Source organism: Vibrio sp. SS-MA-C1-2, from assembly GCF_021513135.1.
Classification (GTDB): Bacteria; Pseudomonadota; Gammaproteobacteria; order Enterobacterales; family Vibrionaceae.
Genome location: NZ_CP090981.1, coordinates 461,374 through 519,044, shown reverse-complemented (window position 1 = coordinate 519,044; position 57,671 = coordinate 461,374). Strand labels below are relative to the sequence as shown.

Genomic DNA, 57,671 nt, shown 5'->3' with positions numbered 1-57,671 from the left:
GAGGTGTTGATGAAGTTGCTCAATAAGATCATCTTTGTCAGAAAAATAACGATAGATAGTGCCAATCGCAACATCTGCTTTTTTTGCTACCATTTGCATTGATAGACCATGAAAACCATGTTCTGCCAGTAGCGCTTCTGTTGCGGTTAGAATCCTTTGGCGTTTGTCGCTCATTAGTTCCGTCCATGAATGAATGTTCATTCATTATGGTATCAACAAAATCTATAACTACAACCCTAAAGGTCTTAATATTTGTAAATAAGATTGCATATTTGTGTGGTTATTTTGGTGTCGTTTAACATCGAGTTAATTTTATCTTATTGATATAATTAACTTATAGTCAGTATTGGTATTTAAGTGTTAATAATAAAAATAAATGATGTCATTAACGAATAGACAGCCAATAAGATCTGTTTACAATAGTTAATCGTAAGTAGCGCCAGATTAAATAATAAGTAGGATCGTTATGAGACTTAACCCTCGACAAAATGAAGCTGTGAACTATATTTCAGGACCTTGTTTAGTTCTGGCTGGAGCGGGTTCAGGTAAAACACGTGTTATCACCAATAAAATTGCTTACTTAGTTCAGCAATGTGGTTATAAACCTCGTCAAATTGCAGCGGTCACGTTTACTAATAAAGCCGCAAGAGAGATGAAAGAGCGTGTGGGGCAAACCTTAGGAAAAAAAGAGTCTCGTGGCTTGATTGTCTCGACTTTTCATACCTTAGGTTTAGAGATTATTAAACGAGAACATAAGGCGCTGGCTTTAAAAGCTAATTTTTCTCTTTTTGACGATCAAGATCAGTTGGCATTATTAAAAGAATTGACCGAAGAGCAGCTAGATAACGATAAAGATCTTCTTAGGCAATTAATGACGACGATCTCTAATTGGAAAAATAACTTATTTAACCCAGATCAAGCAAAAGCAACCGCAAGTTCAGAGCAAGAACATACGTTTGCAGCTTGTTATGCGGCATACCATAAACAGATGCGTGCTTATAATGCATTAGACTTTGATGATCTTATTACGCTGCCAGTCTTGCTTTTAAAACAGAACCAGACAGTCAGAGAACGCTGGCAAAAGCGCATTCAATATTTACTCGTCGATGAGTATCAAGATACCAACACCAGTCAATATGAGTTGGTTAAGTTGATAGCGGGAGCCCGTGAACGTTTTACGGTAGTGGGGGATGATGATCAGTCTATTTATTCATGGCGTGGTGCTCGTCCGCAAAACTTAATGTTATTACAACAGGATTATCCTAGTTTACGGGTGATCAAGCTAGAGCAAAATTATCGCTCGACTAGTCGTATTCTGCGTTCTGCTAATATTTTAATTGCTAATAACCCCCACCTTTTTGAGAAGACGCTCTTTTCTGAAATTCCTGATGGCAGTGAACTAAAAGTGCTGGTGGCAAAAGATGAAGAGCATGAAGCAGAAAGAGTGATTGGGGAGCTGATTGCTCATCACTTTGTGGGACGAACTCAATATAAAGATTACGCGATCCTCTATCGTGGCAACCATCAATCTCGCCTGTTTGAAAAAGCATTAATGCAAAATCGCATCCCTTATAAAATTTCTGGCGGTACCTCTTTTTTCTCTCGAGTCGAGATTAAAGACATGATGGCTTATTTGAAAGTATTGACTAACCCTGATGATGATAACGCTTTTTTAAGAATCGTGAATACGCCTCGACGCGAAATAGGGCCTGTGACCTTAGAGAAGCTCGGCAGTTATGCCAATATGCGTGGTAAAAGTTTATTTGAAGCGAGCTTTGAAATTGGTTTAGAACAACATCTGTCAGGTCGAGGTTTAGAATCTCTTCGTCGTTTTACTCGTTGGATTGTTGAATTAGCCGACAATGCAGAGCGCGGTGATACGGTAGATGCGGTGCGCTCATTAGTCCGTGATATTAATTATGAAGATTGGCTTTATGAAACCTCAACCAGTCCTAAAGCGGCTGAGATGCGGATGAAAAATGTGTCTGATCTCTATGGTTGGATTGTGGCTGATCTAGAGGGTGATAATTATGACCAAGAGGTTAAAACCTTAAAAGAGGTGGTTCAACGGCTTACTTTGCGAGATATGATGGAACGAGGTGAAGATGATGAAGAGAGTGATCAAGTACAGCTAATGACTTTACACGCTTCAAAAGGATTAGAGTTTCCTTATGTCTATCTGATCGGAATGGAGGAGGGAATATTACCTCACCAGACCAGCATTGATGAAGAGAATGTTGAAGAGGAGCGTCGTCTCGCTTATGTCGGTATTACTCGTGCTCAAAAAGAGTTAGTGTTTACTCTCTGCCGTGAGCGTCGTCAGTTCGGTGAATTAATTAAACCTGAGCCAAGCCGATTTTTAGAAGAACTGCCACAAGATGATCTTAATTGGGAACGTCAAAAGCCAAAACAGACAGCAGAGCAGCGAATGGAGAGCGGAAAAAGCCACATTGCTAACTTAAGAGCGGCGATGTTTAAGAAATAATGTTTAAAAAATAATGCGTCTTTATGCTAAGTTTATGATTTAAAAGCTTATTGATGGTAAGTGATTACTAACATCAATAGGCTTTTTTTATGATTTAATGGCTAACAGTCTATAGGCTGGCCCTTGTCCTGTTTATAGCTAATTATAAATTGTGAAAAATAATCCATTAACTGCTCAGCAGCTTTAGGTTGTTGGGTTATTTTTAGTAATTCTACTGCCACTTCGCACGTACAAAGATTGCCGTCCTGTTGATTTCTTCTTAATGAGTATATTGATTTGATCGATGGCTCAATCGTTATTTTTGTTACATGAGAAAGCCATTGACTCTTTCTGACCATTTTTCTCGCCTCTTGCCATGTACCATCTAAAATAATGAATAATGGTTTTTTGTTCTGATCGAGAGTGGCTTCTGTCGAGGTTAGTGAAAGTGTCGATGCTGATAATAACTTGGCATCAGGATCGGGAAAGAGCAAAAAAGGCTGATAGTTTGGATTATTTATCAACGCTAATAGTTGTGGAGCTGGTGTTTTTCTTTGCCAGATAAAGGTGTGAGATTCTGAAATTGTACGTTGAATTAAACGCCCAGTATTGGTGAGTTTTTTCGGTTCACGCTCATGGGTAAGTAGAGCAAAAGTGATATTACTGGATATTTGTGGTTCAACATCGCAGATACAGTATTCGGTTAAACCACAACGGAGACAAGACATAGAGAGTTCGCTAACTTTTTAATTTTTCTTCTCTCCAGTGTGGCATATTTTTAAGGTGATTTTAAGTTGATTTTTAAGGTGCTTTATTCCGGCGCAACCAATTGCAATCCACCATTGGCTATAGGGTATTGTTTGCCATTGATAGTTTCATGCAGCGTTGAAAGTGTTTTACCATTGATAGTAAATAAGCGTTCACTAACAAAATCTATATTACGGTAGCTAGTTGTTAGTAAAGAAATTTTATTGGTAGTTAACTGTTGCCAAACACCATGTTCAACCACTGATTGACTATTATCAGCATAGTTATAAGTGGTAACGGCAGTATGATCCGCTTTCAACTCTAGTGTGGTAAATACATTCTCTTTTTGCTGTGGATTTTGTTGTTGAAAATATTTACCTACCCATTTTTGGCTAAAATCTTGGTTACTTGGCATCGCACAACCAGCAAAGCGTTTATCATCGACGGTTACCACAGTTTGCCAGCGGTATTGATCGCCACTCATGGGATCAAAACAGGCTTTTGCATCTAGCTGAACGGTAAGATCATCTGCTTTGATTGTGATAGGCGTTAATGGCTCAACCCTGTTTAAATCTAATTTTTCTGATAATTCAAATGGTTGACTTTTTTCCCCTAATAATTTGAGGGAAAGCGTTTGTTGATTATCATTCACTAATGACCAAAACGGTTCATTACCAAAGGCTTTAAAGTTATGTAATGGACGCTGACAGCCACGATTCTCGCGGTTAGATAACCAGTTAAAGTGTTTAACGTTGATGGCAGCGACATAATGGTTATTTTTACTCGGTGTAAAGTCGCCAATGAGTTCGGTGTATATTTCTGGAGCTGAGCCCATTGTAGTATTGATTCGTTGGCGTAAGTGTTCTTGTTGAGCCTCTGTTAATTGCAAACCATAATGAGTGTCGCTATCACAAGGTTGAAAATAGGCCTGTAAGCTATCGATATGGATATGACCGCTTAATGTCAGGGGTATTGCTTGGTTAGATATGTGATTAGCTTGAGTTTGTTGCTGTTGATTTGAAGACGATGAACACCCCGCCAAGAGAAGAATAATCATCCCTAAGCTAACAGTCTGTGAAGTTGAAGCCACGTTTTTTCTCCTAAGTTAGGGATGGTTTAGTTCTGATTTATTACTTTTTTATCTTGGGGTTAGGCAAGGTTTTGAGTGATTAGTTCGATCTGTTTTTTTGTAATGGGATAAGCAGATTATCATTAAGATAGTGAGCGACCGCTTCTTCATTATTGGAACCGATCACTTCATGGTTTGGTAGCGTAGCTTTAACGCGATCTGAGGCTGTTCCCATAATCAACCCTTTACCAACTTCCTCCAACATCTCAATATCATTCATACCATCACCAAAAGCAATTATATCCTCGAGTGAAAGTTGTTCTAATTCACAAATACGTTGTAATGCAGCGCCTTTTGAAACACCCTCAGCCATAATTTCTAAGCATGATGGCATTGAGAATGTCAGTTGAATTCGTTGACCAAATAACTGTTCAATTTTCTCTTCCCATGGGATTAGATATTGGTCATCGAGATTCTCTTCAATCAGGAATACTTTTGCAATATTCTCGACGGGTGGATTGTTGATATCAAAAACTTCAGGGTTAAACCCAGAGGTATTATGGAAGTCTTCAAACTTATCAATCGTTCTGTTTATGTACCAGTGATGGCTTGAGTAGAGATGAATGGTGATATTTGGATCCGAACTGACAAGGTTAATCAGTTTTATAATAATCTCTGGATCAAGGTTTTTAGCATAGATCTCTTGGCCTTGTGGATCATGTATTCTTGCGCCATTAGAGGTCACCATGTAATTTGGAATTGCAATCTGCTGTTGATAACAGAGAACGTCAATATGGTGACGACCTGTCGCAAAGATAAAATCAATCTCTTGCTGATGGAGTTGTTGTAAAACCGATTGACTAAAAGGCGCAATTTTATGTTCTGACGTGAGTAATGTTCCGTCCATATCTGAAGCGACAACTTTGTACATATTAATTTTCATCCTTTGATTAATATTAAATATTCTTAAAGTGGCTAGATTTATAGTCGTAATGGTTGAATCTATTTTAACTACTAGCCACTCCAATTATTTTAGGAATCTTGATTATGGCGTTATTTTTTGTTGTTCTAAAAACGTTAAGATAGCCTCTACTGCAGGAATTCGGTACTTATCTGCTTCTATTAAAAGTTCATGTTTGGCTTCTGGAATAACCTTAAGCTCACATTGACCTTGAGCGGCATTGATATTTTTTTGGAATTGCTTTTGAGCTAAATTATCAACAATTTGATCACCGCCAGCTTGTAGTAGTAATAGAGGGGTTTTTATCTGCTTTGCTGAGTTCAGGCAACTTTTTCCTGCTTCTATTCCTTGCCATATCCATCGGAAACTTGGTCCACCTAAGCGTGTGTTAGGGTATTGATCATAGAGGTCTAACATCCACTGATAACGAGTTTGGCTATGAGTTAGCTGGTTTTCTGAAAATGGTTTCTTGTGGTAACCCTGCTGACCAAAGGCGTACGTTGGTTGGATATAGTTAGCGAGTGTTTTGCTTAATAGCTCAACCCCTAGAGAAGTAAAAGGAGGTAATTTTATGCCATGCATCGGAGAACAAAGAGCTGCAGCATCAATTAATGTTGGGTATTTTGCCATTAATAGAGAAGAGACAGCGCCACCCATTGAGTGTGCAATAATAAAATGTTGCTGATATTTTTTGGGTAAGATAATCTCGTCAAAAAATTTTCTTAGATCTTCAACATAATTATCAAATTGTTCGACATGCCCTAATTCACTATTCTGATCTAAACGCTCAGAGAGACCTTGTCCACGATGATCTAAGCTGAAAACATCATAACCTGCACTCGTTAACTCATAGGCTAACTCTTGATATTTTTCCGTTGTTTCCACTCTACCATTAACGATAATAACCGCTTGTTGGTTATTAAAACCGGTTAAGCTCATCCAAGATATTTTTTTACTTTCAATACCGTGAAATATTCCGGTTTGGCGTTGGTTCCAGCAGGTTGCAATGGTGGTGTTTATCGTTTGCTGAAAGCTCTCTTCTTTAGATAGTTGGGTCATAATATCACTTCATCGTTTTTTGTTGAGCAGAGCGTGGCTCTAAACATGATTATATCTACCGTATATACCTTTCATACTTGAAGCTGCTAGGTTGTTGGCTACGCTTTTCACCTCAATCATATCGTGCATCTATACTCATGATCTTTGACTAACTTGCCACCTACTAGCAATTCCAATTACTTTAGGTATATACAGGATATCATGAGATAAAAACGATACTTAAGTTAAAAAAAGAATATTTTCATTTTTCTTTTTTGAGACAGCAAGAAGAGTAACAAAAATAAATATGCTCTACTCTGTTTAAAAGTGCGATAAATAACGTTATTTTTAATAAGTTATATCAAACAACACTGAAGGAGATTGGATGGCTGAAATAGAGATGGTTGTGACGAAAACGCGTCATTTAGAATTTTTATTGAAAGAGCATTACCATGCAAAAGGAAAAGGGTTACATCAGTTAATTAACAGTTGTGAAAAAAGGTTACCCCATGATGTTATTGGTAAATTACGCTTTATTGCGAGTGTCAGAAATAAAGTTGTTCACCAAGATGGCTATCAATTAGACAATAGAAAGCAATTTATAGCAGCTTGTGATTATTGTGAAAATATTTTAACACCAAGAGCTGAACGATTAATCTGGCGAGTGGTGTTTTGGTTAGTTGTTAGCCTCTCTTTGGTTGGACTTTGGTTCTATATTCAGCATTGGCACTTGATTAGTTTTAGTTAGCGATAAACTTATATTTTCCTTCAGAAACAAAAAAAGACGCTGAAATAGCGTCTTTTTTTGTATTTATTGGGTGAGATTTAGTAAATCATTGGCAACGTCATTAGGCCAAATACTACTGCTATCATCATTAATCCCTGTTTTTGTGATGAACTCATCATAACGTTGCTCCTTTGTTAAACATCATCGCTTGACAAGTAGAATAGCACTGTTTTTGGCTATTACGCAAGTCTAGAACGAGAAAAATAGCAAAAAAAACATTTATATGGCCTTTTTTTACTGTTCTATGACATAGTTTACTTCTTGTTTTATTTTTTCCCATCGGGTATGCAAGTGTTCCCAATGGGTTTTACCTGATAAGTTGTTGTTTATAATCGATTTAAATCATTATCTCTCTTCATTTTATGTTTTATTTTTGTTAATAAAATATTTTAATATTATTTTTGCCTTTTTGGTCTTTTATTTGTTGTTTGAATTGGTTTTATAGCTTTTTTTGTTGTGACTTTTGCCTTAACTTATTGAGAATGAACAAAAAAACATCATAAGATAGTGATTTCTGATAGGGAAATTGTATTTTTTCTTTGATAAAGCGTGACAATAAGTTTACATGATCTTGTTTTTATTGTTATTTATCAGGGTGTTGGTGGTTTTTTAAGTTCGATATTTCGTTGATAGTTATTTTTATGTCAATTTCTTCTATTTAGAGGGCTGGGCTTAAACTAAACTGGTTTTTATGACCTAGCATGACTATTTGGGTCTGATTTTCTGTTTATGTTTCTCTTTGTTGATATTATTGCGGTATTTGATTATTCATTGATCTAGAAAATCAAACAGTTAAAAATTGTGATTGCTGAACTGAGTGAACAGGCGAATAATAGAGAGAGCCTACTGAACTTTATAAGGATAGATATAATGACAACGAAACTTCATGGCCATATTGTTTTAAATACATTGATTGATGCGAAAGAGCCTTTAACACTAGCGGCGCTGCAAGCTAAAATGATAAGTGAGCATGGTGAGAATTTAGAGTTCCATACCTGTAGCCAGCAAGGGTTATCTTTAGAGGCATTAATTGAGTTCTTTATTGGTAAAGGCAAAGTAACAAAGGATGGTGAGTTGCTGCTATCTGATCCCAATCGTATTTGTCATCACAATTAATCACCATCATCAATTATTTTGGTCGCATCTGAGATCATCAAAAAAAGAGGTCATTATCATAAGATAACGACCTCTTTTCTTTTTGAATTGATTTTATCTATTTGTGATCTTCAGAGAGATATTTTTTCTTAATATCCAGCAGTGCAAATGTGCCCATTAAGACCACCGAAATATTTTCAATCACGGATAATTTTTGATTTTTAGACTTTACCGCCATGTCGATCACCCAAAGCTGCAAAAGGTGAATAAAGAGTAAAAATATCAGCATAGCGTTAAAAGCGATACTCGCGACACCTGGCATTGGATTGAAAATATTAATCCCTCCCATCACCCAAACCGCTAACATACATGCCTTGGCAAACCAGTTAAATATCATCGCCATTTACAGTTCCTCTTTTTGATAGAGACGAAAAGCGACCTGTCCTGCGCTCTTTTCTCGATAACAATGCCAACTTGGTGGCGTAATAATTTCCCCTAACTCTTTTTCTGCTTCAATATAAATCAGGGTATCTTGGGATAAATAGTGATTCTTCTCTAATAATTCGATAACCTGATCAAGGAGATCCTTTCGAAATGGAGGATCAATAAATATAATGTCATAAGGGTTTGAGCAAGGTTGGCTCAGTAACGCTAGTGTATCTGTATGAATAATCTCTGCAGCCGTTGATTTTAACGCTGCAGCGTTACTACGAAGTTGATTCGCTGCTTGTTTATCTTTTTCAATAAAGGTAACTGAATCAGCAAAACGAGAAAGCGCCTCAAATCCAAGACCGCCGCTACCGGCAAAGAGATCTAAACAGCGAGCACCACGAATATCTGGGGCTAACCAGTTAAATAGTGTCTCTTTTACTCTATCGGTAGTTGGTCTTAACCCTTGCGCATCGTGGACCGGGAGTTTTCTTCCTCTCCATTGACCGCTAATGATACGAATTTGACCCATAGGACCTGCTTTTTTCCCCTTTATTTGTATTTTTGGGGCAGAAAATGTACGAGGTTTTGTCATAAAATATTTAGACCGTCTAGAAAATGGTAGTATAAGCCAGTTTTTATATACTTAATTGTACCAATCAAGCGTTAGGATTTGCTAATGGCAGACAAAAAGAAACAAGGTTTATTTTCATGGTTAGGTTTTGGCCATGAAAAATATGATGAAGATGAAAAACAAGTAGATGCTTCAGAGCAACTCCCTGTAGACAGTGATGAAGAGTCATCAAAGACGGAAGAAAACAGTGATACAGCAAGTAATAACCTTGTTGACACTTCAATGGCTGATGCTAAAACTGTAGAGCCAGAGCCAGAGCCAGAGCCAGAGCCAGAGCCAGAGCCAGAGCCAGAGCCAGAGCCAGAGCCAGAGCCAGAGCCAGAGCCAGAGCCAGAGCCAGAGCCAGAGCCAGAGCCAGATAATGTTGCCGCAGATAACGACAATATGCAACCTGAACAAGAGATTGAAGTTCCGGTTGTGGCTGCGATAAAAGAGCAAGAAAAACCAGAGCGAGGAGGCTTCTTTGCTAGATTAAAGCGTGGCTTACAGAAAACAAAGCTCAATATTGGGTCTGGGTTTTTTGGCTTATTTAGTGGAAAAAAAATTGATGATGATCTGTTTGAAGAGCTAGAAGAGCAACTGTTAATCGCCGATGTAGGGATGAATACCACCGTTAAAGTGATTGATAGCCTAACGGAAAAAGCCAATAAAAAGCAGCTTAAAGATGGTGAAGCTCTGTACGACCTTCTTAAAGAAGAGTTAGCCGAGATCTTAAGTACTGTGGAACAGCCATTAGTTATCGATGCAGATAAAAAGCCTTACGTTATTTTAATGGTTGGGGTTAATGGTGTTGGTAAAACCACCACGATAGGTAAATTAGCAAAGCAGTTCCAAAGTGAAGGAAAGTCCGTCATGTTAGCCGCAGGGGATACGTTCCGTGCCGCGGCAGTTGAGCAGCTTCAAGTATGGGGGCAACGTAATGAGATCCCAGTTATCGCTCAACATACGGGTGCTGATAGTGCATCAGTTATCTTTGATGCAATTGAAGCAGCAAAAGCCCGTAAGGTGGATGTGATAATTGCGGATACTGCGGGTCGTCTACAAAATAAGAGCAATTTAATGGAAGAGTTGCGTAAAATTGTTCGTGTAATGCAAAAAAGCGGTATTAATGCACCTCATGAGGTGATGTTAACCATTGATGCAGGAACGGGACAGAATGCAATTAGTCAGACTCAACTTTTCAACGATGTTGCTCCACTTACGGGAATTACCTTAACCAAATTAGACGGAACGGCAAAAGGTGGAGTTATTTTTGCATTAGCTGATCAATTCTCGATTCCTATTCGCTATATTGGTATAGGTGAGGGTATTGAGGATCTACGTCCATTTAATGCCGATGACTTTATTGACGCACTATTTAGTGACGAGGACTAAGGATGATTAAGTTTCAACAAGTGAGCAAAGCCTACCGAGGTGGCGCAACGGCACTACAAAGAGTTAACTTCCATTTAGCGAAAGGGGAGATGGCTTTTTTGACCGGTCACTCAGGTGCCGGTAAAAGTACTTTGTTGAAACTTATCTGTGCGATTGAACGACCAAGTGATGGCTCGGTGATGTTCAATGGTCATGATATTTCTCGAATTCCGAGCAAAGAGATCCCATTTTTGCGTCGTCATATTGGGATCATCTTTCAAGATCATAAGTTACTGATGAATCAGTCGGTTTATGACAATGTCGCGCTTCCTCTTCGGGTCGAAGGGAGTGATGAAGGTGAAGTGAAAAAGCGAGTCAGTGCAGCTTTAGATAAAGTGGGTCTATTGGATAAAGCGCTCTGTTTGCCGATTCAGCTTTCTGGTGGCGAGCAACAACGGGTAGGAATTGCCAGAGCCGTTGTTAATAAACCGTTGGTTCTGATTGCAGATGAGCCGACAGGAAATCTCGATGCCGAGCTATCACAACAGGTACTGACTTTATTTGAAGAATTTAATCGAGTTGGAGTGACTGTTTTGTTGGCAACTCACGATACTTCTCTTCTTAATAGTCGTAACTATCGTCGATTAGATTTGCAACAGGGACATCTTTTTGAGGTGAATAATGGGTAAATCACGGACTCAATCGATAGGATATTTTAGTCAACACTTCAAACATGCAAAGCAGTCATTAAAAGCGCTATTTCATCGCCCTTTAGGGAATATCTTAACGATTTCGGTGATTGCTTTATCTATTGCATTGCCAGCAACATTTTATCTATTGGCAAAGAATATTAATTTTATTGCTGATCAGTGGCAGACTCCAACTCAAGTGACGGTTTATCTCGATAATGACCTCTCCTCTCAAACGGAAAACCAGCTTAAGCAACAAGTTGAATTGTGGCCAGAGGTTAACAGTTTGCGTTATGTGTCGCCTGACGAAGGGTTAAATGAGTTTCGAACTCAGGCGGGTTTTGAACAAGCCTTGTTTCTATTAAAAGATAATCCATTACCTGCAGTTTTTATCATTACTCCTTCTGTTGAGTGGCAAGATAGCAGCAATGCCAAGCAATTAGTGGCAAAACTTGCTGATCTACGTGGTGTTAATGAGGTTAGACTCGATAGTGATTGGCTACAGAGACTAGAAGCGATTCAAAAATTAGTGACTGACCTTGCGATTGTTTTTGGATCTCTAATGGTAGTGTCACTCTTTCTAATCATCGGTAACACCTTGAGGCTGCAAGTACTTAATCATCGAGATGAAATCCAAGTGATGAAGCTGGTGGGAGCTACTGATAATTATATTCAACGTCCCTATCTCTATACGGGTGTTTGGTATGGTGTCCTGGGTGTTGTTATCGCCAATGGAATTATTCTAGGAATTTCGTTGGTGCTAGAAAGTGCGGTGTCTCGATTAGCCTCTCTCTATAATAATGCGTTTACTTTAATTGGATTTACTGTTGATGAGGCACTTATTTTACTGTTATTGGTGTTATTTATCAGCTGGTTTGCGGCTAAAATGGCATCATCTCGTCATTTGAAAGAGATTGAACCTGTTTAATTTTTGTTGGTCGGCGTGTCTTCTTGAGTCAATAGAGGGATAGTGCGGCCATCAAAAAATAAGGTTTTTGCTCTATAATTAATGATAGATCGTCAGTTATTTGGGCTGCAGAGCTAACATTTTTATACAATTTACTTGCAACTCTACTTTTTTTGCGTAAATTGTTGCGGCTAAAATTGAAATGTCTTGAAAGAATATTTCGGTATGGATCTTATTTTTGTTTAGATTGAGGTTTGGATGAGTAATGATATGTACTCAATGACTCTGGTTCCTACTAATGGTGTTGATAGTTATATTCGCTCGGTCAATGAGTTCGATATGCTAAGTGCTGAAGAGGAGAAAGAGTACGCAGAACGCCTGTTTTATCAGGGGGATATTGAAGGGGCAAAACGCTTAATTTTGTCACATCTGCGTTTTGTCGTGCATATTGCCCGTGGTTATACTGGTTATGGGTTACCGCTTGCTGATCTGATTCAAGAAGGAAATATCGGCTTGATGAAAGCGGTTAAGCGATTTAATCCAGAAGTGGGTGTCCGTTTAGTTTCATTTGCCGTTCATTGGATAAAAGCAGAGATTCATGAGTACGTCCTTAAAAACTGGCGTATTGTCAAAGTTGCCACCACCAAAGCACAGCGTAAATTATTCTTTAATCTACGTAAGTCGAAGAAACGTCTGGGCTGGTTCAGTAATGATGAAGTCGACATGGTTGCGGAACAGCTTGGTGTTAGCGTCAATGATGTTAAAGAGATGGAATCACGAATGTCAGCACAAGATCCGGTATTTGATCTGCCGACTGATGATGATGACCAAGAGAATGTTAGTGCACCGGTTCTTTTTCTTGAAGATAAAACCTCTGATTTAGCGACAACCATTGAAGATGAAAATTGGGATGACCATGCAACGAATCGACTCAGTCATGCAATCTCATCTTTAGATGAAAGAAGCCAATTTATTATCCGTTCACGTTGGTTAGCCGATGGTGAAAAAACAACGTTGCAAGAGTTAGCGGATAAGTTTGGTGTTTCAGCCGAACGTATTCGCCAGCTAGAAAAGAATGCAATGAAAAAGCTGAAGTTAACCATTGGTGACATCGAATCGTAATCTTTTCATCTTTAATTTAACTCAGAGCTTGAGGATGAAAGATGTTAAAAAATGATTTTGATTGGTGATAAATAGACTGTATTTTACATTGAGTCTAAAGATAACCAGCATTTATGCTGGTTTTTTATTATCTATGATAATTGATCATAATGGAGTTATTACCAAAAAAAAGATCCTTATCCACAGGATATGCATAGATCCTTACTATATATGGTGGATCCTAATTAAGGATCATCGCTTATTAACGCAATTCACAGATTTTTCCACAGCTGGCTAATAAGTGTACAGTTGTTGGATCGAGTTAAAATAGGAGAAAAATAATATGGATCAATTTGAGCATATTTCAGCTGAAGATGCAGTGAAATTACTAAAAGAGAGTGAGCTTGGCGCTGTTCTTGTCGATATTCGAGATCCAAATAGCTTTAAAGCTGGTCATCCAGAATCGGCTTTCCATTTAACCAATGAAACGATGATCGACTTCATCAATGAAGTGGACTTTGAACAACCGGTGATTGTGATGTGTTATCATGGTCATAGCAGCCAAGGCGCAGCTCAGTATTTGATTAACCAAGGGTATGAAACCGTTTATAGCCTTGATGGTGGTTTTGAAGCTTGGCGTCGCGGATACCCTTTTGTCACTTCGGAGTAAGCTATGCAACGTATCATTGTGTTAAATAATCCTCGAATCGCTCAAGCATTTATTGATTACATGGCCTCTCGCGGCATAAAACTCGATATGGCAGCTGAAAGTGAAGGGATTGCCATTTGGCTCAGTGATGATCAATATCTTGTCGAAGTTAAAGCAGAATTAGAACAGTTTCTCGCTAAACCTTACGATAAAAAGTATCAAGCCGCTTCTTGGGATCTTGCTGAGTCCCGTACTGCAAAATTTAATTATGGTGATCAAAAGTTAACAAAAATGGTCACCAGCCAAGCTGGACCTTTTACGATCTTTATCTTGATAGCGGCTTTTGGGATCTATGGATTATGGTGGTTAGGGTTTGCAGATCCGATTTTTTCAGCCCTACATTTTCCTTCACTTGCAGAGCAAAAATGGCAAGTGTGGCGTCTGTTTACCCATTCTCTTCTCCACTTCTCTTTAATGCATATTGTGTTTAATGGATTATGGTGGTGGTTCTTAGGTGGGAAGATTGAACAGCAGTTAGGTAGCAGTAAACTGATTCAACTCTTTTTACTCTCCTCTTTAATTTCAGGCTTTGCGCAATATTGGATTAGTGGTGTGAATTTTGGTGGCTTATCTGGTGTTGTGTATGCATTAATGGGATATATGTGGTTATTAGGAAAGAGAGCACCAGAACGTGGGATTTTTCTTCCTAATGCCTATGCTGGATTTATGCTATTTTGGCTAGTCTTTGGTTTTATGCAGCCATTAGATTACTCTTTCGCAAATATGGCGCATCTTGGTGGGCTAGTTACTGGTTGTTTAATCGCATTATTTGATAGTGTGCGTCATCAAAAAAATAAAATTAACTAAGCATTTAGATTACTCGGAAGGCAAGTTTAAATGAAACAGAATAAGCGTCATCAAGAAATTATTGACCTGGTTAAAAGTCATGGTTATGTGAATACAGAAAGCTTGGTGGAACACTTTCAAGTTAGTCCACAAACGATTCGTCGCGATCTTAATGAGCTGGCTGAAGATAACTTAATTCGTCGTCATCATGGTGGCGCGACGCTTCCCTCTAGTTCGGTTAATACCTCTTATCATGACCGAAAAGGAATGCAGTTAGCTGAAAAAGATAATATTGCTCAATCGATGGCGAGTTATATTCCTGATGGAGCAACACTATTTATTGATATTGGTACAACGCCAGAAGCCGTTGCTAGGGCACTGCTTGATCATAAAGGACTGCGTGTCGTCACCAATAACCTAAATGTTGCCAATATTCTTTCTAGTAAAGATGATTTTAAAGTGATTGTTGCTGGTGGGGAAGTGAGAAATAAAGACGGTGGTATTTTTGGAGAAGCAACCTTAGATTTTATCTCTCAATTCCGTTTGGATTTTGGTGTACTTGGTATTAGTGGTATTGATTTTGATGGCTCACTGCTAGATTTTGATTATCATGAAGTTCGCATTAAACAAGCTATTATTGAAAACAGTCGTTGTGTCATGTTAGGTGTTGATCATACTAAATTTGGTCGAAATGCAATGGTAAATTTAGGCTCTATAACTGAATTAGATATGTTATTTACTGATAATGAACTACCTGAGTCATTAGCCAGTATCGTCGATGACAGTGATATGAAGTTAGTGATTGTTAATTAAATATTGGGCTAACATTTTAGATATTCAATATCGATTGTTGGCTCTATTTGTTCGTCCAATCATATATCCCCTTCTTACTTGAAGCTGCTAGGTTGTTGACAGCATTCATTCGCCCCAATCATATAGAACATTTATACTCATGGGATCTCATTCACTTGTCGCCTACTAGCAACTCCAATTACTTTGGGTATAGTGCATCTATACTTATGGGGGACTCATTCACTTGTCGCCTACTAGCCACTCTAATTATTTTAAGTTTATTCCTTTATTCTTTTCTATTTATTTAATCTTTTCTCGCCAATTTTTATTATTGAATAAATTAGGTTCAATATTTCCTATCAAACGGGGATAAACCTTATTACGAGTAAATCTATTCACTACAATGCATACTGCGTCACAATAAATTCACATAATTTAGTTGAAAAAAGATGTTATTTTCGAAATCATCAGCTATTATGTTCGTTATAACGCTTTTATTGAGCATTCGAACATTTTTCTGGTGGAATGATGGAACAAAATAACATCTTAGATTTGATTATTGTTGGTGGTGGTATTAACGGTGCAGGTATTGCTGCTGATGCTGCTGGTCGTGGTTTGAGTGTTGGTATCTATGATGCGAATGACTTTGCAAGCGCGACTTCATCGGCAAGTTCAAAGCTTATTCATGGTGGTCTGCGTTATTTAGAGCATTATGAGTTCCGTTTAGTCGGTGAAGCATTGGCTGAGCGCGAAGTGTTATTAAAAAAAGCACCTCATATTGCCCACCCGTTACGTTTCCGTCTTCCACACCAGTCTCATCTTCGTCCTGCATGGATGATTCGTGCCGGTCTTTTTCTTTATGATAATTTAGCAAAACGTGCAAGCTTACCTTCAAGTAAAGGGTTACGTTTCGGTGCTGAGTCTGTATTAAAGCCTGAAATTGTTAAAGGGTTTGAGTATTCAGATTGTTGGGTTGATGATGCACGTTTAGTGATCTTAAATCTGATTAGCTGTGCGGAGCAAGGTGCTGAAGTTCGTAACTATTGTAAAGTCGAAGATGCCGTACAAAAAGAAGGTATCTGGCATGTAACGATTAAGGATCAACGTACGGGTAAGGTTTTTGTTCGTCAATCTAAAGCATTGGTTAACGCTGCCGGCCCTTGGGTTAAAGAATTCTTTGATAGTTCACTTGAATTAGAATCGCCGCGTAATATTCGTTTAGTCAAAGGTTCGCACATTGTAGTTCCAAAAGTCCATGCTGAACCCCAAGCTTATATTCTGCAAAATGCGGATAATCGTATTGTTTTTGTTATTCCTTATATGGATAAGTTCTCGATTATTGGTACAACCGATGTCGAGTATAAAGGTGACCCAAGAGAGGTTACTATTGATGATCAAGAGCAAGCATATTTATTAGACATTTATAATCAGTACTTTAAGAAACAGTTACAACTTTCTGATATTGTTTGGAATTACAGTGGTGTTCGTCCGTTGTGTGATGATGAATCAAGTTCAGCACAAGCAGTTACCCGTGATTATACCTTAGAGTTAGATGAGAGCGGTGCACCTATTCTGTCTATTTTTGGTGGCAAGCTAACTACTTATCGAAAACTTGCGGAATCTGCGATGAAGAAGCTTGCGCCTCATTTCCCAGAAATGGGACAACCTTGGACTGCTGAAAAACCGCTTCCAGGTGGAGACTTTACAAGTTCTCGAGGTCAGTTGATTCTAGATGTGGTCAATAAATGTTCTTGGATTTCCTCCTCAATGGCCACTCGATTGGTCACAAATTACGGTAGCCGTGTTTGGGATATTGTTTCTGAGCAAGTTAGTGAGATGGGTCGTCCATTCAGCGAACACTGTTTTAGTCGTGAAATTGATTACCTTATTGATTCTGAATTTGTCACTTGTGGTGATGATTTATTGTGGCGTCGCAGCAAGTTAGGTCTCTATTTAACAGAGCAAGAGATTGCTGAAGTTAATCGTTATATCGACGAAAGAGTCAATGCACTGCAACTTGCCAGCTAATTAAAGAATCAAAATTTTTATTTAATTGTGGAGAATAAGATAATCGATGATTTTCTTATTCTCCAAGCTTGATACAATAGATAGCAGTTATGTGGCTAGTTTTAACAACTAGTGACAATTTTCGTTGCTAGAGATTGTATTGTTACCATGAATAGAACCAAATTATTAAACTTTGAGCACTTAGAACAAGCACTTTGGTGTTCAGCTCAAGATAGCTCTATTGAGTCTGCAATACTCTCCGATTGGTTATTAGACTCGACCTCCCTTTCTCTTCGTTTACAAAAGCACTGTCAACATTTAGATGTTAAAGTTATCAATCAACAATCTGTTGAGCATCTTGCACCTAATGATCAGGCTTGGCTCGGAAATGTCAGTTGTCTTGTACGAGAAGTGGTGATTTCTGGTGATAAAAAGCCTTGGGTCATTGCTCGAACATTAATTCCCCACGCAACTCTCACCAATGATGAACAAGATATTTTGGACTTAGGTGATAATTTATTGGGATTGAGAATATTTTCTCATAGTACTGCTCGTCGAGATGAGATTGAAGTTGCTACGATCCTCCCAGACCCTACCTCGAATAAAAAATTGTGGGCTCGTCGCTCAAGATTATGGATTAATAATAAACCCATGTTAGTGGCGGAACTCTTTTTACCTCATGCACCGATTTACGAAAAGGATAATCAACAAATGGGACAGGAGATAATGAATGGTCATGACTAAAGCGAGAGCTTATTTACAATTGACCAGAATGGATCGACCTATTGGTAGTCTTTTACTACTTTGGCCGACACTATGGGCACTGTTTTTAGCGGCTGGAGAGCACCCAGATTGGAAAAATGTCATTATTTTCACTCTTGGCGTCATTGTCATGCGCTCGGCTGGATGTGTGATTAATGATTATGCTGACCGTAATTTTGATGGTCATGTAAAACGAACCGCTCAAAGACCTATTCCCTCTGGATTGGTTTCACCGAAAGAGGCACTACTGCTATTTTTCGCTTTAGTTGTCTTAGCGTTTGTATTGGTTTTACAATTGAATACGTTAACTATCTATCTTTCAGTGATTGCGCTGGGATTAGCGTTTTGTTATCCCTTTATGAAGCGCATTACTCATATGCCGCAATTAGTGTTAGGTTTGGCGTTTGGCTGGTCGATTCCGATGGCATTTGCTGCTGAAGCGAATTCATTACCGCCTGTTGCATGGCTTTTGCTGTTAGCGAATGTGTTGTGGACGATTGCTTATGACACGTTATATGCGATGGTCGATCGTGATGATGACCTAAAAATAGGGATTAAATCAACGGCAATCCTTTTTGGTCGCAGAGATAAAATGGTCGTCGGTATTTTACAGTTTTTAACGTTAATTATCTTAGTGTTAATTGGTTATATGATGGCACTGGGTACCTTCTATTACTGGACATTGTTAATTGCTGCTGGGTTATTTGTATATCAACAGATGTTGATTCAGCGTAGAGAACGAAATGCTTGTTTCCGTGCCTTTTTAAATAATAATTATGTAGGTATGGTGATATTTATCGGTATATCGGTTTGTGCCCTCTTTTAATTTTTTACTCTTCCTGCTTGGAGTGATTAGGCTAGATTTATAACAGTCACGGCTACAATGATTTTGAGTATCGGTTGTCAATATTCGATAAAAAAGAGCCCAGATTATCGTAATAAGTCACTACGATAATCTGGGCTCTTTAGTCATTAATCTTTAGTATTTAAGCTTAATTTAGTTCAGCTTAACTAAATCTTAATAATATGAGTGTTCGCCAGCAGTATGCTCAGTTGCATCTTTAACTGCAGTTAACTCACCTTCAAACTGAACAAGAAGTTCTTTTTCGATACCTTCTTTAAGCGTCACATCAACCATTGAACAACCATTACAGCCGCCGCCAAATTGAAGAAGAGCAATACCATCTTCAGTAATTTGAACAAGGTTTACATGGCCACCATGACCAGCTAGTTGAGGGTTCACTTGAGTTTGGATAGCGTAATCAACACGCTCCATTAACGTTGCATCATCACCTAACTTACGCATTTTTGCATTCGGTGCTTTTAGCGTTAGCTGAGAGCCCATTTTGTCAGTCACAAAATCGATTTCTGCATCATCAAGGAAAGGTAGGCTCTGCTCATCAACAAAAGCGATAAGGCTATCAAACTCAAGTTTAGTATCCGTTGCTTCTACCGCTTCTGGTGGGCAGTAAGATACACCACATTCTGCGTTTGGCGTGCCTGGGTTTACAACGAAAACACGAATATTCGTCCCTTCAGGTTGCTGTTCAAGAAGTTTAGCGAAGTGCGTTTGAGCACTGTCAGTGATAATAATCTGAGACACAATGATATACCTGAGTTATTTAGTGGGTTATTTATTATACTCCGAATCGAAAAGATTTCCACGATTCTTCATATCTGTTTCTATAACACTGTTATACCCTATTTTTTATTTGATAAGTAGACCCTGTTCTCTTATTTTGCGGTTCGACACAGACAAATGACATCAATTCTTGCTATTCCTTTGTTTTTTAATAAATTAATCATTTCATTGATGGTCGTGCCTGTGGTAACAACATCATCAATAATCGCGATATGTTGATAGTTTATCTCTTTAACTAACTCAAATGCTTGATGTAAGTTTTTTCTTCGTTCTTTGGATGAAAGTCCCTGTTGTGGTGTTGTTTTTCTTGCTCTTATTAGGTGATGACATAAAGTCGGGCGATTGATTCTTTTGCCAATCTCTAGTGTTAAAAGTTCACTTTGATTAAACCCCCTTAATAGTTGTCGTTGCCAGTGCATGGGAACAGGGAGTAATGCTTGTGGCTTCTCTTGGATCCATGGGATAAGAAGCTCAGCAAGTGAGGGGGCTAAAATGAACTGTTTTTGGTACTTAAATTGTTGAATTAATTTATCAAGAGGAAATGTGTAATCACCAATACAAGAAAGTTTCTGCCACAAGGGGGGAGATCTTAAGCATTCACCACATTTTTCTTGATTAGAAGGGAGAGGCAAACCACAACAGAGACAACGAGGATGGTCGGGCAAAAGGTTTAAACAGTAATGACACAAATCCCGCTCTTTGATGGTTAATTCGCTTTGGCAAAGTAAACAGTAAGGGGAAAAAAGGCGATATACAGCAATTTTCACCCATCCCCTGTATTTTAATATTAATTTTTTGGTTTTTATCTTGGTCATTTTCACTGCCGTTAGCATCTCATTATTTATTGGTATTAGATTACTTGATGAGTGAGTTAAGCGAATGATAAGTAAAATTTGATGGAATCAAACTTGAAAGCTGGTAGAAAGAAATGGTGGGGTTTCATTCAAAATAAAAAGCCACTTCCATTTTATCTCTGATATTGATGATAAAAGTGGAGTGGCTTGATGATTATCTCTTAAGCTTTAAATACTTTTAGATTTAACGCTTTTTAGCTTTAGCAAAGGCATCAGCAAATGCGCCCCCAAAAGCTGAGTTTTGTGGTGCTGAAACATTGCCGCGTCCATTGCTCTGAGAGGATTTGTTCTCTCTTTTATTATTGTTTTGAGGTGAGGTGGTTTTACCTTGGTTTCGACCTCTATGCTCACCTTGGCTTTCACCTTGATTAGGTTCATCACTGAGACGCATGGTGAGAGCAATACGTTTTCGTGCAATATCGATTTCCATCACTTTAACCTTAACAATATCACCAGCTTTGACAATATCACGAGGGTCGGAAATAAAGCGATCAGAGAGAGCTGAGATATGGACTAAGCCATCTTGGTGAACGCCGATATCGACAAATGCGCCAAAGTTGGCAACATTAGAAACAACACCTTCTAAGATCATCCCCAGTTTTAAGTCTTTAATCTCATTGATACCGTCACTAAAGGTCGCAGTCTTAAATTCTGGACGAGGATCCCGTCCCGGTTTATCTAACTCTTTAATGATATCTTCAACGGTTAATAGTCCAACATTATCATCAATAAATTGATTCGGGTTTAAACTCTTTAACAATGGACTATTGCCAATGATGGCTGAAATATCTTTACCAATTTGTTGAGCGATACTTTTTACGACGGGGTAAGCTTCTGGGTGAACAGAAGAGGCATCAAGTGGGTTTTTTCCACCCATCACCTTTAAGAATCCAGCGGATTGCTCAAATGCTTTTGGACCTAATCTAGCGACTTTTTTCAATTGCGTTCGGTTATCGAAGCGACCATTTTCATCTCGATAATTGACAATATTCTGTGCCAGTGTCTTATTGAGACCTGCGACGCGAGTTAATAGAGGCGCTGAGGCTGTATTGAGATCAACACCGACAGCATTAACACAATCTTCAACCACATCATCAAGGCGTTTAGCTAATAGTGACTGGCTAACATCATGTTGATATTGACCGACACCAATCGCTTTAGGCTCAATTTTCACTAGTTCAGCTAAGGGGTCTTGTAGACGACGAGCAATTGAAGCGGCACCACGAAGAGAGACATCTAAATCCGGAAATTCTTTGGCTGCAAGTTCAGAGGCTGAGTAGACCGATGCACCTGCTTCGCTGACGATAACAGTTTGAACTTTTAAGCCAGCTTCTTTTAATGCTTGAGCGACAAAGCTATCCGTTTCACGGGAGGCTGTACCGTTACCAATTGCAATCAGTGAAATATCGAACTTTTTAATTAGTTGAATGATCGAATGTGCAGATGCAGCAACTTTATTGTGAGGTTGATGAGGATAGATAGTATCGGTTGCAACCAACTTACCCGTGGTATCAACCACTGCAACTTTAACGCCAGTTCGTAAGCCTGGATCTAAACCTAATGTTGCTTTAGGGCCCGCAGGGGCTGCCATTAAGAGATCTTGAAGATTATTAGCAAAGACATTAATCCCTTCTCGCTCCGCATTTTCACGGAGCGTGCCCATTAATTCCGTTTCCATATGAGTGAGGATTTTGATACGCCAAGCCCAACTAATGACCTGTTTACGCCATAAATCTGCTGAATTATGACCTAATTCAACTTTATAGTGATCAGCAATAATGAGTTCACAATAAGAGCCTTTAACCGTTGGTTCTTGGTTTGGATCCGCATTAAGATTGAGCTGTAAAAAACCTTCATTTCGACCACGAAACATTGCCAAAGCTCGATGAGATGGGACATGAGTAATGCGCTCATTATGTTCAAAGTAGTCTTTAAACTTTGCACCCTCTTGCTCTTTCCCTGGGATAACTTTAGCTTGAAGCTCTGCATTTTGATTAAGATAACGACGGATCTTATCCAGTAACGTTGCATCTTCTGCAAAACGCTCCATTAAAATTGCACGTGCGCCATCCAGTGCTGCTTTTTCGTCATTGATCCCCAGTTCTGTATTGATGTAACGACTTGCGCTGTTGTTAGGCTCGTTTTCAGGTTGCAGCCATAGTAAGTCTGCAAGAGGCTCTAACCCTGCTTCTATTGCAATTTGACCTTTAGTACGACGACGAGGTTTATAAGGTAAATAGAGATCTTCTAATAGTGTTTTACTGTCAACATTGGCGATTTCACGTTCTAGTTCTGGGGTTAATTTACCTTGTTCGTTAATCGACTTAATAATGACTTGGCGACGATCATTGAGTTCACGCAGATAAATGAGTCTAGATGATAGATTTCGGAGTTGAGTATCATCAAGTGCCCCTGTGACTTCTTTACGATAACGAGCGATAAAAGGAACGGTGTTGCCATCGTCAAGGAGTTGAATTGTGGCATCAACTTGCTGCTGACGAACATTTAACTCTTGAGCGATAATTTGACTAATTGATTGACTCATAATTACTTTCTATTCTCCATAGTCCACAGTGAAACTTCACGGTGCAATATATTGCTAATATTTAATCGAGTTGATAAACCACAGCTTTTTGCCTAATGGTGTTACCACCTCAAATTCATCATCGACCTCTTTCTTTAGTAAGGCTCTTGCCATTGGCGAGTCGATGGAAGTGTAATCATTGCGGCCATAAATCTCATCAGGCCCAACGATACGAAAGGTTTTTACCTCCCCTTGTTCATTCTCTATTTCAACCCAAGCGCCAAAAAAGACTTTACCATCTTGTTGTGGTGAGTAGTCAACAATGATGACAATCTCTAATCTTTTGCGTAGGTATCGAACACGTCTATCGATCTCTCGTAGTCGCTTTTTATTGTATTGGTAATCCGCATTTTCAGAACGATCACCCAAACTGGCTGCCCAAGTGACTTTTTTAGTCACTTCAGGTCTCTCTTCTCGCCAGAGGTCATTTAGCTCCTGCTGTAATTTTTCGTATCCTTCACGAGTGATCAAGTTGGTTTTCATTTGTTTACCATCTGTTTGCTTGTACTTGCTGCGTGCTCGCAACGTTCATTGATTTTTAGATGAGATCTTAACTATTTATTTTAATTGTTTTTTTTAATTTTAGCTTAAGCCTATTTTTTATTTATGCAATATAACGTGTGACTAAATATTACATAATACGAAACAAATAGTCAGGTTCGCTGTCTATTTCGTCTAATCGCTGCGAAAGATGATTAATTATAGTGTCTAAGATAAAATAGAGGATTGCAGGTAAATTGTTTATTGTGATTTGATGTTGAAAATTGACTATTTATTTACACTTGAAGGGATATTTTACTTGGCAACTTATAACTAAAAAGAGAATATAACAGAAGTAACTTTTCTTAATAGTGATAAAGGCATTGGCTTTCGTGATTTTTAGTTAAGATTGCTCCTGTAGTGATTATTCTATTTGCTTTTCTAATAAAATAGCAATTAATAAAAACTATCTGTGTAAAAAGAAAATAGAATAATTATTAATGTGTTATATGTGAAATAATAAATTATAACAATAAAATAGAAGGAAGGTTAAGATGCAAGATAGCCATAAAATTCTAGTTGTCGATGATGATATGCGTTTGCGCGCACTGTTAGAACGTTACCTTACTGAACAAGGGTTTCAAGTGAGAGCAGTAGCAAATGCAGAACAGATGGATAGGCTGCTCGCTCGTGAGAATTTCCACTTGATGGTGTTAGATTTGATGTTGCCAGGCGAGGATGGACTCTCAATTTGTCGCCGTTTACGTCATATGAATAATGAATTACCGATCCTGATGTTAACAGCAAAGGGCGATGAAGTTGACCGTATTGTTGGATTAGAGGTTGGAGCGGATGATTACCTTCCAAAACCTTTTAATCCTCGCGAACTATTAGCCCGTATTCGTGCTGTGTTGCGTCGTCAGAATATTGAAGCGCCGGGAGCGCCAAGCTCTGATACTCAATCTGTTACTTTTGGCGAGTTTCGTCTTGATTTAGCAACTCGTGAGATGTTCAAGAATGATGAGCCAATGCCTCTGACTTCGGGGGAATTTGCTGTATTGAAAACATTGGTGACGAATGCTCGTGAACCAATGTCTCGTGATAAGCTCATGAATATGGCACGTGGTAGAGAATATTCTGCAATGGAGCGTTCTATCGATGTTCAGATTTCAAGATTACGCCGAATGATAGAAGAAGATCCGAGTCGCCCTCGTTATATTCAAACCGTATGGGGCTTGGGCTATGTCTTCGTTCCTGATGGTGAAAGTGTCTAAATTGATTTTAAAAAGCCTACTGATTTTTATATACCCAAAGTAGTTGGAGTTGCTAGTAGGCGGCAAGTGAGTGAGACCCCATGAGTATAGGTGTACTATATGATTGGGGCGAGTAAGTGCAGCCAACAACCTAGCGACTTCAAGTATGAAGGGTATATGAGTAGGCTTTTTATTATGTGGGAAAAGAAACATTAAGTTTACCTTCTACTTTCCACCTTAAACCTAGCAGGATACCCTTATGCCTACCGGACTAAAAATGCGTCCAAGAACCACCTTTGCCCACACCTTTTTACTACTGATTGTATTATTGGTTGTCAGTCAGGTTTTGACTTATCTTGCTATTTTTAATTACGCGATTCTTCCTAGTCTCAAACAGTTTAATCATATCCTCTCTTATGAGGTGAAATTGATGTTGGAAGAGCCCAATCAAAGTAGCTTGAGTTTAACCAATCATAGTCAGCTTGAGGTTGATAGAAGAAAGCTACTTGATGAGCTAGGGGTAACTCTTCACAGTCAAAATGAGGTGATGGATTCTCGGGAGTTTAACCATGCGAGAGAGATTGATTACTTAAGTGAAGAGATGAGTCGTCAAGTTGGGATCAATACGGAAGTACGTCTCGCGTCGAGTCAAAAAAGTTATATCCTATGGATTCAGACTCAATCTTTACCTAATTACTGGATCAGAATACCGTTATCTGAGTTGCAGCCTGATGATTTTACGCCATTCTTTCTTTATAGCTTGCTGATAACTTTCTTTATTGTTGTTGGGGGGTGGATGTTTATTCGCCGTCAAAACAGGCCATTAGTTGAGTTAGAAAAGGCAGCAATAGAGGTGGGTAAGCGAAAAATTCCAGCACAACTTCCTGTTAAGGGGGCGTCTGAAATTCAAGCGGTAACGTACTCGTTCAATCAGATGATTGAAAGCATTCAAAAGCATGAAGAGGATCGTGCACTATTATTGGCAGGGATTAGTCATGACTTACGCACACCTCTGACTCGTATTCGACTGGCGACGGAAATGATGTCACCAGAAGATAGCTATTTAGCCGAGAGCATTAATAAAGATATTGAAGAGAGCAATGAGATTATTAGTCAATTTATTAACTATCTCCGATCCTCTCAAGAACAAGATGTTGAGGATGTTGATCTCAATCTTTTACTCGATGATGTCGCAAATTCTGAAAATAGTGTTGAGCGAGAGATAGAAACAGATTTTGGCGATATCCCTTCGCCAGTGGTGGGTAATCCAGTTGCCATTAAGCGAGCGATCTCAAATATTGTTGTCAATGCTGCGCGTTACGGCAACGGTTGGATCAAAATTAGTTCAGGAACGACGGTAGACCAACAGCATGCTTGGTTTATGGTGGAAGATAATGGACCGGGTATTGCTGAAGAAAACTTAGAGCATTTATTTCAACCCTTTACTCGTGGAGACAGTGCCCGAGGTAGCTCAAATGGCAGTGGTTTAGGTTTGGCAATTTTACGCAAAATCATCGATCAGCACAGCGGTGAAGTGCTAATAACCAATCGTAGTGCAGGCGGTTTACGAGTGCAGGTGAACTTTTCTATTGCAGTGCAAAAATCATATAAAGTGAAGAGTAAACCCAATGTAGGTTAATTGTTCGTTTTGATCTGATCTGCTCTGAATATTTAAAAGAATAAAAGAATAAAAGAGTAAAAGAGTAAAAGTGAGTCAGGAAACTGGCTCACTTTTTTATTATATCAATACTAAGCGTTAGAATAGACATCTCGTTGTCCTAACCAGCGATGGATAATTGCCTTCGCGTTGGTTGGGTAGCTCTCATGTAAATAGTGCGCTAAACGCTGTATCTCTGGAATTAGGTGCTGGTCACGAATAAGGTCAGCTATTTTAAACTCGGCAATACCGGTTTGCTTCGTTCCTAGTACTTCACCGGGACCTCTGATTTCTAAATCACGCTGTGCAATCACAAAGCCATCATTACTCTCTCTTAAGACACCTAAACGCTTTTGCGCCGTTTTTGATAACGGGGCATGGTAAAGCAGTACACAGTGACTGGCGACGGATCCACGACCAACACGGCCTCTTAACTGGTGAAGTTGGGCTAAGCCTAGACGCTCTGGGTTTTCAATGATCATTAAGCTAGCATTTGGGACATCAACGCCGACTTCAATGACGGTTGTTGCGACAAGCAGATCGGTCTCACCTTGTTTAAACTTTGCCATTACCGCCTGTTTTTCTGCTGGCTTCATTCGACCATGAACTAGCGCAATTTTAAGATCGGGTAGTGAAGCCATCAATTCGGTTGCCGTTTCTTCAGCCGCTTGTGCTTCTAAAACTTCAGATTCATCGATCAGAGTACAGACCCAATAGGCTTGACGATGCTCTTCTAAACAGGCGTGACGGACGCGATTAATAATATCTGCTCGTCGTGTATCAGGAAGGGCAACGGTGGTGACCGGCGTTCTACCTGGTGGTAATTCATCTATGATAGAGGTTTCTAAGTCTGCATAAGCGGTCATTGCGAGTGTTCGTGGGATCGGCGTCGCAGTCATAATGAGCTGATGTGGAAAATAACCTTGTTTGATTCCTTTTTCACGCAGACCTAACCGTTGATCGACACCAAAACGATGCTGTTCATCAATAATCACTAACGCGAGATTATGGAATTCAACTTGCTCTTGAAAAAGGGCGTGAGTTCCTACCACCATCTGCGCTTCGCCACTAGCAATGGCACTTAATGTTTGTTCTCTGACTTTGCCTTTGAGTTTTCCTGCTAACCAGCCAACGTTAATACCTAATGGCGTACACCATTGGGTAAAGTTATTGGCATGTTGTTCAGCTAACAGTTCCGTGGGTGCCATTAGCGCCACTTGAAAACCGTTTTCTATCGCAGTTAATGCGGCTAACGCGGCAACTAAGGTTTTCCCTGATCCCACATCGCCTTGAACGAGTCGCATCATGGGTGAACTTTTGGCAAGATCTGACTCTATTTCTTGAACAACGCGTTGTTGCGCATTGGTTGGCGTAAAAGGGAGTGAGTTTAATAGTCGCTGAGTATATGATTGCTGCTCCAAAGCGATATTGGTTTTTAATGGTTGAGCATTTTGTTGTTGATTTTGGCTTCTTAAGGCCAGCATCGATAAATTTTGTGCCAACAACTCTTCCATAATTAAACGGCGCTGAGCAGGGTGTTTACCTTGTTCTAGATCTTCTGTTGAGACATCCGAAGGTGGACGATGTAGGATTTTCAATGCTTGGGTGAGTGAGAGTTGTTGATCATAGAGCTCATCGGGAAGCAGTTCACTAACCGAGGTTTTTTCTAATAACTCTAATGCTTGATCGGTTAAATTACGGAGTGTTAACTGCTTTAATCCTTCGGTGGTCGGGTAGACTGGGGTTAAGGTGCTATCAGGATCGATTCCCGTCTGATCATTTGAGGGTTGAGTTGTGATTTTGTAGTCAGGATGCATGATCTCTAATCCGACTTTTCCCCTTTTTACTTCCCCATAAGCTTTGATGTACTTACCTTCTGCAAGGCTATTTTTCATCGCGGCATTAAAGTGGAAAAAGCGCAAAGTGACCGCATTCAGGCCGTCACTCACTTTGACTGTCAACATCTGACGTTTACCAAAGATGGTATTATTACTGAGTATTTCACCTTCAATGGTCGCATATTGCCCCGGAATAAGCTCATTCATTGGATGAACTGTTGAGCGGTCCTCATAACGAATGGGCAGGTGAAATAGCAGGTCTTGGATACTACTGAGTCCAATTTTTGCCATTTTTTCTGCGGTTTTCCCACCCACGCCAGCTAATGAGGTGAGAGGGAGTGCATCTAATAATTGTCCACTCATTATGAAGTTACTCCTTGGCTTGTTCGCTCTTTTACTTGATATTAGCGGATTGCATCTGTTGCCACCACTGATCATCAGCCACTATTTGACCTTGATTATCAAACTCAGGACATGGTAGCCCTTTACGTTTTGCAACTCTAGCTAAAACAGGGTGACCTCGCTCGAATAAAAGACGATTTACCTCTTCAGTTGGAATTGCCGTTGTCTCTCTCTGATACATGCCTACATTCTGGCGTTGACGCTGTGCTTCATATAAAACTAATGCACTAGCGACAGAGACATTTAGAGACTGCACCATCCCGACCATTGGGATCACAATATCATGATCGGCTAATGCTAGCGCTTCTTCGCTGATGCCGAACTTCTCTTGCCCTAATACGATGGCGGTTGGTTTGGTGTAATCAATCTCTCGAAAATCAACGGCTTTCTCTGACAAGTTGGTGACTAAAATCTGCATATTCTGTTTTTTTAGTTCACGAAAAGCACTCGCTGTGTCGTTATGGGTTTTAACATCGACCCAGTTTCTTGCACCTGCAGAAGTATGCCCTAATGTTCGCATTTTACTGCCTTTAGGCCAAACCGCATGAACACGATGAACACCGACAGCATCAGCAGTACGAATAATGGCAGAAATATTATTGGGTTTGTGAACCTCTTCCATACAAACAGTAAGATCAGGTTGGCGTGAGGTAAGAACGTCTTGGATGCGTTCGAAACGGTCAGGAGTCATAATTGTTCTTCTTTAATAACGTTAAAAGCGCCCAAAAAAGGCGCTTATTAATCAGTTTTTATCGTTAGCTATTGAAGCTGACTGACGAGAGGCTTAATTTATCTGTCTGCCGACTCGAACCACATTCGAGAGGACTCTAATTCGACGAATAATTTTCGCAAGATGCACACGATCTTTAGCGGTTAGTAGCACCGTAATTTGATACAGGCGTCCATCTTTCTCTTCAGTTGATAAACCTTGGATATTGGAACCCGTTTTAGCAATCACATTAGTTAAATCAGCCAATACACCTTGGTGGTTGATCATGTCGATTTTTAGCTCAGAAACAAACTCTTGCTCTGGTGCATTCGACCATTCAACCGCCATATATTTATCGGGCTCACGCTGGTGGCCACGAATGTTCGCACAACCTTCATAGTGAACCACTAACCCTTTACCCGGGCTAATATGAGCGACAACGGGATCACCAGGGATTGGATGACAGCAGTTAGCAAATGTGAGCTGAATTCCATCTGCACCACGAATCGGGAGCTTATCATCATTGGCATTGAGTTCGCTGTCGTAGCTATCTAATAGACGACGTGCTACCACAATACTCATTCTTTCGCCGGAGCCAATCTTAGAGAGAAGATCATCAACATGGGCTAATTTAAACTCAGTTAAGACTTCATCGACTTTCTTTTGTGGGATCTCATCAAGCTTGGTTTCACCTAATGCATGACGTAGCAGGCGGCGACCAAGAGTAATCGTCTCTTGTAGGCTAACGGTTTTCAGGAGCTGGCGGATTTTTGCTCGCGCTCTTGATGTCACTACATAATTGAGCCATGCCGCATTCGGGCGAGCCCCTTTTGAAGTGATAATCTCGACGGTTTGACCATTCTTCAACTGCTTACTGAGTGGGTAAGGTTGACGATTGACGCGAGAGCCAACACAAGAATGACCGACGTCAGTATGTACGGCATAAGCAAAGTCGACGGCCGTTGCCCCAACAGGTAGCTCGATAATTCTACCTTCAGGTGTAAAGACAAAAATCTCATTCGGGAACAGATCTGACTTAACATTTTCGATAAATTCAAATGAGCTGCCGGCACTCTGTTGTAACTCAATGATACTCTGCATCCAACGCTGTGCTTTTACTTGTGCGGTGGTTTCAGAGTTATCAGAATCTTGTTTATAAGCCCAATGAGCGGCAACCCCTTTATCCGCCATCTGATCCATGTCATCGGTACGAATTTGCACTTCAACAGGAACACCGTGAGGGCCGATCATTGAGGTATGAAGAGATTGGTAGCCATTGGCTTTGGGTACGGCAACATAGTCTTTAAAGCGACCCGGGCGGGGCTTATAAAGGCTATGCATTTGACCAAGAATTCGGTAGCAGGTATCTAGGTTATCGACAATAATTCGAAACGCATAGATATCCATAATCGAGTGGAATCGCTGCCCTTTATTTTTCATCTTGTTATAGATGGAAAATAGGTTCTTTTCTCGACCGACAACACGCCCATTAATCGAAGAGTCTTCTAAACGACCTTCAATCTCGGAGTGAATTTTTTGGATCATCTCTTTACGATTACCACGAGCAGTATTGACCACTTCTCGTAAAATACGGTAACGCATGGGGTAGAGGGCTTCAAAGCCAAGCTCTTCAAGCTCTACTTTGATGTTATGGATGCCAAGACGGTGGGCAAGGGGAGAAAAGATCTCCAGCGTCTCTTTAGCAATACGACGACGCTTATCAGGGCGAAGTGCACCCAGCGTCCTCATATTGTGAGTTCTGTCGGCAAGCTTGATAAGAATGACGCGGATGTCTTGCACCATCGCCATAATCATCTTACGGAAGTTTTCCGCTTGTGCCTCTTTTTTGTCACGAAACTTGATTTTATCTAGTTTTGAGACGCCATCAACCAGCTCTGCAACGGGTTGTCCAAAGCGGTCAGCTAGCTCCTCTTTTGAGACTTCTGTATCTTCAATAACATCGTGTAGTAACGCTGCCATTAATGTCTCATTATCGAGACGCATCTCTGCAAGGATCCGTGCAACGGCAACAGGGTGAATGATATAGGGTTCACCAGTTGATCGGGTTTGGCCTTGGTGTGCATCTCGCGCAACAATATAAGCATCTTTCAGAGACTCAATTTGACTCTCTGAAAGGTAAGTTGATGCGATCTCTTTTAAACTATCAAATAAATACAAGGGTGACTTCAATCCTATCTTCTAGAATTAACTATTACCACCAGTGATTGCGCTAACAGCAGCAAGCTCTGCGGCATCTTGTTCTTGTTGATCCTGACGCTCACGAGCATCTAGGATATCTTGAGTAATTAGGTTCTCTTCAATTTCACGAAGAGCAATTACAGTCGGCTTATCGTTTTCTGCTGGAACTAGAGGATCTTTACCACCAGTTTGCATTTGACGAGCGCGACGAGCGGCTACTAAAACTAAGTCGAAACGGTTGCCAACTTTCTCTACTGCATCTTGAACTGTTACGCGTGCCATGAAAAACTCCAATGATGATGGTTTAAACTAGAAATTGTACAGTATATAAAGGCTACTCTGCCAGTAGTCCTTTTAACAAACTCGCATATTTTGCAGTTTGTTTATTTTGCTTCAATCGTTCTGCACGGATAATGGCTCTTAAATCCATTAGTGCAGCATCGAAGTCATCATTTACGATAATGTAATCATACTCATCGTAATGAGAAATCTCTGAACGTGCCTCGTTCATGCGCTTAGCAATCACCTCTTGGCTATCTTGACCACGAGTATTGAGACGACGCTCTAACTCTTCCTGTGACGGCGGTAAGATAAACAAGCTTTTTGCTTGAGGCATTTGCTGGCATATTTGACGAGCACCTTGCCAATCAATATCTAAAAAGACATCAATGCCTTTATTTAGTGTCTCTTCAATCCAAACTTGAGAAGTTCCGTAGTAGTTACCAAAGACTTCTGCATATTCAAGAAAAGAACCCTGAGCAATTAACGCTTCAAATTCAGGTTTGCCAACAAAGTGATAGTGGACTCCGTCATCTTCACCCACACGCATTTCACGCGTTGTATGTGATACAGACACTTTCATATCGTAAGTTGGATTTGTCTCCAACAGCGTCGATATAAGGCTAGATTTACCTGCTCCACTAGGTGCAGATACAATATAAAGAGTACCCTTGCTCATTGTTGTTACCATTCATTGAGTGATTTTGCCAGAAGGGCGCGAAGATTATCACGAACCGACCATAATTTAAACTGACAACTGACCAACATCAGTTAATTATTGTTCAGAACTTCCAGAAAAGAAATAACTCAAAGTAATAAAAACGGATTGATATTGAGTATTTACTTCAATATTTATTAAGTTGAGACAATGCCGAACTTAATTGCCACCAGAGACTATAGGCCTCATAGTTGTCACTATCTTGATAATTATCCATGTTTTTTCTGGCGATCTGTTGTAATTGGTACAGCGGCTTTTCAACCAATCCACCATGAATTAATGAATCGGCAAGATTTTGAATAATCACTCTTTCTGAATCATCAAGTAATGATAACTCATTCAACCTTAAACAGGCATTCAAAGATAAGATTCGATTCAAATAAGGCTTGGTGTGGCTTTGACTCATTAATACCGGGTAAGCAGAAAGAATAAAATCTGATTTAACGTAATTTTCAGGGTAGAAGTAATTATTCTTTTTAATTTTCTTTAAAGATCGGCGTAATGTATCGAGAATAATGTCACTGTCTTGACGCTGTGGAACCAACTTATAAAAGACAATAATTAAAGTAATGGCAAAAATATTGGCTGTCGCATTATTGATGTAACTATTGAAGTCAAAAGAGGGGACATTGGTCAATGGAACGTAACTCGACCAATAGATCAACATAAACATCCAAATTAGCTTATTGGCTGTACGACAAGCTATGAACTCATAACTGACCACCAATAGATAAAGAAACATAACAGTAAAAAAGATTTGTGGCGGTGCGATTGGCATAATACCAAACGTAATGGTAAAGCTGATAACAATGGTAATTAATTGGGATTTTAGTGCGACAATGTTACCAATATCAGCATTCGGGCTTGTTGCATTCATTGAACACATAATCCCTGTGATTAACATTGCATTCATACCACTGCTCCATTGGCTTTCAATCCAAAAATAGGAGATAGTCAACAATAATAATGAGGCTCTCAGCATATTTCTAAATAGAGTCTTGAAATCATTATGGTTAAAGAATTGGGTGATCTGCATAGTAAACGTGGTTGAAGTGATCTCGATTTTATTCGAATTTAACCAGATCAAATTATCAACTAAAATAGAGAGTGAGTGTTGTAATATTTTGGCTTGCATCGGATTATTGGGCAGTGAAATCTGGCGAATTAATCCCTCTTTATTTTGTTCACCCTGCTTTTGAATTTTATCAATAACTGAAATTAGTTGCTCGCGTGTTGTTGGTGTTTCAAGCTCTTTTAGCATTCGGTTGATTTTAAAAGAGGCGATAACAATAGAGACGCAATAGAAGAGGGAGTCACGTTGTGATTTGATCTGTTCTAAAGAGGCTTTGCTCCCGACTAAGCTATCAATGGGTAACTGTTTATTTCGACCTAATAAGGCTAAATATTGCGATAGTCCTCGTTGAGATTCTTGATGATTATTATTTGAAAAGATTAACGAGATAAATTTTAATGTTGCTCTTTTTATCGGAATTAAGCGCTTAATATCGTCTTGATAAGGTAAAATAGTTGTCGTTATCACTGAAATGGCAATCGCAATAAGAATACCAAAGCATCGAGCTTGAACACTATTAAAAGCGGAGACGATTTCAGGTGAAAATGAGAGTGGAAAGCCAACAATCGAAGCGGTCATTCCCGCCATACCAAACATATATCCAGTTGAACTATTAGGGAAAGAACCGGCTAAACCTATACAGAGTACTATCCATATAATCAGATAAATATTAAATAGCCAGCTATCAATTAATGAGAACGAAGCAACAAACAGTACAAAAGCGCAACCTAACACCGTCCCAATTGCTCGTGCAAAGGCTTTAATTAAACCGGCTCCATTACTACCAGACACCAAAATAATAATGATGGAGATCATCGCAGCACTGGTTGCAGTAGTACTTAATTGAAGGCAGATTAGCCAAGTTAGAATAACACTACTCGAAACCCTTATCGCAAAGAGTGTCGCATCTTTATCACTCCAGTGATTCAGCATCGCTCTACTCTTGAACCTTGAGTGAAACCGTTGTACCTGCAATGAGACGATTGCTTTCAACAACGGCTTTATCGATAGCAATGCGAACTGGAACGCGTTGTCCTAAACGAACCCATGGAATCGTTGGCTGTACATTTGGCAGTAAACCGGTTTGATCTGAGCTTTGGTCAACAATAGCACGTCCAACACTTTGAACTGTACCTGAAAGAGCACTGTCACTGGTGTAGGGATATATTTCAACAGATTGACCTTGTTGGATTTTTTTAATTTTGGCTTCAGTAAAATAGCCGAGGATGTAATAAGAATCCGCCTCTACGAGAGCGACAAAGGTTTGACCTACATTAATATAATTACCAACACGTTGTTGTAAATTTGTAATGTAACCATCTTCAGGTGCAATAATCTTAGTACGTTTTAAATTTAATTTAGCCACATCAAGATCGATAAGAACTTCATTATAAGAGGCTTGTTGGCTATCAACATCGAGCTTTTCATTGGTGACCTGTTTTTCTGAAATCAATCGTTTTGGCAGCAGTAATTTATCTCGATTATAATTATTTTTTGCTTGAGCAAGTGAAGCTTCTAACTGTACTAAAGTCGCTTCAGCCTCTTTAACTTTATTTTCATAATCTGTTGCTTCAATTTCAAAAATTATCGTCCCTTTTTTGACAAAATCATTATCACTAACATTGATCTTAATAATTTGACCAGACACTTTAGGGGCAACTTGAATGATCTCTGCTCGCACTTTGGCATCTCGTGTCCAAGGGGCTGACATATAGGTGTTCCAGATACTGTGACCTAAAAATATGGCGGAGATAACAAGAATGATTGGAATGATAAATTTGGTCAATGACATACTACACCATCTGGAAATAGAAATTAAAAACGACAAACAACGTCATCACAAAGGAAGAAAAATTACAGAGTGAAGGGTGCCACACATTCAGTTTAATGAGTCGTGGCATATATATTTTTTGTGCAACAAACCAGATACCAATAGAGACCAGTAATATTTCAAAGAAAAGAGGTAAATAGTAGGTATCGAAAAAGACTAAATCCTTCATGTTTAAATGCACTTATATTAATTTAATTCTGTTTAAAATTAGTTGAGGTTAATAAAAATAACAATAGTGCTTAACCCAAAACGATATATCTGCCCACTTTTTGTCTAGAATAAAAGATGCAATTAATCATATATAGGGATATACAATGAATGAGTTACAGAAAACAACAAAGAAAACTACAAATAAAGTCATACTAGCCTCCTCACTATTATTTGGCTCCCTATTGAGTGGTACAGTATTTGCTGAGACTGAATATTCTAATATTTATGTGTTTGGTGATAGCCTTTCTGATGTTGGTAATTTACATGAGGTCGATGTTGATGGGTCATTAACCTATGGGGAACGATTCTCTAATGGACCGGTTATTGTTGAATATGTCACTCAACAATTATTAGGTGAAGAAGCCGTACTTTATCCATCTCTTCATTTAGCTGGATTGAATGTGGGTACTAACTATGCGGTCGCAGGTGCAGTTTCTATTGATGAAGATGGGAATGAAAATACCCCAGATATCAATTTACCAACGCAAGTTAATGCATATTTATTGGCGAATAATGGTGTCGCAGATCCAAATGCACTTTATATGCTGACGATCGGAGGTAATGATGTTCGTTATGCTCGTGGTTTAATCCAGCAGCGTATTTTCGATCCTGAAAATAGTGCGACTCGGATTGATGCTTATCAATCACTTTATCAAGCAGCATCATCGGTGGCGACTCAGTTAGGAAAATTACTTTATTCCGGTAGTCAGAGCATCGTCTTAATTAATACTCCTGATATTGGATTGATTCCTGAAACACAGTTAATTAAGCAAGCAACCCTTGCTGAGGCTGATAATTTCTTTGAACGATTCCAAGCAAAATATATTGATCAATCTGCAACGTTGTTAACAACAGCCTATAATGCAATGCTGAATGAACAAATTAATGGCTTGAAAACCGCATTCCCAGAAGCCTCTATTTCTACTTTTGATTTGAATGGGTTATTAAACGATATTGTTGCGAATCCTGCAGAATATAATTTCACCAATGTCACCGATGCTTGTAACTATCTATTGACGTCTGAGTCTCCGGCGCTATTACCTGAATGCCTTGCACCAACATCTTATCTCTTTTTTGATGAGATCCATCCGACGACATCAGGACATCGTATTGCGGCTGGGGAAATTGTTGAACAGCTAGAAAATAATTAACAATATAATTACAAAGATAGATTAATACTCATTTTTATATTTTAGTTTCCACACCGCTAGAAAATGAGATTACTTATCAAATAAAGCCACTAAATTTAGTGGCTTATTTTATTTTGGCAGAATTTTTTGATATCCATTCCTGTTTTTATATGAGCTAAAGCCCATTACCCTCTATTTTTTAAGTCCATAAACTTGAAAATTAATATCTCACCTTAAAAAGACTATATAAAAACGAGAAATGCGAAGTGGGTTGTATAATAGAGTTATAACTCTGGACAATAACCGATTTGGTGCGTAGATAAAGGTAAATCTAAGTAGTCACCTTCTAAGTTACATTGATGGAATATTGTATAGGTGAATAATAAAAACCATCCGAATTCAATTTAAAAGATTACTAAAAATTAACCTTATGAAAACATTAATCAATACATTCTCTCGTTATACCGGTGCAGCTCTTGTTTTAGGCAGTGCTTTTTCTTTTGTACAGCCAGTGATGGCAGATGTTAATTCTCAAGTTCTTGAAGCTCAAGTTACTCATGAGATACAAGCGCCAATAGGTCTACATTGGGGCGAAAAGAAGAGTGATCTACATGCCACACGTTGTAGTGTTGATAACTTCGAAACGTGTGCGATTAACCCTGATACAAAGTTACCATTTGCAGAACAGTATTACGGTGTTTTTGATAAAGAAAGTCACGAATTAGTTAAAGTGGTGATTTTTGGAAAAGATATTACTGAAGATCCAGATGGTACTAAAGGTAAAGCCGAATTTAATCAATATAAAAATCAGCTAATCCATACTTATGGTCAGCCTGCGGCTAATTTCGAAAGAGTTGGTATGAGTGTTTATGATGATAGTAATCAATTCTATCAGTGCTTAAAGTATATGGACTGTGGTTATTATACCGCAGGGTTTGGTCAAGATCAGGGAACCGTCTCATTAGTTTTAAAAGGATTAGATGCCGGTAAAGGGTATTTAAAGATGGTTTATCAAAGCACCGAGTTTTATGAAATTTTAGATCAGAGCAGTTAAAAGGTTAAAATACCTTTATATACTTTTTTCATTCAATTAGAACCATAAAAAGCCGCTATATAAGCGGCTTTTTTTATTGTTATATATACCCTTCATACTTGAAGTTGCTAGGTTGTTGCTGCATTCGTTCGCCTACTAGCAACTCCAATTATTTTAGGTATAGAGTTAGGGAAGCAATTAACAATACTACTCAATATTCTGGATCTGCTCACGCATCTGTTCGATAAGGACTTTCATCTCAACCGCAGAGGTGGTGATGTCTGTATTGATCGCTTTTGATGCTAACGTGTTTGATTCACGGTTAAATTCTTGCATCATAAAGTCAAGACGACGACCAACTGCTCCACCTTTCTTCATAATTGCGGTTGTCTCTTTGACGTGAGAGTCTAAACGATCCACCTCTTCAGCTACATCCACTTTTTGAGCCAGTAAGATAAGTTCTTGCTCTAGGCGGGTTGGATCTAAATCGACTTTCGCATCTTCAAAGCGCTTATTAAGACGGTCACGCTGCCAATTGATGATCTCAGGCATTGCTTGACGGACTTTAGCGGCTTCGATGGTGATGGTTTCTAGACGCTGATCGATAAGCGCCTTCATGTTTTCACCTTCACTTGCTCGTGCGGCAATAAAGTCGTTTAATGCTTGATCAAAAGCAACAAGAAGATCTTTATTGATGCTATCTAAATCTTGCTCTTCCGCTTCCATAACGCCCGGCCACTGAAGAACTTGGAAGGGGTTAATGCTGCCTTCGCCAGAAAGATCTTTAATGGTTTTCGCGGCATTAATCACCTGTTGAGCCAAAGCTTCGTTCACTTTTAACTCTTTAGGTGTCGCTGCGTTGGCTTCAAAGCGCAGATGGCATTCAACTTTACCGCGAGCAAGACGCTTACGAAAACGCTCCCGAAGCACGGGCTCTAAACTGCGGAACTGCTCAGGAAGACGGATAAATGTCTCTAAGTAACGTTGATTAACCGAACGGATTTCCCAAACGGCCGAACCCCATTCCGCTTTTACTTCACGGCGTGCGTAGGCGGTCATACTATGAATCATCAGCTTTAACCCTTAATTTTTTAATGTATGGCATGATTATATACCCTTCTGAGTTGAAGTTGCTAGGTTGTTGGTGGTATTCATTCATTCGTTTGCTTGCAATAGCAATTACTTGGTGAAGATATAATAGACACTATCCCCTTCTGACTTGAAGTCGCTAGGTTGTTGGCGTCGCTCATTGACCCCAATCATAGAGTACACCTATGCTCATAGGGTCTCACTCACTTGCAGCCTACTAGCAATGTCAATTATTTTAGGTCTATAAAGTCACGAGATAAGTCGATCTCATCTCATTTGCTAATGGCGATTATCGGTTTAAATCAGTATAATCCTCCGCACATATAATTTCAGTATAGGTAGAGCACCATGCGTCCAAGTGGAAGAGTAGCCGAGCAAGTTCGTGATATCACATTTACCCGAGACTTTACCCTTTATGCAGAAGGGTCTGTATTGGTTGAGTTTGGCAATACTAAAGTGTTGTGTAACGCAACGGTAGAAGAGGGTGTGCCACGCTTTCTAAAAGGCAAAGGACAGGGTTGGGTCTCTGCTGAATATTCAATGTTACCGCGTGCAACTCACACTCGTAACCGTCGTGAATCTTCGACAGGTAAGCAAGGTGGACGCACGATGGAAATCCAACGTCTGATTGCGCGTAGTCTTCGTGCTGCGGTTGATCTTAAGAAGTTAGGCGATTACACCATTACGGTTGATTGTGACGTTATCCAAGCCGATGGCGGAACACGTACCGCTTCGATTACGGGTGCTTGTGTTGCTCTTGCTGATGCGATTAATAAATTGGTTGAGCAAGGCAAGTTAAAAGAGAGTCCATTAAAAGGGATGATCGCGGCAGTGTCTGTGGGTATTTATAAAGGTGAGCCAATCTGTGATCTTGAATACCTAGAAGACTCAGATGCCGATACCGACATGAATGTGGTCATGACGGAAGATGGTCGAATGATTGAGGTGCAAGGTACCGCAGAAGCAGAACCTTTCAGCCATGAAGAATTAATCTCAATGCTGGCGCTAGCTAAGGGCGGCATTGACGATATTATTACTAAACAGAAGGCCGCATTGGCTGACTAATTTAGTGTTTAAGAATGACTCATTGAGAGTCATTTTTTTTGCCTGAAAAATGGCACAGGGATAATAGTAAAGATAATTACGGAGTACATATGAAAACCTACCAACGTGAATTTATTGAGTTTGCTCTAGAGAAGCAAGTATTAAAGTTTGGCGAATTTACCTTAAAGTCAGGCCGCATTAGCCCATACTTTTTTAATGCTGGGCTGTTCAATACAGGACGTGATTTAGCACGATTAGGTCGGTTTTATGCAGAAGCGTTAGTCGATGCTAACATTGATTACGACCTACTCTTTGGCCCTGCTTATAAAGGGATCCCAATCGCGACAACAACTGCGGTTGCCCTATCGGAGCATCATGATATTGATCTACCGTATTGCTTTAACCGCAAAGAAGCAAAGAATCATGGTGAAGGTGGCAATCTTGTCGGAAGTGAACTGACGGGTAAAGTGATGCTGGTGGATGATGTGATCACAGCAGGTACGGCGATTCGTGAATCGATGGAAATTATTGCAGCGAATGATGCAGATTTAGCGGGTGTGCTTATCTCTTTAGATCGTCAAGAGCGCGGTAAAGGTGAGTTATCTGCCATTCAAGAAGTGGAGCGTGACTTTGGCTGTAAAGTTATCTCTATCGTGACACTGAATGATTTAATCGCCTATCTTGAAGAGCGTGGCGACATGGCAGACTCACTGGCTTCAGTTACGGCTTATCGCGCAGAGTATGGTGTAGCTTAACTTGATTCAATTTTCTGTATAAGTTGACGTTGCAGTTGGATTGACTGCAACGTTTAGTCAAATAGCGAAACTATTTTATCTGTAGAGAGAGAAGTTCCCAATACTGCTCAAAGTTATCCGTTGGCTTGTATCTAAAGTTAGAACGAACATAGCGAGATAAACTCCCTTCAACTTGGCCTAAAAGCTGTGCCGATAAGATTGACTCATCGATGGCAAAGGCCGTTCCTTCACGAATTTTTCTTTCACGTAAAATCTGTTTTATTTGAGTTTCAATACGCTCAAATAGCTGATTAATACGAGCCTGTAAGCGCTCCTGTTCAAACATCAACGCATGACCAGTCATAATTCGAGAAAGCCCCGGATTCTTTTCACTAAAGCCTAAAATAAGCAAAAGAATGAGTCGTAGGCGAGTCATGGTATCTTTTTCATCATCAAGAATAAGATTAATTCTTGATGTTAATGAATCTTCAATATATTGAATGAGCCCTTCAAACATCCGAGCTTTACTTGGGAAGTGTCGATAGAGAGCAGCTTCTGATACACCTACTTGAGCCGCTAATTTGGCTGTTGTAATCCTTTGATTTCCTTGATTAGATTCTAGCATCTGAGCCAATGCTTGAAGAATATCATCACGGCGACTATTTTTTTTATTACCAGCCATGGTTAGTAAACCCTCATTCCTATCTACTTTATTGTATCTGCTTATTATAATTGGATGTCTGATGTGAGTAACATTCAATATTTTAAGGGTAGAGTATAATCACTAAAATAATCAGTAATTCTCTTAAAAAAGAGAAGTGCAGCTTTTATCGCCCGCACTTCTCTTAATTTTTTATTGTTTTTTATTATCAATGAATAATGCTATTGGAAGCGTTATTGACGCCCAGAGTGACCAAATCCGCCTTCACCGCGATCAGATTCATCGAAATCGTTAACAATATTGAATTGCGCCTGTACCACAGGAACGAAAACCAGCTGAGCGATACGATCACCAACTTCAATGGTAAAGCTGTCGTTACCTCGGTTCCAAACAGAAACCATTAGCTGTCCTTGGTAGTCTGAATCAATCAAACCCACTAAGTTACCCAAGACGATACCGTGTTTGTGACCAAGGCCTGAGCGAGGAAGAATGGTCGCAGCCAGTGATGGATCACCAATATGAATAGCCAATCCAGTTGGAACAAGATGAGTCTCACCAGGATTAATGGTTAATGCTTCGTCAAGGCAAGCACGGAGATCAAGTCCCGCTGAGCCACTTGTCGCGTAAGCTGGAAGTGGAAATTGCTCACCAATACGAGGGTCGAGAATTTTCAGATCGATATTTTTCATTTTTTAGCTCCACGATAGAGAGAGGTAATCTCAGTAATAAGTTGCTGGCCGAGCTCTCTCTTTGATGTAAGAGGCAATGGTTTATCCCCTTGCGGCCAGTATAGATGTAATGCGTTAGATTCGCTATTGAACCCTTGCCCTTGTAATGAGACGTCGTTGGCACAAATTAAGTCAAGATTTTTACGTGCCAGTTTACCTTTGGCATACTGACTAACATCTTGAGTTTCTGCGGCAAACCCAACGGTATAAGGACGATTTTCCTTTAAATTAGCAACGCTTGCAACGATGTCAGGGTTTTTTACTAGCTTAATTATCATCTGATCATTGCCGTCAGTTTTCTTCATTTTTTGTTCTGAAATCTGTTCTGGGCGGAAATCAGCAACAGCGGCACAAGAGATGAAAATGTCACATTTCCCTACTTGATTGTGGACAGCCTCGTACATTTCGTCTGCACTATCGATGTCAATTCTCACACTGTTTTTGGGTGTCACTAGGTTAACTGGGCCGCTAATTAAGGTGACATTCGCACCTGCGTTGATTGCCGCTTCCGCTAAAGCAAAGCCCATTTTCCCTGAACTTTGGTTAGATAAGTAACGGACAGGGTCGATAGCTTCACGAGTTGGTCCTGCAGTGATGACGACATTTATATCAGCTAGCGTTTGAGGAGTGGATTGTTCTGAAAAATGGGTTTCGACATGATGCACCAAGGTCATTGGATCTAACATGCGTCCTGGTCCTACATCACCACACGCTTGTTCACCACTTGCAGGGCCCCAGATAATAAACTTGCGACGGATTAAAGTTGCTAAATTTTCTTGTGTTGCAACGTTGAGATACATCTGTTGATTCATTGCAGGGGCAATGGCGATAGGGGCATTGGTCGCTAAACAGATAGTTGAAAGAAGGTCATTCCCCATACCCGCTGAGATTCTCGCAATAATATCGGCCGTTGCTGGAGCGATCATGACAATATCAGCCCATTTAGCCAGTTCTATATGTCCCATAGAAAGCTCTGCTGCAGGATCGAGTAAGCTATCTGCGACAGGATGGCCTGAGACTGCTTGCATAGTGAGAGGCGTAATAAACTCTTTTGCTGCATGTGTCATAACAATACGGACTTCTGCGCCACGCTCGATTAAGCGACGAGTGAGTTCAGCACATTTATAGGCAGCGATACCCCCGCTGATCCCTAAAACGACTTTTTTACCTGATAATGTTTGTATGATTTCCGTTTGCATGATGTTTACCTTCGAGCTTTTAGTACCTATCAAATGAGTACCTGCCAAACAATGTAAGGATTTTACCATATCTTGACATATTGATCAGTGCTTCAAGTTCACTCTGTTTTTGCGACGGAACTCAAAGGTTACTGTTTGTATTCGATAACTTATCTATATTTTTATTTGTCTTTCGTTGGAATATCTATTTTTTTTCTTATTTTTGTTCTGACTTTATCGATATTTTATTTTTAAATTTTATTCTTTATTTGTTTCATTTATGAGTCGACTCATTGAGTGATCTTTTTATTTGTTAACTTATCGATAAGGCGGTTTTTTGTGATCAAACATCTGCCACAAGAGATGCTGCCGAGAGAAAAGCTACTTTCTCATGGCGCGAGTTCTCTTTCAGATACTGAATTGCTGGCACTTTTTCTTCATACCGGAACGAAAGAGATGAATGTATTACAGTTGTCAGACTTAATGTTGAAGCAATTTGGCTCTTTGCGAGGACTTTTATTGGCAGAGCAACATGCTCTATGCAGTGTTAAAGGAATTGGTATTGCCAAGTTTGTTCAGTTACAGGCGATCCATCAATTTATTGAGCGTTATTTGGCGCAGTCCATCGATTTGGGTAAATTTTATACCAGTTCGGAAGAGGTTAAAAAATATCTAATCAGTAAACTTCGAGATAAAAAAAGAGAAGTTTTTGCTGTTTTATTGCTCAATAATCAACATCAAATCATCAGTTATCATCAACTTTTTGAGGGAACAATCAACAGTGCAACCGTTTATCCGAGAGAAATAATCAAATTATCGTTAGAAAAAAATGCAGCGGCGGTCATTTTAGCGCATAATCACCCCTCGGGAATCGCAGAACCTAGTCAAGCCGATCGACGGATAACAAAAACCATTATTGATGCGTTATTGTTAGTCGAAATCCGTGTTTTAGACCATTTTGTAGTCGGAGAGGGGAAAGTTGTCTCTTTTGCTGAAAGAGGTTGGGTTTAATTTTTTTTGCTTATTTGGTTGAAATTTAATCACTTTTTGATGAAAAGTGAAAAAAAATGATCAAAAAGTGCAGAAAGGATCTGCTCGGGACTTGAGCAAATGGCCTTGAGTTAGTATAATGCGCGACCTTTGATAGCCTTGGTTATATTATCAATTGAATAAGCAATTGATAACTAGGTTTTAGCCGCCAAGGTTGATATCGAGCTGAAACGATTTGGAGAAGACAGTAATGTCACGAGTATGCCAAGTAACTGGCAAGCGTCCAGTAGTGGGTAATAACCGCTCTCACGCAAATAATGCCACCAAGCGTCGTTTTCTGCCGAACCTGCAAACTCATCGTTTCTGGGTAGAAAGCGAAAAACGTTTTGTAAAACTACGTGTATCTGCTAAAGGCATGCGTATTATTGATAAAAAGGGTATCGAAGTCGTTCTTACTGACTTACGTACCCGTGGTGAGCGAGTATAGGAGTTAGACAATGGCTAAAGGTATTCGCGAAAAGATTAAACTAGTATCATCTGCTGGTACTGGACACTTCTACACTACAGATAAAAACAAGCGTAACATGCCAGGAAAAATGGAGATCAAAAAGTTTGATCCTGTTGTTCGTCAGCACGTTATGTATAAAGAAGCTAAAATCAAGTAATTGATCTTCACTTCTTAATAAAAACCTAGCCTTGTGCTAGGTTTTTTTATACCTGCAATTCAGAGAATCTAGCTATCTTTTATGCTTGTCATTACTAGACCTATATACTCTTCTTAATTGAAGCTGCTAGGTTGTTGGTGATGTTTTTTCGCCTCAATCATATAATTGATCTATAGATTCTTTAGATATAAACGATTAACAGTGATAAATTTTTTGACTGAAAAAGGATGAATCATGCCTGAGTTACCTGAAGTTGAAGTGAGTCGAATGGGGATTACACCGCATTTAACGTCTCATCGTGTCACGGATGTTATTTTACGTCATCATCAACTGCGCTGGCCTATTCCTGATGAGTTGCAGTTACTGAAAGGGCAGGTGATACGTCATATCTCCCGTCGTGCAAAATATTTAATCCTTGAGACAGATATTGGCAGCGCAATTATTCATTTAGGAATGTCGGGGAGTTTACGAGTGGTTAATCAAGCGACTCCCGTTGCTAAACATGATCACGTTGATGTTGTGATGGATAATGGTAAAGTCCTCCGTTATAACGACCCTCGTCGCTTTGGAGCGTGGTTATGGCAAGATTTGGGTACAGAGCACGCCGTTCTATCTAAATTAGGGCCAGAGCCGTTACAGGACGATTTTAACCTAGAATATTTTTATCAAAAATTGCAAAAAAAGAAGAGTGTCATTAAACAGATGATTATGGATAACAGCGTGGTGGTTGGGGTGGGGAATATTTACGCCAATGAGTCACTCTTTTCTGCCAAAATCGATCCAAGACGACCCGCTAATCAACTCAGCAAAGCAGAAGCGAGTTTACTTCTTGATGAGATCAAAACGATTCTAGCCAAAGCAATTACCCAAGGCGGCACAACATTAAAAGATTTTACTCAAGCTGATGGTAAGCCGGGCTACTTTGTTCAACAGTTGCAAGTGTATGGTCAAGGGGGTAAGCCGTGCCCGGTTTGTGGTGAGATCCTTGAGCAGGTCAAAATTGGTCAACGTGCGACGGTGTTTTGTGCTGAATGCCAAAAATAATCTATCCCTTTCTTACTTGAAGCTGCTAGGTTGTTGACGGCGCTCATCGATTCACAATGCAATTAATGTGGTTATATTACGGTAATTGATTCATTTTAAAGTAGATTAAATAATATTTAATCTATTTATCAATAACATTGACCAAAAATAGTACCGAGCGAGTTATTGATTTTGTTAATTAAATGATAAGCTAATTATATTACTGACTTACAGTTAAGCTTCTTGGTTATTTATGCTCTTTTATCGTATCTGTAATAACTAAGTGATCCATTCGTCATCTGTAAATTGTCTTACAGAAGCTAAAAGGTTTAAATTATGAAGTATTTAGTAACAGGTGCAGCCGGTTTTATTGGTAGTGCTGTGGTTGATCGTCTTTGTGCTCAAGGGCATCAAGTGATCGGGATTGATAATCTGAATGATTATTATGAAGTGAGCCTAAAAGAGGCACGTTTAGAACGTATCGCCAATCCGTTATTTACTTTTTTCCGTTTAGATCTAGCGGATCGTGAAGGGATGGCTGAATTATTTGCCGAGCAGCAATTTGATCGTGTCATTCATTTAGCCGCTCAAGCTGGCGTTCGTTACTCGATTGATAATCCGTTAGCGTACGCTGACAGCAATTTAGTGGGACATTTAACCATTCTTGAAGGGTGTCGCCACAATAAAGTGAAGCACCTTGTCTATGCATCATCGAGCTCTGTGTATGGTTTAAACAAAAAGATGCCATTTGATACTAAAGACTCGGTTGATCACCCTGTTTCTCTCTATGCAGCAAGCAAAAAAGCCAACGAGTTGATGGCTCATACTTATTCTCATCTTTATGATGTACCAACAACAGGTCTGCGTTTCTTTACGGTTTATGGACCTTGGGGACGCCCAGACATGGCACTGCAAAAGTTTGCTTCAGCCATCGTAGAAGGTCGTGAAATTGATGTCTACAACAATGGCGAAATGAGCCGTGACTTTACTTATATTGATGACATTGTTGAAGGAATTATCCGTATTCAAGATGTGATCCCAGCTCGAGATGAAGAGTGGACGGTAGAAGAGGGCTCTCCTGCGACAAGCTCTGCCCCTTATCGTGTTTACAATATTGGTCATGGTAGCCCAGTGAAGTTGATGGACTATATTGAAGCGTTAGAGAGTGAATTAGGTATCGAAGCGAAGAAGAACTTCATGCCAATGCAACCGGGTGATGTTCATGCCACTTATGCCGATACTGAAGCCCTATTTGAAGCGACGGGTTATAAAGCTCAAGTGAGTGTCAAAGAAGGGATGAAGAATTTTGTCGCTTGGTTCCGTGAGTATTATAACCACTAAGTTATCGATCACTTTTTGTTGAGTTAGATTTCGATAAAATCAAGGTCATTAAGTGTTCCGCTTAATGACCTTTTTTGTTTTTATACTTTCTGCACTTTTTTCAATTCTAGTTTTTCTTATATACCTAGCAACTTCAAGTATAACGAGCCATGACTTGTTGTTCGACAATTGGATCAACAAACTGCTTAATATCCCCACCATGCAGTGCAATCTCTTTGACGATAGAGGAAGAGATAAAACCATTGCCCTCCGATGGTGTTAAAAAGACCGTCTCTAACTCAGGCATTAAACGGCGATTCATATTGGTTAGCTGAAATTCATACTCAAAGTCCGAGATAGTTCGAACCCCACGGATTAAAATATTGGCTTGATACTCTTGAGCAAAATCGACCAATAAACCTGAAAAGCCGACAATCTCAACATTATCGAGATGAGAGGTCACTTGTTGCGCTAAAGTAACTCGCTCCGCTAAATCGAACAGAGGTTTCTTACTTGGACTTGATGCAATGCCAACGACAACAGAATCGAAGATTTTTGCTGCACGTTCAATTAAATCTACGTGACCATTGGTGATAGGATCGAAAGTGCCGGGATAAATTACACGGTTTGTCATTGATATCTGCCTTTATTCAAACGACGAGGATAAAAAGTTACTGTTTTGCATTATGCAGTTGCCCGATTCAATTGTAAAATATCCTCTTTATTATCTTATTATTTGAAATAGCTAGGATTGCCCAAACGATAACAAGCTAAACTTCAAGTAAGATGAATTTAAGACTAAGTCAGCCAATATGATGAGGAGTAGATTGCAGTGGAGCAACAGACAATAGGAAATCAAGTGATTTGGTTCAATCGAGATTTGCTAACAGAAGATCCTGCGGTCTGTTTTGAACCTCAGTTTTGGCAACAACAAAATCGGGTAATTGGCTCGGCACAAGGTCGTGGAACAACATGGTTTGTGCGCGGAGAACGTATTGAGATGGCACTGCGTCACTATCGTCGTGGTGGACTATTCGGTCGGTTTATCAAAGACAGTTATATTTTTAGTGATTGGCAGCAGACTCGTCCAGCTCAAGAATTAGCCTTAATGGAAAAGCTGGTGGAAGGTGGTGTTCGAGTTCCTAGGCCTGTAGCGGGTCGAGCGATTAAGTCAGGTCTATTTTATCGTGCTGATTTATTGGTTGAAAAGATTGCAAATGGAAAAGACTTAGTTGGCTTATTACAGTTAGCGCCTTTATCTCATGATATTTATGTCAAAATCGGTGAAATGGTGCGTAAAATGCACGATCTTGGTGTATGCCACACCGACCTTAATAGCCATAATATTTTGTTAGATGATCAACAACAAGTTTGGATTATTGACTTTGATAAGTGTGGTGAAAAGAGCGGTGAAGGATGGAAAAGTGATAACCTTGCTCGCTTAAAACGTTCTTTTATTAAGGAGCAAGGAAAACGAAATATTCACTGGAGTGAGCCTGATTGGCAAGCACTTGTGGATGGCTATAATCTTCTTACTTGAGTCTCTCAACACTACGTTTTTATTTTGTTGTTACTTGAAGTTGTTGAATTGCCGTAATGGTTTTTGCTACTGCACCTTGATTCTTGTTGACAACAGATAATCCCGCAACTCCCATGCTATTTTGTCGTTCAGGGTGCTTGAAAAGGCTACTTATTTCAGTTGCTAACTGCTGACTATCATTGATTACCATTAATGCGCCAGCGGTTTGAAGCTGCTGAGTAATATCTTTAAAGTTAAAAAAGCTCGGGCCAGTAATGATCGGTTTCGCTAATGCTGCGGGTTCTAACATATTGTGACCACCGACTTTCTCACCAATTAAACTACCAGCCATAAAAGTAATGTCTGCTGCGGCAATCAGTTTTAACATTTCACCCATGGTATCTCCCAAATAGACTTGGCTCTGCTTAAGTTGTTCTGGGCTATTTTCTATTGTACGGCGAACGGTGTTAAACCCATATTCGACTGAAAGTTGGAATACGTCATTAAATCGCTCGGGATGACGAGGGATTAAGATTAATAGCGCATGAGAGTGTTGCTGTAAAATTGTTTTGAATGCCGATAAAACTTGCTTATCTTCGCCTTCATGGGTGCTTGCTGCTACCCAAACTGGTCGTTCTGCACCTAATTGTTGACGCAGTATATGTCCTGATTTCATCACCTCTTCACTGATATCGATATCAAATTTAATCGAGCCCGTCACTGTTAACTTATTTTGTGGAACCCCTAGTCTTAAAAAGCGGTCTTCATCCTCTTTATGTAGGCAAAGTAGATGATCAATGTTGCGGGTGATTTGACGAAATAGAGAATGAATTTTTTGATAATTATCTGCAGATTTTTGCGATAAGCGTGCGTTGATAATCGCAATAGGGATCTGTTGTTTATGGACATAGTGGAGCGTATTGGGCCATAACTCAGTCTCAATAATTAATAGTTTTTGAGGTTTTATTTTTTTAAGAAATCCATTGATGCAAAAAGGAAGATCGATGGGCATATAACGATGTTCAACCAGATCACCTAAACGTGCTATTTGCTCAGCTCCGGTACTGGTGGTGGTGGTTACCACAATGGTTTGATTTGGATTTGCTTGCTTTAAGGCTTTAATTAATGGAATCGCCGCCAAAGACTCACCAACTGAAACTGCGTGAATCCAGATTGGTGGATTTTCACTCTGATCTGTTAACTTTGGAGTCAAGCCAAAGTGCTCTTTCCAACGCGTACCAAACGTAGGTTTTCCTGGTCGTTTTTTATAAAGGCTATAAAGCAGTATTGGGGCAACAAGAGATATAAGAAATGTATATATCCAACGAAATAACATGGGAGCATCCTAGTGAAAGAGTTCTGTTAATTATACTATTTTGACTCATATAGTTAATATTAATCATGATAAAAATAGCGTATTATTTCTTTAAATATTCAGTTTTATCGAATCTATATTTAATTAAGATAAGAATATTTACACGATTTGTGTATGGAAATCTTAATATACCTAAAATAATTGGAGTTGCTAGTAGGCAGTAAGTGAGTGACGCCAACAACCTAGCGACTTCAAGTATGAAGGGTACAGATATAAGCATTGATAATAATTCAATGGATGTTTAATTAGGTATATACCAAAAGTCATTGAAGTTACTAGTCGTCGGCAAGTGAATGAAGTCTCCTGAGTATAGGCATGCTATATGACTGGAATGAACGTAACCAACAACCTTGTGACTTTAAGTAAGAAGAGTATAACTAGATACGACGTGTAAGTATTATTATATATCGAATAGGTACGGATAAAGGTAGGGAAATGAAAACAAAAGATCGTATAGTGCAAGTCGCTTTAGACCTGTTTAATGAGCGCGGTGAACGTAATGTTACTACTAATCATATTGCTGCTAGTTTAGAGATGAGCCCTGGAAACCTCTATTATCACTTCCGTAATAAAGAGCAAATTATCTATGCGATTTTTAATAATTATGCACATGACTTGCAGACTCACTTTGTCCCTCAATCCAATCCTGATGAGACCATTGATGGTTTAGCGAATTACGTTGATGCGATCTTTTTAATCATGTGGCGTTACCGCTTTTTCTACGCCAACTTACCCGACATTTTAAGTCGTGATAAGCAATTGAAAGCGGATTATTTAAGCGCTCAACAACATCTACATAATAATTTGATCTGCCTGCTGATGTCGTTACAACAGGTGGGGTTTTTAACCTTAGATGAAGGTGAAATCCTAACCTTAACGAATACATTAAAGATTGTCGCATCGAGTTGGGTAAGCTATCAAATTGCACACTCACCAACAGCTCGAATTACTGAGCAGGTGATTAATCAAGGTGTGTTACAGATTTTGTCGATCGTGAAGCCGATTACATCAATGAAAGGGCGTGAAAAGATTAATGAGTTGGAGGGGCGTTACAAATAGTCTGAACGACAAGTTACTTTTCATAGCATTCAATGATAATGGTTATTTTAACCAAGATTTAGGGTTGGTGGTTTTTCCTTTGCGGCGGATTTCAAAATAGAGCGCTGATTGAGATTGACCACCACTATTACCGACTAATGCCACGTTCTCCCCACGTTGAACCGTATCTCCTGCTTTTTTTAGTAATGTTTGATTATAACCATATAGGCTCATATCGCCTTTACCATGGTCGATCACCAGCATTAAACCATAACCTCTGAGCCAATCAGCAAAGACGACTTTGCCTGGCGCAATGGCTTTCACTGAGGTTCCTGAACTGCTTGCAATGACTACCCCTTTCCAGCGTAGCTCTGAAGACTGCTTTTCACCATAGTTATGAATAACACGGCCTTTTACAGGCCAAGGTAATTTACGTCTTTGATTGCTCAACCCTTTCATCGAAACCGGTGCTTGTGCAGCAAGTTTTGCGATTTTTTCCATCTCTTTCTTTAGGGCTAATTCACTCTGTTTTAGCTCTGAAAGGTAGCTTTTATTCTGTTTAACGCGTTTAGTGATTTCACCTAATGTACGTTTACGTTTTGCCTGTTCAAATTCAAGCTTACGTTTTTCTTTCTGTTGTTTGGTTAATAAACGTTCTTGTTTCGCGCGATTATCACTGAGTTCTGCTTGTTTACGTTCTAACTCTTGCGTCAATTTTTGGTAGGAGATTAATGCATCAATGCGGGCTTGGCTTAGTGCTTCTGCATAGATCGCTAATCGGTCAACTTGATCAGCTGGTGTTGATCCTAACCAGCGTTGCAGTCCATCACTTTTTCCTTGGCGGTATTGTGCATCAATAAGTTGCTTTAATAGCTCTTTTTGCGCAATGACTTCTTGGTTAAGTTCGGATCTTTTATCGGTAAGCTTATTGATATGGGTGTTAATTTCGGAGACTTGTTGTTGTTGTTTATGAAGGTCTTTAGCAACCGTCGAGATTTTGATTTCTTGAGATTTTAGATCTTTCCTAAGATCTGAATATTTCCGTTCCTCTACATTGATCTGTTGCTGTTGGCGTTCAATCTCTTGCTTCATGCCATCGAGCTGTTTATTGGCAAAGCTCGGTGCGGTTAACAGACACAGAAAAACGCCAGTGCAAAAAGCACCGGCGTGAAATGTAGGGGTGAATCTTGAAATCATCTCTCGCATGGAGCGATTATTTCAGATTGAACAGCGACTTACCAGTCATCTCAGCAGGAATTTCCATACCCGCTAAAGTTAACATGGTTGGAGCTAAGTCAGATAACTTACCACCTGATACTAATTCTCCTTGTTTATCACCAACATAGATTAGTGGAACAGGAAGATTTGTGTGTGCCGTATGTGCGACACCTGTCTCAGCATCAACCATCACTTCTGCGTTACCGTGGTCGGCAGTGATCAGCAGCTCACCGTTAACAGAGCGAATTGCTTCAACAACTTGGCCAATACAGGTATCAACTGCTTCACAAGCTTTGACTGCTGCATCATAAACACCCGTATGACCAACCATATCGCCATTTGGATAGTTACAGATGATCATGTCGAATTTGTTGCTCTTGATTGCTGCAACCAGTTTTTCAGTTAACTCAGGTGAACTCATTTCAGGCTGTAGATCGTAAGTCGCAACTTTTGGTGAGTTGATTAATTCACGCTCTTCACCTGGGAAGATATTCTCAATGCCACCATTGAAGAAGAACGTCACGTGAGCATACTTCTCTGTTTCAGAAATACGTAATTGAGTTTTTCCTTGTTGAGATAACCAATCACCTAATGTATTGCTCAACGTTGATGATGGGAATGCGATAGCGGTATCGATATCTGCAGCATACTCAGTCAACATCACGAAGTCAGCCAGCACCGGTGTTTTTGCACGAGTAAAGCCATCAAAATCAGACATAAATGTACGAGTAATTTCGCGAGCTCGGTCAGCACGGAAATTCATGAAGATAACAGCGTCACCGTCTTCAATAGCTGCTGACTCTTGGCCTTCTGCACAAACAACAGATGCTTGCACAAACTCATCATTTTCATCACGAGCATAAGCGGCTTCTAATGCTGCAGGGGCATTCTCATAAGTGAATGTGCCTTTTGCTTCCGTTAATAACTCGTAAGATTTCTGTACACGATCCCAGTTATTATCACGATCCATTGCAAAGTAACGACCAATTAAAGAAGCGGTGCGACCTTGACCCAGTTCTTTGAATAGTGCATCGAAACGCTCAAGAGAAGCTAATGCGCTACGTGGTGGTGTATCACGACCATCTAAGAAGCAGTGAAGGTAAAGTTTTGTTGCACCACGTTTTGCTGCAAGCTCAACCGCTGCTGCAATGTGATTTTCGTGACTGTGAACGCCACCTGGAGATAGGAGACCCATGATGTGTACAGCTTTATCAGCAGAAACTGCTTTATCAACGGCGGTGGTTAATACTTCGTTCTCGAAGAAATCACCATCAGCAATTGATTTTGTAATGCGAGTAAGCTCTTGGTAAACAACGCGACCAGCGCCTATGTTTACGTGTCCAACTTCAGAGTTACCCATTTGACCATCAGGTAGACCTACATCTAGACCAGATGCTGAGATTAGGGTGTGCGCTTCATTTTCCCACAAACCATCCATAACAGGAGTCTTCGCATTTGCGATTGCGTTAGATTGCAGGTCTGGGCGGTAACCCCAACCATCAAGAATAACAAGTGCTAGTGTTTTTTTAGCAGTAGACATAATAGGCCTCTTAAATAATAAAAATAACAACTTAAAGGTTAAAATTTTCAAATTACCGTAATTTTACTACATATTGATGTGATACCGATAGAAGATATTACAACAATAACGCAATCTTAGTGATCAGGAAGTCGCACCTTTCAATTATAGGTGATAAGGAGTAAAAAAGTTGCTTCTATTATTTTAGGGGTAGATGCCTGTATTTCAGGTATAGGAACATGAAGTCTTAATCTTTTACTGTTGATGAATCACTGTAATGACGTCACCACTAGACATTTTTTAACATGAAAATACCAGATAAAAAGTATGGTTTAATTTTTTTTAGGGAAAAAGTAACCAATTCAAAGTGTAATTTTATTAGATTTTAATCTTAATCAAGGGAATTTCTATTGTTGATAGGTGAGGAACGCCGCGGAATGAGAATCATCCCCTGTACTTGAGACGATTACCTAGTATACTCTGATTCCAAATATTACACTCACTATAACAGGTCGAGCCAAACAGACTATGCAAGAATATATTACCTTTTTTACCGCTAACCCTATCTTATCGCTAGCTTGGGTGGGTATCTTTGTTGCGATTCTCGTGACATATGTTAAACAAAAATCAGCAACGTATACGATTGTTTCTCCAGCAGAAACAACACGTCTTCTTAACCGTGAAGAAGGTGTAATTGTTGATATTCGTTCTCGTGATGAGTATCGTCAAGGGCATATTGCTTGCGCTCACCACATTTTGCCAAGTGATATTAAAAACAATACATTTGGTGAGCTTGAAAAGCATAAAAATACCCCAATTATAGTGGTATGTAAAACAGGCCAGACATCGATTGCTAATGCCGATGAGCTAACTAAAGCGGGTTTCACCTCGGTTTCTGTTTTAAAAGACGGTTTAATTTCTTGGAATGAAGCGAGCATGCCGCTTGTTCGTAGCAAGAAGAAGAAATAATTTTCACTAGGTTAGTTTTGTTAATTAGCCAAAATATTCATACTTAAATAGAAAAGAAAGAAGGATTTGATCATGGCTGAAGCAGCTACAGCAAACGAGAACCAAAACTTTGCAATCCAACGTGTATTCCTAAAAGATGTTTCTTTTGAAGCGCCAAACTCTCCAGATATGTTTCAAAAAGAGTGGAATCCAGATGTAAACCTAGATCTAGATACTCAAAGCCGTGCACTCGCTGAAGGCGTATTTGAAGTTGTTCTTCGTCTAACTGTAACCGTTAAAAATGCAGATGATACTGCATTCTTATGTGAAGTTCAGCAAGGTGGTATCTTTGCTATCGAAGGTATGGAAGCAAACCAACTAGCTCATTGTCTAGGTGCGTTCTGTCCAAATATCTTATTCCCATACGCGCGTGAAACTATCTCAAGCCTAGTTGTTAAGGGTACTTTCCCACAACTTAATCTTGCGCCAGTAAACTTTGATGCATTGTTCATGAACTACCTTCAGCAGCAAGCACAAACTGAGCAAAACGAAGAAGCTTAATTTAAAAGGCAGAATATGAAATCTGAAAACGCAGTCATCACAGTACTGGGTGCAGGATCTTATGGTACATCATTAGCGATTGCTTTAGCCCGTAACGGCAATAAAGTGGTGCTATGGGGACATGATCCAGCGCATATGGAAACACTGGAGCAAGATCGTTGTAATAACGCATTTTTACCTGGGATACCATTTCCAGCTTCATTAGTGATTGAGAGCGATATTCAGAGTGCAGTAGCGGCGAGCCGAGATCTGTTAGTTGTTGTACCAAGCCATGTTTTTGGTTTAGTACTCAAACAGATCAAACCGGTATTACGAGAAGACTCGCGCCTTTGCTGGGCCACAAAGGGTTTAGAACCACATACTGGGCGTCTGCTTCAAGATGTGGCGACAGAAATCCTTGGTGATCAGATTTCATTAGCGGCTCTTTCTGGGCCGACCTTTGCGAAAGAGTTAGCCGCTGGACTTCCTACGGCAATTGCAGTGTCATCGAATGACCCACAATTTGTCAGTGATTTGCAAAAAGAGATTCACTGTAGTAAATCACTGCGCGTTTATCGAAATCATGACTTTATTGCTCTACAGCTTGGTGGTGCGATTAAAAATGTGATTGCGATTGCGGCTGGTATCTCTGATGGTATTGGTTTTGGTGCGAATGCCAGAACAGCACTGATCACACGAGGCTTAGTTGAAATGTCTCGTTTGGGTGTTGCACTTGGCGCGGATCAAAAGAGCTTTATGGGGATGGCAGGATTGGGCGATCTAGTCTTAACCTGTACCGATAATCAGTCTCGAAACCGTCGCTTTGGTTTAGCGTTAGGGCAAGGTTGTGATGTTGAAACTGCACAAAATGACATTGGTCAGGTTGTGGAAGGTTATCGTAACGCCGAAGAGGTTTGGAATTTAGCTCAACGTTATCAGGTCGATATGCCGATTGTTGAGCAGGTTTATCTGGTTCTTTACCAAGGTAAGCGTACCGATGATGTGGTGAAAGATCTGCTTTCTCGCGAGATGAAAGACGAATCTTAACTATTGTTTCAACCGTTCAAGGTTTAACTCAAAATTACTGAATGATAGAGATAGCGTGAGAATTTTTGTTCTTACGCTATTTTTTTATCTGTTAAAAATTAAGATTATAAGAATACCGCCGTTGTTCATTGCTAATCTCTTCAATTAAATCATTTTTTATTAGAAATCTTCTCTTTGTTGCAATACAGTTATTAGGTGAAAGGCGTCGTTAATCTATGTTACAGGAGTATTAGATATGTCAGAGTGTCAATTGGGGACAACAACTTGGCAACGGATTTGTCAAGAAGCCAGAGAGCAAGCTGAAGAAGAGCCAATGCTAGCCAGTTTTTATCATGCGACAATTCTCAAGCATGATAATTTAGGCGCAGCTTTAAGCTATATTCTAGCAAATAAGTTAGCGACAGTTTCCATGCCAGCCATGGCGGTTCGTGAAGTGGTTGAAGAAGCTTATGAAAAGAACCCTTGTTTAGTTGAAGCGGCTGCGGCAGATATTGAAGCAACCGTAACTCGAGATCCTGCGGTGGGCATGTGTGCAACACCATTGCTTTATTTAAAAGGTTTCCATGCGCTACAAGGTTATCGGGTTGCGAATTACCTTTGGGGAGAATCGCGTTTTGCCCTGGCTGTTTACTTACAAAATCAGATTTCAGTGACTTGCCAAGTGGATGTACACCCTGCCGCGAAAATTGGCCAAGGAATTATGTTTGACCATGCAACGGGAATTGTGATTGGAGAAACCGCGGTTGTTGATGATGATGTCTCAATCTTGCAAGATGTCACTTTAGGGGGAACAGGAAAAGAGACCGGCGATCGT

General features: G+C 39.7%; 57 protein-coding genes (2 of these 57 only partly in view). 30 read left to right on the top strand and 27 right to left on the bottom strand.

Features of this window, described 5'->3' with window-relative positions:
• On the bottom strand, positions 1-174 hold the 5' portion of the coding sequence (locus L0B53_RS06960) for a TetR/AcrR family transcriptional regulator (protein WP_235061422.1). 390 nt of this gene lie to the left of the window's left edge; only the first 174 of its 564 coding nucleotides appear in the window; it begins with the start codon at positions 172-174; its stop codon lies beyond the left edge, outside the window.
• A 292-nt stretch (positions 175-466) separates the two neighbouring features.
• Between L0B53_RS06960 and rep the strand changes: the two genes are divergently transcribed.
• Positions 467-2,485: a DNA helicase Rep gene (gene rep, locus L0B53_RS06955; protein ID WP_235061421.1), complete on the top strand. Its 2,019-nt coding sequence runs from the start codon at positions 467-469 to the stop codon at positions 2,483-2,485.
• 101 nt (positions 2,486-2,586) lie between these two features.
• Here the strand turns inward: rep and L0B53_RS06950 are convergent, their stop codons facing one another.
• From L0B53_RS06950 to L0B53_RS06935, 4 genes are all read right to left on the bottom strand, one after another.
• Positions 2,587-3,192, bottom strand: coding sequence for a tRNA-uridine aminocarboxypropyltransferase (locus L0B53_RS06950; protein WP_235061420.1), 606 nt, complete (start codon positions 3,190-3,192; stop codon positions 2,587-2,589).
• An 83-nt stretch (positions 3,193-3,275) separates the two neighbouring features.
• A complete protein-coding gene (locus L0B53_RS06945) occupies positions 3,276-4,301 on the bottom strand; it encodes a hypothetical protein (protein ID WP_235061419.1) in 1,026 nt (341 codons plus the stop codon).
• Between the two features lie 79 nt (positions 4,302-4,380).
• Positions 4,381-5,211: a Cof-type HAD-IIB family hydrolase gene (locus L0B53_RS06940; RefSeq protein WP_235061418.1), complete on the bottom strand. Its 831-nt coding sequence runs from the start codon at positions 5,209-5,211 to the stop codon at positions 4,381-4,383.
• Positions 5,212-5,325: 114 nt separating this feature from the next.
• Positions 5,326-6,300 (bottom strand): alpha/beta fold hydrolase, encoded by a 975-nt coding sequence (locus L0B53_RS06935; RefSeq protein ID WP_235061417.1) that lies wholly within the window; start codon positions 6,298-6,300, stop codon positions 5,326-5,328.
• A gap of 364 nt (positions 6,301-6,664) precedes the next feature.
• Here L0B53_RS06935 and L0B53_RS06930 point away from each other — a divergent pair, with 364 nt between their 5' ends.
• Both L0B53_RS06930 and L0B53_RS06925 read left to right on the top strand, forming a co-directional pair.
• Positions 6,665-7,027 (top strand): DUF4145 domain-containing protein, encoded by a 363-nt coding sequence (locus L0B53_RS06930; protein WP_235061416.1) that lies wholly within the window; start codon positions 6,665-6,667, stop codon positions 7,025-7,027.
• A 909-nt stretch (positions 7,028-7,936) separates the two neighbouring features.
• Positions 7,937-8,182, top strand: a complete 246-nt coding sequence (locus tag L0B53_RS06925; RefSeq protein WP_235061415.1) for a YecH family metal-binding protein — start codon at positions 7,937-7,939, stop codon at positions 8,180-8,182.
• A 97-nt stretch (positions 8,183-8,279) separates the two neighbouring features.
• Here the strand turns inward: L0B53_RS06925 and L0B53_RS06920 are convergent, their stop codons facing one another.
• Positions 8,280-8,564 carry a DUF1145 domain-containing protein gene (locus L0B53_RS06920; RefSeq protein WP_235061414.1) on the bottom strand — a complete coding sequence of 95 codons (285 nt, stop codon included), beginning with the start codon at positions 8,562-8,564 and terminating at the stop codon, positions 8,280-8,282.
• Complete coding sequence (gene rsmD / locus L0B53_RS06915; protein WP_235061413.1) at positions 8,565-9,122, bottom strand: 16S rRNA (guanine(966)-N(2))-methyltransferase RsmD; 558 nt, start codon at positions 9,120-9,122, stop codon at positions 8,565-8,567. It lies immediately after the preceding gene.
• A 147-nt stretch (positions 9,123-9,269) separates the two neighbouring features.
• On the opposite strand from rsmD, the gene ftsY reads away from it, so the two are divergent.
• From ftsY to ubiA, 10 genes are all read left to right on the top strand, one after another.
• A complete protein-coding gene (gene ftsY, locus L0B53_RS06910; RefSeq protein ID WP_235061412.1) occupies positions 9,270-10,598 on the top strand; it encodes a signal recognition particle-docking protein FtsY in 1,329 nt (442 codons plus the stop codon).
• Positions 10,599-10,600: 2 nt separating this feature from the next.
• Positions 10,601-11,266 carry a cell division ATP-binding protein FtsE gene (ftsE, locus tag L0B53_RS06905; RefSeq protein ID WP_235061411.1) on the top strand — a complete coding sequence of 222 codons (666 nt, stop codon included), beginning with the start codon at positions 10,601-10,603 and terminating at the stop codon, positions 11,264-11,266.
• The gene (gene ftsX, locus L0B53_RS06900; RefSeq protein WP_235061410.1) at positions 11,259-12,194 is read left to right on the top strand and encodes a permease-like cell division protein FtsX; all 936 of its coding nucleotides are present in this window, start codon (positions 11,259-11,261) and stop codon (positions 12,192-12,194) included. The genes ftsE and ftsX overlap by 8 nt, the downstream gene beginning before the upstream one ends.
• A gap of 237 nt (positions 12,195-12,431) precedes the next feature.
• A complete protein-coding gene (gene rpoH, locus L0B53_RS06895; protein WP_235061409.1) occupies positions 12,432-13,295 on the top strand; it encodes an RNA polymerase sigma factor RpoH in 864 nt (287 codons plus the stop codon).
• A gap of 322 nt (positions 13,296-13,617) precedes the next feature.
• Complete coding sequence (gene glpE, locus L0B53_RS06890) at positions 13,618-13,944, top strand: thiosulfate sulfurtransferase GlpE (RefSeq protein ID WP_235061408.1); 327 nt, start codon at positions 13,618-13,620, stop codon at positions 13,942-13,944.
• Positions 13,945-13,947: 3 nt separating this feature from the next.
• On the top strand, positions 13,948-14,790 hold the full coding sequence (gene glpG, locus L0B53_RS06885) for a rhomboid family intramembrane serine protease GlpG (RefSeq protein WP_235061407.1): 843 nt from the start codon (positions 13,948-13,950) through the stop codon (positions 14,788-14,790).
• A 30-nt stretch (positions 14,791-14,820) separates the two neighbouring features.
• Positions 14,821-15,582 (top strand): DeoR/GlpR family transcriptional regulator, encoded by a 762-nt coding sequence (locus L0B53_RS06880; RefSeq protein ID WP_235061406.1) that lies wholly within the window; start codon positions 14,821-14,823, stop codon positions 15,580-15,582.
• A gap of 504 nt (positions 15,583-16,086) precedes the next feature.
• On the top strand, positions 16,087-17,589 hold the full coding sequence (glpD, locus tag L0B53_RS06875) for a glycerol-3-phosphate dehydrogenase (protein ID WP_235061405.1): 1,503 nt from the start codon (positions 16,087-16,089) through the stop codon (positions 17,587-17,589).
• Positions 17,590-17,736: 147 nt separating this feature from the next.
• Positions 17,737-18,312, top strand: a complete 576-nt coding sequence (locus tag L0B53_RS06870; RefSeq protein ID WP_235061404.1) for a chorismate lyase — start codon at positions 17,737-17,739, stop codon at positions 18,310-18,312.
• Positions 18,299-19,156: a 4-hydroxybenzoate octaprenyltransferase gene (gene ubiA, locus L0B53_RS06865; protein ID WP_235061403.1), complete on the top strand. Its 858-nt coding sequence runs from the start codon at positions 18,299-18,301 to the stop codon at positions 19,154-19,156. Before L0B53_RS06870 ends, ubiA begins: the two co-directional genes overlap by 14 nt.
• Before the next feature lie 192 nt (positions 19,157-19,348).
• On the opposite strand, the gene nfuA is transcribed toward ubiA, so the two are convergent.
• From nfuA to greB, 4 genes are all read right to left on the bottom strand, one after another.
• Complete coding sequence (nfuA, locus tag L0B53_RS06860) at positions 19,349-19,933, bottom strand: Fe-S biogenesis protein NfuA (protein WP_409202821.1); 585 nt, start codon at positions 19,931-19,933, stop codon at positions 19,349-19,351.
• 131 nt (positions 19,934-20,064) lie between these two features.
• Positions 20,065-20,739, bottom strand: a complete 675-nt coding sequence (locus L0B53_RS06855; RefSeq protein ID WP_235061402.1) for a ComF family protein — start codon at positions 20,737-20,739, stop codon at positions 20,065-20,067.
• 271 nt (positions 20,740-21,010) lie between these two features.
• A complete protein-coding gene (locus tag L0B53_RS06850; RefSeq protein WP_235061401.1) occupies positions 21,011-23,371 on the bottom strand; it encodes a Tex family protein in 2,361 nt (786 codons plus the stop codon).
• Between the two features lie 54 nt (positions 23,372-23,425).
• A complete protein-coding gene (gene greB / locus L0B53_RS06845) occupies positions 23,426-23,893 on the bottom strand; it encodes a transcription elongation factor GreB (RefSeq protein WP_235061400.1) in 468 nt (155 codons plus the stop codon).
• Between the two features lie 551 nt (positions 23,894-24,444).
• Here greB and ompR point away from each other — a divergent pair.
• The gene (ompR, locus tag L0B53_RS06840; RefSeq protein WP_235061399.1) at positions 24,445-25,164 is read left to right on the top strand and encodes a two-component system response regulator OmpR; all 720 of its coding nucleotides are present in this window, start codon (positions 24,445-24,447) and stop codon (positions 25,162-25,164) included.
• 256 nt (positions 25,165-25,420) lie between these two features.
• A complete protein-coding gene (envZ, locus tag L0B53_RS06835; protein WP_235062190.1) occupies positions 25,421-26,782 on the top strand; it encodes a two-component system sensor histidine kinase EnvZ in 1,362 nt (453 codons plus the stop codon).
• A gap of 110 nt (positions 26,783-26,892) precedes the next feature.
• Here the strand turns inward: envZ and recG are convergent, their stop codons facing one another.
• The 8 genes from recG to L0B53_RS06795 all read right to left on the bottom strand — a co-directional run bounded on the left by recG (position 26,893) and on the right by L0B53_RS06795 (position 36,017).
• Complete coding sequence (gene recG / locus L0B53_RS06830) at positions 26,893-29,001, bottom strand: ATP-dependent DNA helicase RecG (protein WP_235061398.1); 2,109 nt, start codon at positions 28,999-29,001, stop codon at positions 26,893-26,895.
• A 31-nt stretch (positions 29,002-29,032) separates the two neighbouring features.
• Complete coding sequence (gene trmH, locus L0B53_RS06825; RefSeq protein ID WP_235061397.1) at positions 29,033-29,731, bottom strand: tRNA (guanosine(18)-2'-O)-methyltransferase TrmH; 699 nt, start codon at positions 29,729-29,731, stop codon at positions 29,033-29,035.
• Positions 29,732-29,824: 93 nt separating this feature from the next.
• The gene (spoT, locus tag L0B53_RS06820) at positions 29,825-31,927 is read right to left on the bottom strand and encodes a bifunctional GTP diphosphokinase/guanosine-3',5'-bis pyrophosphate 3'-pyrophosphohydrolase (RefSeq protein ID WP_235061396.1); all 2,103 of its coding nucleotides are present in this window, start codon (positions 31,925-31,927) and stop codon (positions 29,825-29,827) included.
• A 27-nt stretch (positions 31,928-31,954) separates the two neighbouring features.
• A complete protein-coding gene (rpoZ, locus tag L0B53_RS06815; RefSeq protein ID WP_235061395.1) occupies positions 31,955-32,230 on the bottom strand; it encodes a DNA-directed RNA polymerase subunit omega in 276 nt (91 codons plus the stop codon).
• A gap of 52 nt (positions 32,231-32,282) precedes the next feature.
• Positions 32,283-32,906, bottom strand: a complete 624-nt coding sequence (gene gmk / locus L0B53_RS06810) for a guanylate kinase (RefSeq protein WP_235061394.1) — start codon at positions 32,904-32,906, stop codon at positions 32,283-32,285.
• 166 nt (positions 32,907-33,072) lie between these two features.
• On the bottom strand, positions 33,073-34,950 hold the full coding sequence (locus tag L0B53_RS06805) for an FUSC family protein (protein ID WP_235061393.1): 1,878 nt from the start codon (positions 34,948-34,950) through the stop codon (positions 33,073-33,075).
• A 4-nt stretch (positions 34,951-34,954) separates the two neighbouring features.
• On the bottom strand, positions 34,955-35,809 hold the full coding sequence (locus tag L0B53_RS06800; RefSeq protein WP_235061392.1) for an HlyD family secretion protein: 855 nt from the start codon (positions 35,807-35,809) through the stop codon (positions 34,955-34,957).
• A 1-nt stretch (position 35,810) separates the two neighbouring features.
• Positions 35,811-36,017 (bottom strand): hypothetical protein, encoded by a 207-nt coding sequence (locus tag L0B53_RS06795; RefSeq protein WP_235061391.1) that lies wholly within the window; start codon positions 36,015-36,017, stop codon positions 35,811-35,813.
• Positions 36,018-36,162: 145 nt separating this feature from the next.
• Between L0B53_RS06795 and L0B53_RS06790 the strand changes: the two genes are divergently transcribed.
• Positions 36,163-37,209, top strand: coding sequence for an SGNH/GDSL hydrolase family protein (locus L0B53_RS06790; RefSeq protein ID WP_235061390.1), 1,047 nt, complete (start codon positions 36,163-36,165; stop codon positions 37,207-37,209).
• A 409-nt stretch (positions 37,210-37,618) separates the two neighbouring features.
• Positions 37,619-38,242 (top strand): hypothetical protein, encoded by a 624-nt coding sequence (locus L0B53_RS06785; RefSeq protein WP_235061389.1) that lies wholly within the window; start codon positions 37,619-37,621, stop codon positions 38,240-38,242.
• A 186-nt stretch (positions 38,243-38,428) separates the two neighbouring features.
• Here L0B53_RS06785 and L0B53_RS06780 read toward each other — a convergent pair whose 3' ends face one another.
• Positions 38,429-39,292, bottom strand: a complete 864-nt coding sequence (locus tag L0B53_RS06780; protein ID WP_235061388.1) for a YicC/YloC family endoribonuclease — start codon at positions 39,290-39,292, stop codon at positions 38,429-38,431.
• A 366-nt stretch (positions 39,293-39,658) separates the two neighbouring features.
• Here L0B53_RS06780 and rph point away from each other — a divergent pair, with 366 nt between their 5' ends.
• Positions 39,659-40,375 carry a ribonuclease PH gene (gene rph, locus L0B53_RS06775; RefSeq protein WP_235061387.1) on the top strand — a complete coding sequence of 239 codons (717 nt, stop codon included), beginning with the start codon at positions 39,659-39,661 and terminating at the stop codon, positions 40,373-40,375.
• Positions 40,376-40,464: 89 nt separating this feature from the next.
• Positions 40,465-41,109: an orotate phosphoribosyltransferase gene (gene pyrE / locus L0B53_RS06770; RefSeq protein WP_235061386.1), complete on the top strand. Its 645-nt coding sequence runs from the start codon at positions 40,465-40,467 to the stop codon at positions 41,107-41,109.
• Positions 41,110-41,179: 70 nt separating this feature from the next.
• Here pyrE and slmA read toward each other — a convergent pair whose 3' ends face one another.
• The 3 genes from slmA to coaBC all read right to left on the bottom strand — a co-directional run bounded on the left by slmA (position 41,180) and on the right by coaBC (position 43,676).
• A complete protein-coding gene (gene slmA / locus L0B53_RS06765; RefSeq protein ID WP_235061385.1) occupies positions 41,180-41,770 on the bottom strand; it encodes a nucleoid occlusion factor SlmA in 591 nt (196 codons plus the stop codon).
• A gap of 212 nt (positions 41,771-41,982) precedes the next feature.
• Positions 41,983-42,438 carry a dUTP diphosphatase gene (gene dut, locus L0B53_RS06760; protein ID WP_235061384.1) on the bottom strand — a complete coding sequence of 152 codons (456 nt, stop codon included), beginning with the start codon at positions 42,436-42,438 and terminating at the stop codon, positions 41,983-41,985.
• Positions 42,435-43,676 (bottom strand): bifunctional phosphopantothenoylcysteine decarboxylase/phosphopantothenate--cysteine ligase CoaBC, encoded by a 1,242-nt coding sequence (gene coaBC / locus L0B53_RS06755; protein ID WP_235061383.1) that lies wholly within the window; start codon positions 43,674-43,676, stop codon positions 42,435-42,437. Before coaBC ends, dut begins: the two co-directional genes overlap by 4 nt.
• Before the next feature lie 321 nt (positions 43,677-43,997).
• Here coaBC and radC point away from each other — a divergent pair, with 321 nt between their 5' ends.
• The 5 genes from radC (at position 43,998) to L0B53_RS06730 (ending at position 47,674) form a co-directional block, all read left to right on the top strand.
• Complete coding sequence (gene radC / locus L0B53_RS06750) at positions 43,998-44,666, top strand: RadC family protein (RefSeq protein WP_311197316.1); 669 nt, start codon at positions 43,998-44,000, stop codon at positions 44,664-44,666.
• 229 nt (positions 44,667-44,895) lie between these two features.
• Positions 44,896-45,132, top strand: a complete 237-nt coding sequence (rpmB, locus tag L0B53_RS06745) for a 50S ribosomal protein L28 (protein ID WP_235061382.1) — start codon at positions 44,896-44,898, stop codon at positions 45,130-45,132.
• Between the two features lie 10 nt (positions 45,133-45,142).
• The gene (gene rpmG / locus L0B53_RS06740) at positions 45,143-45,310 is read left to right on the top strand and encodes a 50S ribosomal protein L33 (protein WP_235061381.1); all 168 of its coding nucleotides are present in this window, start codon (positions 45,143-45,145) and stop codon (positions 45,308-45,310) included.
• Positions 45,311-45,544: 234 nt separating this feature from the next.
• Entirely contained in the window at positions 45,545-46,354 is an 810-nt protein-coding gene (gene mutM, locus L0B53_RS06735) for a bifunctional DNA-formamidopyrimidine glycosylase/DNA-(apurinic or apyrimidinic site) lyase (RefSeq protein ID WP_235061380.1), read from the top strand.
• Between the two features lie 315 nt (positions 46,355-46,669).
• Complete coding sequence (locus L0B53_RS06730; RefSeq protein WP_235061379.1) at positions 46,670-47,674, top strand: NAD-dependent epimerase; 1,005 nt, start codon at positions 46,670-46,672, stop codon at positions 47,672-47,674.
• Between the two features lie 133 nt (positions 47,675-47,807).
• On the opposite strand, the gene coaD is transcribed toward L0B53_RS06730, so the two are convergent.
• Positions 47,808-48,287 carry a pantetheine-phosphate adenylyltransferase gene (gene coaD / locus L0B53_RS06725; protein WP_235061378.1) on the bottom strand — a complete coding sequence of 160 codons (480 nt, stop codon included), beginning with the start codon at positions 48,285-48,287 and terminating at the stop codon, positions 47,808-47,810.
• 198 nt (positions 48,288-48,485) lie between these two features.
• Here coaD and L0B53_RS06720 point away from each other — a divergent pair, with 198 nt between their 5' ends.
• Complete coding sequence (locus L0B53_RS06720) at positions 48,486-49,193, top strand: 3-deoxy-D-manno-octulosonic acid kinase (RefSeq protein WP_235061377.1); 708 nt, start codon at positions 48,486-48,488, stop codon at positions 49,191-49,193.
• Positions 49,194-49,212: 19 nt separating this feature from the next.
• On the opposite strand, the gene waaA is transcribed toward L0B53_RS06720, so the two are convergent.
• Entirely contained in the window at positions 49,213-50,508 is a 1,296-nt protein-coding gene (gene waaA, locus L0B53_RS06715) for a lipid IV(A) 3-deoxy-D-manno-octulosonic acid transferase (protein WP_235061376.1), read from the bottom strand.
• Between the two features lie 474 nt (positions 50,509-50,982).
• On the opposite strand from waaA, the gene L0B53_RS06710 reads away from it, so the two are divergent.
• On the top strand, positions 50,983-51,606 hold the full coding sequence (locus L0B53_RS06710; protein WP_235061375.1) for a TetR/AcrR family transcriptional regulator: 624 nt from the start codon (positions 50,983-50,985) through the stop codon (positions 51,604-51,606).
• Between the two features lie 42 nt (positions 51,607-51,648).
• On the opposite strand, the gene L0B53_RS06705 is transcribed toward L0B53_RS06710, so the two are convergent.
• Both L0B53_RS06705 and gpmM read right to left on the bottom strand, forming a co-directional pair.
• Positions 51,649-52,782: a peptidoglycan DD-metalloendopeptidase family protein gene (locus tag L0B53_RS06705; RefSeq protein WP_235061374.1), complete on the bottom strand. Its 1,134-nt coding sequence runs from the start codon at positions 52,780-52,782 to the stop codon at positions 51,649-51,651.
• Between the two features lie 16 nt (positions 52,783-52,798).
• Positions 52,799-54,343, bottom strand: coding sequence for a 2,3-bisphosphoglycerate-independent phosphoglycerate mutase (gene gpmM / locus L0B53_RS06700; protein ID WP_235061373.1), 1,545 nt, complete (start codon positions 54,341-54,343; stop codon positions 52,799-52,801).
• 507 nt (positions 54,344-54,850) lie between these two features.
• Here gpmM and L0B53_RS06695 point away from each other — a divergent pair.
• The 4 genes from L0B53_RS06695 to cysE all read left to right on the top strand — a co-directional run.
• Positions 54,851-55,291, top strand: coding sequence for a rhodanese-like domain-containing protein (locus L0B53_RS06695; RefSeq protein WP_235061372.1), 441 nt, complete (start codon positions 54,851-54,853; stop codon positions 55,289-55,291).
• 72 nt (positions 55,292-55,363) lie between these two features.
• Positions 55,364-55,831: a protein-export chaperone SecB gene (gene secB / locus L0B53_RS06690; protein ID WP_235061371.1), complete on the top strand. Its 468-nt coding sequence runs from the start codon at positions 55,364-55,366 to the stop codon at positions 55,829-55,831.
• Between the two features lie 15 nt (positions 55,832-55,846).
• Positions 55,847-56,857: an NAD(P)H-dependent glycerol-3-phosphate dehydrogenase gene (gene gpsA, locus L0B53_RS06685; RefSeq protein WP_235061370.1), complete on the top strand. Its 1,011-nt coding sequence runs from the start codon at positions 55,847-55,849 to the stop codon at positions 56,855-56,857.
• Between the two features lie 235 nt (positions 56,858-57,092).
• On the top strand, positions 57,093-57,671 hold the 5' portion of the coding sequence (cysE, locus tag L0B53_RS06680) for a serine O-acetyltransferase (protein ID WP_235061369.1). It continues 246 nt past the right edge of the window; only the first 579 of its 825 coding nucleotides appear in the window; it begins with the start codon at positions 57,093-57,095; its stop codon lies off the right edge, out of view.

Excerpts from the sequence above, each read along its gene's own strand:
- pyrE (WP_235061386.1), top strand. The coding sequence starts at position 40,465 with ATGAAAACCTACCAACGTGAATTTATTGAGTTTGCTCTAGAGAAGCAA.
- L0B53_RS06940 (WP_235061418.1), bottom strand. The coding sequence starts at position 5,211 with ATGTACAAAGTTGTCGCTTCAGATATGGACGGAACATTACTCACGTCA.
- ompR (WP_235061399.1), top strand. The coding sequence starts at position 24,445 with ATGCAAGATAGCCATAAAATTCTAGTTGTCGATGATGATATGCGTTTG.
- glpD (WP_235061405.1), top strand. The coding sequence starts at position 16,087 with ATGATGGAACAAAATAACATCTTAGATTTGATTATTGTTGGTGGTGGT.
- coaD (WP_235061378.1), bottom strand. The coding sequence starts at position 48,287 with ATGACAAACCGTGTAATTTATCCCGGCACTTTCGATCCTATCACCAAT.
- glpE (WP_235061408.1), top strand. The coding sequence starts at position 13,618 with ATGGATCAATTTGAGCATATTTCAGCTGAAGATGCAGTGAAATTACTA.
- trmH (WP_235061397.1), bottom strand. The coding sequence starts at position 29,731 with ATGACTCCTGACCGTTTCGAACGCATCCAAGACGTTCTTACCTCACGC.
- rpoH (WP_235061409.1), top strand. The coding sequence starts at position 12,432 with ATGAGTAATGATATGTACTCAATGACTCTGGTTCCTACTAATGGTGTT.
- L0B53_RS06850 (WP_235061401.1), bottom strand. The coding sequence starts at position 23,371 with ATGAGTCAATCAATTAGTCAAATTATCGCTCAAGAGTTAAATGTTCGT.
- L0B53_RS06785 (WP_235061389.1), top strand. The coding sequence starts at position 37,619 with ATGAAAACATTAATCAATACATTCTCTCGTTATACCGGTGCAGCTCTT.
- L0B53_RS06800 (WP_235061392.1), bottom strand. The coding sequence starts at position 35,809 with ATGTCATTGACCAAATTTATCATTCCAATCATTCTTGTTATCTCCGCC.
- L0B53_RS06730 (WP_235061379.1), top strand. The coding sequence starts at position 46,670 with ATGAAGTATTTAGTAACAGGTGCAGCCGGTTTTATTGGTAGTGCTGTG.
- ftsY (WP_235061412.1), top strand. The coding sequence starts at position 9,270 with ATGGCAGACAAAAAGAAACAAGGTTTATTTTCATGGTTAGGTTTTGGC.
- L0B53_RS06780 (WP_235061388.1), bottom strand. The coding sequence starts at position 39,292 with ATGATTCATAGTATGACCGCCTACGCACGCCGTGAAGTAAAAGCGGAA.
- L0B53_RS06950 (WP_235061420.1), bottom strand. The coding sequence starts at position 3,192 with ATGTCTTGTCTCCGTTGTGGTTTAACCGAATACTGTATCTGCGATGTT.
- greB (WP_235061400.1), bottom strand. The coding sequence starts at position 23,893 with ATGAAAACCAACTTGATCACTCGTGAAGGATACGAAAAATTACAGCAG.
- L0B53_RS06930 (WP_235061416.1), top strand. The coding sequence starts at position 6,665 with ATGGCTGAAATAGAGATGGTTGTGACGAAAACGCGTCATTTAGAATTT.
- mutM (WP_235061380.1), top strand. The coding sequence starts at position 45,545 with ATGCCTGAGTTACCTGAAGTTGAAGTGAGTCGAATGGGGATTACACCG.
- rep (WP_235061421.1), top strand. The coding sequence starts at position 467 with ATGAGACTTAACCCTCGACAAAATGAAGCTGTGAACTATATTTCAGGA.
- waaA (WP_235061376.1), bottom strand. The coding sequence starts at position 50,508 with ATGTTATTTCGTTGGATATATACATTTCTTATATCTCTTGTTGCCCCA.
- L0B53_RS06935 (WP_235061417.1), bottom strand. The coding sequence starts at position 6,300 with ATGACCCAACTATCTAAAGAAGAGAGCTTTCAGCAAACGATAAACACC.
- rpmG (WP_235061381.1), top strand. The coding sequence starts at position 45,143 with ATGGCTAAAGGTATTCGCGAAAAGATTAAACTAGTATCATCTGCTGGT.
- rsmD (WP_235061413.1), bottom strand. The coding sequence starts at position 9,122 with ATGGGTCAAATTCGTATCATTAGCGGTCAATGGAGAGGAAGAAAACTC.
- L0B53_RS06790 (WP_235061390.1), top strand. The coding sequence starts at position 36,163 with ATGAATGAGTTACAGAAAACAACAAAGAAAACTACAAATAAAGTCATA.
- L0B53_RS06805 (WP_235061393.1), bottom strand. The coding sequence starts at position 34,950 with ATGCTGAATCACTGGAGTGATAAAGATGCGACACTCTTTGCGATAAGG.
- coaBC (WP_235061383.1), bottom strand. The coding sequence starts at position 43,676 with ATGCAAACGGAAATCATACAAACATTATCAGGTAAAAAAGTCGTTTTA.
- ubiA (WP_235061403.1), top strand. The coding sequence starts at position 18,299 with ATGGTCATGACTAAAGCGAGAGCTTATTTACAATTGACCAGAATGGAT.
- ftsE (WP_235061411.1), top strand. The coding sequence starts at position 10,601 with ATGATTAAGTTTCAACAAGTGAGCAAAGCCTACCGAGGTGGCGCAACG.
- rpoZ (WP_235061395.1), bottom strand. The coding sequence starts at position 32,230 with ATGGCACGCGTAACAGTTCAAGATGCAGTAGAGAAAGTTGGCAACCGT.
- slmA (WP_235061385.1), bottom strand. The coding sequence starts at position 41,770 with ATGGCTGGTAATAAAAAAAATAGTCGCCGTGATGATATTCTTCAAGCA.
- gpmM (WP_235061373.1), bottom strand. The coding sequence starts at position 54,343 with ATGTCTACTGCTAAAAAAACACTAGCACTTGTTATTCTTGATGGTTGG.
- recG (WP_235061398.1), bottom strand. The coding sequence starts at position 29,001 with ATGAGTGGACAATTATTAGATGCACTCCCTCTCACCTCATTAGCTGGC.
- L0B53_RS06705 (WP_235061374.1), bottom strand. The coding sequence starts at position 52,782 with ATGATTTCAAGATTCACCCCTACATTTCACGCCGGTGCTTTTTGCACT.
- rph (WP_235061387.1), top strand. The coding sequence starts at position 39,659 with ATGCGTCCAAGTGGAAGAGTAGCCGAGCAAGTTCGTGATATCACATTT.
- rpmB (WP_235061382.1), top strand. The coding sequence starts at position 44,896 with ATGTCACGAGTATGCCAAGTAACTGGCAAGCGTCCAGTAGTGGGTAAT.
- secB (WP_235061371.1), top strand. The coding sequence starts at position 55,364 with ATGGCTGAAGCAGCTACAGCAAACGAGAACCAAAACTTTGCAATCCAA.
- L0B53_RS06695 (WP_235061372.1), top strand. The coding sequence starts at position 54,851 with ATGCAAGAATATATTACCTTTTTTACCGCTAACCCTATCTTATCGCTA.
- L0B53_RS06880 (WP_235061406.1), top strand. The coding sequence starts at position 14,821 with ATGAAACAGAATAAGCGTCATCAAGAAATTATTGACCTGGTTAAAAGT.
- L0B53_RS06710 (WP_235061375.1), top strand. The coding sequence starts at position 50,983 with ATGAAAACAAAAGATCGTATAGTGCAAGTCGCTTTAGACCTGTTTAAT.
- glpG (WP_235061407.1), top strand. The coding sequence starts at position 13,948 with ATGCAACGTATCATTGTGTTAAATAATCCTCGAATCGCTCAAGCATTT.
- ftsX (WP_235061410.1), top strand. The coding sequence starts at position 11,259 with ATGGGTAAATCACGGACTCAATCGATAGGATATTTTAGTCAACACTTC.
- L0B53_RS06870 (WP_235061404.1), top strand. The coding sequence starts at position 17,737 with ATGAATAGAACCAAATTATTAAACTTTGAGCACTTAGAACAAGCACTT.
- L0B53_RS06925 (WP_235061415.1), top strand. The coding sequence starts at position 7,937 with ATGACAACGAAACTTCATGGCCATATTGTTTTAAATACATTGATTGAT.
- L0B53_RS06795 (WP_235061391.1), bottom strand. The coding sequence starts at position 36,017 with ATGAAGGATTTAGTCTTTTTCGATACCTACTATTTACCTCTTTTCTTT.
- gmk (WP_235061394.1), bottom strand. The coding sequence starts at position 32,906 with ATGAGCAAGGGTACTCTTTATATTGTATCTGCACCTAGTGGAGCAGGT.
- envZ (WP_235062190.1), top strand. The coding sequence starts at position 25,421 with ATGCGTCCAAGAACCACCTTTGCCCACACCTTTTTACTACTGATTGTA.
- gpsA (WP_235061370.1), top strand. The coding sequence starts at position 55,847 with ATGAAATCTGAAAACGCAGTCATCACAGTACTGGGTGCAGGATCTTAT.
- dut (WP_235061384.1), bottom strand. The coding sequence starts at position 42,438 with ATGAAAAATATCGATCTGAAAATTCTCGACCCTCGTATTGGTGAGCAA.
- L0B53_RS06920 (WP_235061414.1), bottom strand. The coding sequence starts at position 8,564 with ATGGCGATGATATTTAACTGGTTTGCCAAGGCATGTATGTTAGCGGTT.